51 protein-coding genes (2 of these 51 only partly in view) are annotated in these 57,671 nt (G+C 45.7%); 22 read left to right on the forward strand and 29 right to left on the reverse strand.

Features of this window, described 5'->3' with window-relative positions; translation table 11 throughout:
- From vsple_RS17300 to vsple_RS17340, 9 genes are all read right to left on the reverse strand, one after another.
- Positions 1-1,302, reverse strand: the 5' portion of a protein-coding gene (locus vsple_RS17300; RefSeq protein WP_261883176.1) for a putative bifunctional diguanylate cyclase/phosphodiesterase. 225 nt of this gene lie to the left of the window's left edge; 1,302 of the gene's 1,527 nt are visible here — the first part of the coding sequence; the start codon lies at positions 1,300-1,302; the stop codon falls past the left edge of the window.
- Positions 1,303-1,422: 120 nt separating this feature from the next.
- Positions 1,423-2,622 (reverse strand): GGDEF domain-containing protein, encoded by a 1,200-nt coding sequence (locus tag vsple_RS17305; protein WP_261883177.1) that lies wholly within the window; start codon positions 2,620-2,622, stop codon positions 1,423-1,425.
- A 292-nt stretch (positions 2,623-2,914) separates the two neighbouring features.
- A complete protein-coding gene (locus vsple_RS17310; RefSeq protein ID WP_261883178.1) occupies positions 2,915-4,051 on the reverse strand; it encodes an ABC transporter ATP-binding protein in 1,137 nt (378 codons plus the stop codon).
- Between the two features lie 9 nt (positions 4,052-4,060).
- Complete coding sequence (locus vsple_RS17315) at positions 4,061-4,795, reverse strand: HAD family hydrolase (RefSeq protein ID WP_261884005.1); 735 nt, start codon at positions 4,793-4,795, stop codon at positions 4,061-4,063.
- Positions 4,785-6,236 carry a CehA/McbA family metallohydrolase gene (locus vsple_RS17320; RefSeq protein ID WP_261883179.1) on the reverse strand — a complete coding sequence of 484 codons (1,452 nt, stop codon included), beginning with the start codon at positions 6,234-6,236 and terminating at the stop codon, positions 4,785-4,787. Before vsple_RS17320 ends, vsple_RS17315 begins: the two co-directional genes overlap by 11 nt.
- A 107-nt stretch (positions 6,237-6,343) precedes the next feature.
- A complete protein-coding gene (locus vsple_RS17325; protein WP_261883180.1) occupies positions 6,344-7,624 on the reverse strand; it encodes an extracellular solute-binding protein in 1,281 nt (426 codons plus the stop codon).
- A gap of 6 nt (positions 7,625-7,630) precedes the next feature.
- Positions 7,631-8,602: a carbohydrate ABC transporter permease gene (locus vsple_RS17330; RefSeq protein WP_255232405.1), complete on the reverse strand. Its 972-nt coding sequence runs from the start codon at positions 8,600-8,602 to the stop codon at positions 7,631-7,633.
- A gap of 24 nt (positions 8,603-8,626) precedes the next feature.
- The gene (locus vsple_RS17335) at positions 8,627-9,511 is read right to left on the reverse strand and encodes a carbohydrate ABC transporter permease (RefSeq protein WP_261883181.1); all 885 of its coding nucleotides are present in this window, start codon (positions 9,509-9,511) and stop codon (positions 8,627-8,629) included.
- A gap of 102 nt (positions 9,512-9,613) precedes the next feature.
- Positions 9,614-10,498: a LysR substrate-binding domain-containing protein gene (locus vsple_RS17340; protein WP_261883182.1), complete on the reverse strand. Its 885-nt coding sequence runs from the start codon at positions 10,496-10,498 to the stop codon at positions 9,614-9,616.
- A 500-nt stretch (positions 10,499-10,998) separates the two neighbouring features.
- Between vsple_RS17340 and vsple_RS17345 the strand changes: the two genes are divergently transcribed.
- On the forward strand, positions 10,999-11,679 hold the full coding sequence (locus vsple_RS17345; RefSeq protein ID WP_338116320.1) for an EamA family transporter: 681 nt from the start codon (positions 10,999-11,001) through the stop codon (positions 11,677-11,679).
- Here vsple_RS17345 and vsple_RS17350 read toward each other — a convergent pair.
- The 4 genes from vsple_RS17350 to vsple_RS17365 all read right to left on the reverse strand — a co-directional run bounded on the left by vsple_RS17350 (position 11,666) and on the right by vsple_RS17365 (position 16,283).
- Positions 11,666-12,274: a DUF3299 domain-containing protein gene (locus tag vsple_RS17350; protein WP_261883184.1), complete on the reverse strand. Its 609-nt coding sequence runs from the start codon at positions 12,272-12,274 to the stop codon at positions 11,666-11,668. The two genes, vsple_RS17345 and vsple_RS17350, sit on opposite strands and share 14 nt — an antisense overlap.
- 92 nt (positions 12,275-12,366) lie before the next feature.
- Entirely contained in the window at positions 12,367-13,890 is a 1,524-nt protein-coding gene (locus tag vsple_RS17355) for a M20 family peptidase (RefSeq protein WP_261883185.1), read from the reverse strand.
- 175 nt (positions 13,891-14,065) lie between these two features.
- The gene (locus vsple_RS17360; RefSeq protein WP_261883186.1) at positions 14,066-15,556 is read right to left on the reverse strand and encodes an EAL domain-containing protein; all 1,491 of its coding nucleotides are present in this window, start codon (positions 15,554-15,556) and stop codon (positions 14,066-14,068) included.
- Positions 15,557-15,938: 382 nt separating this feature from the next.
- Positions 15,939-16,283, reverse strand: a complete 345-nt coding sequence (locus vsple_RS17365) for a DMT family transporter (protein ID WP_261883187.1) — start codon at positions 16,281-16,283, stop codon at positions 15,939-15,941.
- 416 nt (positions 16,284-16,699) lie between these two features.
- Between vsple_RS17365 and vsple_RS17370 the strand changes: the two genes are divergently transcribed.
- On the forward strand, positions 16,700-17,848 hold the full coding sequence (locus vsple_RS17370; protein ID WP_032553487.1) for an S-(hydroxymethyl)glutathione dehydrogenase/class III alcohol dehydrogenase: 1,149 nt from the start codon (positions 16,700-16,702) through the stop codon (positions 17,846-17,848).
- A 193-nt stretch (positions 17,849-18,041) separates the two neighbouring features.
- Positions 18,042-18,881, forward strand: coding sequence for an S-formylglutathione hydrolase (gene fghA / locus vsple_RS17375; RefSeq protein WP_261883188.1), 840 nt, complete (start codon positions 18,042-18,044; stop codon positions 18,879-18,881).
- Between the two features lie 75 nt (positions 18,882-18,956).
- On the opposite strand, the gene vsple_RS17380 is transcribed toward fghA, so the two are convergent.
- On the reverse strand, positions 18,957-19,331 hold the full coding sequence (locus vsple_RS17380) for a nuclear transport factor 2 family protein (protein WP_261883189.1): 375 nt from the start codon (positions 19,329-19,331) through the stop codon (positions 18,957-18,959).
- A 141-nt stretch (positions 19,332-19,472) separates the two neighbouring features.
- On the opposite strand from vsple_RS17380, the gene vsple_RS17385 reads away from it, so the two are divergent.
- The 3 genes from vsple_RS17385 to vsple_RS17395 all read left to right on the forward strand — a co-directional run bounded on the left by vsple_RS17385 (position 19,473) and on the right by vsple_RS17395 (position 21,212).
- On the forward strand, positions 19,473-19,796 hold the full coding sequence (locus tag vsple_RS17385) for a DUF4144 domain-containing protein (protein ID WP_261883190.1): 324 nt from the start codon (positions 19,473-19,475) through the stop codon (positions 19,794-19,796).
- Between the two features lie 92 nt (positions 19,797-19,888).
- Complete coding sequence (locus tag vsple_RS17390; RefSeq protein WP_255232394.1) at positions 19,889-20,290, forward strand: hypothetical protein; 402 nt, start codon at positions 19,889-19,891, stop codon at positions 20,288-20,290.
- A gap of 184 nt (positions 20,291-20,474) precedes the next feature.
- Complete coding sequence (locus tag vsple_RS17395; protein ID WP_261883191.1) at positions 20,475-21,212, forward strand: NUDIX domain-containing protein; 738 nt, start codon at positions 20,475-20,477, stop codon at positions 21,210-21,212.
- Between the two features lie 91 nt (positions 21,213-21,303).
- Here the strand turns inward: vsple_RS17395 and exaC are convergent, their stop codons facing one another.
- Positions 21,304-22,824 carry an acetaldehyde dehydrogenase ExaC gene (gene exaC, locus vsple_RS17400; protein WP_255232392.1) on the reverse strand — a complete coding sequence of 507 codons (1,521 nt, stop codon included), beginning with the start codon at positions 22,822-22,824 and terminating at the stop codon, positions 21,304-21,306.
- Positions 22,825-23,101: 277 nt separating this feature from the next.
- On the opposite strand from exaC, the gene vsple_RS17405 reads away from it, so the two are divergent.
- The gene (locus vsple_RS17405) at positions 23,102-24,862 is read left to right on the forward strand and encodes a sigma-54-dependent Fis family transcriptional regulator (RefSeq protein WP_261883192.1); all 1,761 of its coding nucleotides are present in this window, start codon (positions 23,102-23,104) and stop codon (positions 24,860-24,862) included.
- A 32-nt stretch (positions 24,863-24,894) separates the two neighbouring features.
- On the opposite strand, the gene vsple_RS17410 is transcribed toward vsple_RS17405, so the two are convergent.
- A complete protein-coding gene (locus vsple_RS17410; protein WP_261883193.1) occupies positions 24,895-25,731 on the reverse strand; it encodes a LysR family transcriptional regulator in 837 nt (278 codons plus the stop codon).
- Between the two features lie 115 nt (positions 25,732-25,846).
- Between vsple_RS17410 and vsple_RS17415 the strand changes: the two genes are divergently transcribed.
- On the forward strand, positions 25,847-26,494 hold the full coding sequence (locus vsple_RS17415; protein ID WP_261883194.1) for a glutathione S-transferase family protein: 648 nt from the start codon (positions 25,847-25,849) through the stop codon (positions 26,492-26,494).
- Positions 26,495-26,604: 110 nt separating this feature from the next.
- Here the strand turns inward: vsple_RS17415 and trpS are convergent, their stop codons facing one another.
- The 7 genes from trpS to vsple_RS17450 form a co-directional block, all read right to left on the reverse strand.
- Positions 26,605-27,627 carry a tryptophan--tRNA ligase gene (gene trpS / locus vsple_RS17420; RefSeq protein WP_261883195.1) on the reverse strand — a complete coding sequence of 341 codons (1,023 nt, stop codon included), beginning with the start codon at positions 27,625-27,627 and terminating at the stop codon, positions 26,605-26,607.
- Between the two features lie 262 nt (positions 27,628-27,889).
- Positions 27,890-29,218 carry an anaerobic C4-dicarboxylate transporter gene (locus vsple_RS17425; protein WP_261883196.1) on the reverse strand — a complete coding sequence of 443 codons (1,329 nt, stop codon included), beginning with the start codon at positions 29,216-29,218 and terminating at the stop codon, positions 27,890-27,892.
- A 294-nt stretch (positions 29,219-29,512) separates the two neighbouring features.
- The gene (locus tag vsple_RS17430; RefSeq protein ID WP_261883197.1) at positions 29,513-31,249 is read right to left on the reverse strand and encodes a M14 family zinc carboxypeptidase; all 1,737 of its coding nucleotides are present in this window, start codon (positions 31,247-31,249) and stop codon (positions 29,513-29,515) included.
- A 13-nt stretch (positions 31,250-31,262) separates the two neighbouring features.
- Positions 31,263-32,126 (reverse strand): ABC transporter permease, encoded by an 864-nt coding sequence (locus tag vsple_RS17435; RefSeq protein ID WP_261883198.1) that lies wholly within the window; start codon positions 32,124-32,126, stop codon positions 31,263-31,265.
- 5 nt (positions 32,127-32,131) lie between these two features.
- Entirely contained in the window at positions 32,132-33,058 is a 927-nt protein-coding gene (locus tag vsple_RS17440; RefSeq protein WP_261883199.1) for an ABC transporter permease, read from the reverse strand.
- 101 nt (positions 33,059-33,159) lie between these two features.
- Positions 33,160-34,683, reverse strand: coding sequence for an ABC transporter substrate-binding protein (locus tag vsple_RS17445; protein WP_261883200.1), 1,524 nt, complete (start codon positions 34,681-34,683; stop codon positions 33,160-33,162).
- Between the two features lie 21 nt (positions 34,684-34,704).
- Positions 34,705-36,546: an ABC transporter ATP-binding protein gene (locus vsple_RS17450; protein ID WP_261883201.1), complete on the reverse strand. Its 1,842-nt coding sequence runs from the start codon at positions 36,544-36,546 to the stop codon at positions 34,705-34,707.
- Positions 36,547-36,795: 249 nt separating this feature from the next.
- Between vsple_RS17450 and vsple_RS17455 the strand changes: the two genes are divergently transcribed.
- From vsple_RS17455 to vsple_RS17510, 12 genes are all read left to right on the forward strand, one after another.
- Entirely contained in the window at positions 36,796-37,266 is a 471-nt protein-coding gene (locus vsple_RS17455) for a winged helix DNA-binding protein (RefSeq protein WP_261883202.1), read from the forward strand.
- An 87-nt stretch (positions 37,267-37,353) separates the two neighbouring features.
- Positions 37,354-38,100, forward strand: a complete 747-nt coding sequence (locus tag vsple_RS17460) for a 5-oxoprolinase subunit PxpA (protein ID WP_261884006.1) — start codon at positions 37,354-37,356, stop codon at positions 38,098-38,100.
- Positions 38,090-38,782 (forward strand): 5-oxoprolinase subunit PxpB, encoded by a 693-nt coding sequence (gene pxpB, locus vsple_RS17465; protein ID WP_261883203.1) that lies wholly within the window; start codon positions 38,090-38,092, stop codon positions 38,780-38,782. The genes vsple_RS17460 and pxpB overlap by 11 nt, the downstream gene beginning before the upstream one ends.
- Positions 38,772-39,689 (forward strand): 5-oxoprolinase subunit C family protein, encoded by a 918-nt coding sequence (locus vsple_RS17470; protein ID WP_261883204.1) that lies wholly within the window; start codon positions 38,772-38,774, stop codon positions 39,687-39,689. Before pxpB ends, vsple_RS17470 begins: the two co-directional genes overlap by 11 nt.
- A 143-nt stretch (positions 39,690-39,832) precedes the next feature.
- Positions 39,833-40,492 (forward strand): HAD family hydrolase, encoded by a 660-nt coding sequence (locus vsple_RS17475; protein ID WP_261883205.1) that lies wholly within the window; start codon positions 39,833-39,835, stop codon positions 40,490-40,492.
- A 26-nt stretch (positions 40,493-40,518) separates the two neighbouring features.
- Complete coding sequence (locus tag vsple_RS17480) at positions 40,519-41,205, forward strand: DNA-3-methyladenine glycosylase I (protein ID WP_261883206.1); 687 nt, start codon at positions 40,519-40,521, stop codon at positions 41,203-41,205.
- 232 nt (positions 41,206-41,437) lie between these two features.
- Positions 41,438-42,172, forward strand: a complete 735-nt coding sequence (locus tag vsple_RS17485; protein ID WP_255232385.1) for a GntR family transcriptional regulator — start codon at positions 41,438-41,440, stop codon at positions 42,170-42,172.
- Between the two features lie 411 nt (positions 42,173-42,583).
- A complete protein-coding gene (gene xdhA, locus vsple_RS17490; protein WP_261883207.1) occupies positions 42,584-44,029 on the forward strand; it encodes a xanthine dehydrogenase small subunit in 1,446 nt (481 codons plus the stop codon).
- Entirely contained in the window at positions 44,022-46,412 is a 2,391-nt protein-coding gene (xdhB, locus tag vsple_RS17495; protein ID WP_261883208.1) for a xanthine dehydrogenase molybdopterin binding subunit, read from the forward strand. The genes xdhA and xdhB overlap by 8 nt, the downstream gene beginning before the upstream one ends.
- 120 nt (positions 46,413-46,532) lie before the next feature.
- Complete coding sequence (xdhC, locus tag vsple_RS17500; protein ID WP_261883209.1) at positions 46,533-47,411, forward strand: xanthine dehydrogenase accessory protein XdhC; 879 nt, start codon at positions 46,533-46,535, stop codon at positions 47,409-47,411.
- Positions 47,412-47,470: 59 nt separating this feature from the next.
- Positions 47,471-48,805, forward strand: a complete 1,335-nt coding sequence (gene guaD / locus vsple_RS17505; RefSeq protein ID WP_261883210.1) for a guanine deaminase — start codon at positions 47,471-47,473, stop codon at positions 48,803-48,805.
- A 290-nt stretch (positions 48,806-49,095) separates the two neighbouring features.
- Positions 49,096-49,974: an AEC family transporter gene (locus vsple_RS17510; protein WP_261883211.1), complete on the forward strand. Its 879-nt coding sequence runs from the start codon at positions 49,096-49,098 to the stop codon at positions 49,972-49,974.
- A 55-nt stretch (positions 49,975-50,029) separates the two neighbouring features.
- On the opposite strand, the gene vsple_RS17515 is transcribed toward vsple_RS17510, so the two are convergent.
- The 6 genes from vsple_RS17515 to puuE form a co-directional block, all read right to left on the reverse strand.
- Positions 50,030-50,686 (reverse strand): hypothetical protein, encoded by a 657-nt coding sequence (locus vsple_RS17515; protein WP_261883212.1) that lies wholly within the window; start codon positions 50,684-50,686, stop codon positions 50,030-50,032.
- A gap of 241 nt (positions 50,687-50,927) precedes the next feature.
- Positions 50,928-52,259 carry a urate hydroxylase PuuD gene (locus vsple_RS17520; protein WP_261883213.1) on the reverse strand — a complete coding sequence of 444 codons (1,332 nt, stop codon included), beginning with the start codon at positions 52,257-52,259 and terminating at the stop codon, positions 50,928-50,930.
- 14 nt (positions 52,260-52,273) lie between these two features.
- On the reverse strand, positions 52,274-52,834 hold the full coding sequence (locus vsple_RS17525; RefSeq protein ID WP_261883214.1) for an ureidoglycolate lyase: 561 nt from the start codon (positions 52,832-52,834) through the stop codon (positions 52,274-52,276).
- Between the two features lie 14 nt (positions 52,835-52,848).
- The gene (gene alc, locus vsple_RS17530; protein ID WP_261883215.1) at positions 52,849-53,835 is read right to left on the reverse strand and encodes an allantoicase; all 987 of its coding nucleotides are present in this window, start codon (positions 53,833-53,835) and stop codon (positions 52,849-52,851) included.
- 122 nt (positions 53,836-53,957) lie between these two features.
- Positions 53,958-54,473 carry a 2-oxo-4-hydroxy-4-carboxy-5-ureidoimidazoline decarboxylase gene (gene uraD / locus vsple_RS17535; RefSeq protein ID WP_261883216.1) on the reverse strand — a complete coding sequence of 172 codons (516 nt, stop codon included), beginning with the start codon at positions 54,471-54,473 and terminating at the stop codon, positions 53,958-53,960.
- A 76-nt stretch (positions 54,474-54,549) separates the two neighbouring features.
- The gene (gene puuE, locus vsple_RS17540; protein ID WP_261883217.1) at positions 54,550-55,464 is read right to left on the reverse strand and encodes an allantoinase PuuE; all 915 of its coding nucleotides are present in this window, start codon (positions 55,462-55,464) and stop codon (positions 54,550-54,552) included.
- Between the two features lie 398 nt (positions 55,465-55,862).
- Between puuE and uraH the strand changes: the two genes are divergently transcribed.
- Positions 55,863-56,216: a hydroxyisourate hydrolase gene (uraH, locus tag vsple_RS17545; protein WP_261883218.1), complete on the forward strand. Its 354-nt coding sequence runs from the start codon at positions 55,863-55,865 to the stop codon at positions 56,214-56,216.
- A gap of 195 nt (positions 56,217-56,411) precedes the next feature.
- Positions 56,412-57,671: the 5' portion of an NCS2 family permease gene (locus vsple_RS17550; RefSeq protein WP_261883219.1), read on the forward strand. The gene runs 84 nt beyond the window's last position; 1,260 of the gene's 1,344 nt are visible here — the first part of the coding sequence; it begins with the start codon at positions 56,412-56,414; its stop codon lies off the right edge, out of view.

The following is a 57,671-nucleotide window of genomic DNA, read 5'->3' on the forward strand; positions in this document are numbered from 1 at the left end:
TCGTGAACGATAATCATCTTCTAACCCATTGATATAGCTGCGATCAATTTTAATCTCATCAACTTCTAACTTGCTGAATATACCAAAAGAGGTGTAACCAACACCAAAGTCATCTATCGAAAATGATACCCCATGTTTTTTCAATTTTTGAACTGCGGTAGCACACTGATCGATATCTTTTAGAATCGCGGTTTCAGTGATTTCAAGACAAAGTAGGCGAGCAAACTCGGCATCATTGCGTAGATAATTATCCAGATAGTCCATGTCATCTACGCTATTTAATTCAACCGCTGAAATATTGACCGAAATACTCTTCAGAACATTCCCAAGCAAACCACAAGCTCTGAGTTGTTCCGCCGTTTTCTCTAGAACTAACGTCGTTAAATCTCGACAAAAATTATTCTCTTCTGCTAACGCGATAAAAATGTCTGGTGAAACGACACCATAACGTTCATGCGTCCAACGGGATAGCACTTCCACACCTACGACAAGCCTACTTTCAATGTGATATTTCGGCTGAAACACAATATCAATCGCTTTTTCATCAATCGCTTTACGTAGCTCTTGCACCATTTCTTGACGTTGGCGTTCAAGCTCTGTGAGTTGAGGATTATGAAACTCAATTGCATTTTTGCTTTTTTTTGCTTGAGTTAAGGCGTGAGTCGCTGATGCCATTAGTTGTTTTGCATTATGGCCATCCGAAGGAAATAGAGCGGCGCCGATACAGCAAGTTGCGTTGCTATTATAACGATAGGCGCATTGATTGAATCTACGATGTACGAGAGCAATGTAGGATTCAATATCTTCTTTGTTATTGAGTTTGACTAGACACGCAAAACCATCAGAGTGTACTCGAGACGAAAGCGGCAGATGCTCTACAGGAAGCTCAATGGATCGTGCGATATCTTTTAAAAACAAATTGGTATTTTCAAAACCAATCTGATCTGCGACAGATTTAAAGTTATCAATGTCGAGTAAGAAGAGGACATAGTGGTCAGTGGCCTGGGAAGTTTTCAGCCTTTTGTTTAGATATCGATAAAAAACTGATGGGCTGTGCAGTCCAGTTACACTATCAAGGTCATTGGCTCTCTCTATATCACGATTATTTTTCCGCACCATTATCCACAATAAAGTGGAAGTCAGAATGATAAAAACAAGACCTTTAATTGTCTGTGCCAACGCATGTTCTTGTAAGTCACTTGATAGCAACTCAACCGCAAGATCAGAGAAAAAGACCCATAATGATGACAGTATTAAGTAACTGAACACTATATTTGTAGGATATCGTTTTATTTTATTCATCGTTAGTTGCTGTTAATCAATCTAATATATTACGACTCATTTTTGTAAATTATCCATCACGAAACACTATTACAAATCAAAATCTACACAATGCCAGGCTCCATTGAACTGACTTTTCGCCTAGTTACTTAGCGCTTCTGTTGGTATCGAGTGATTGCTATCTGGCTGTTCAATCACAATTGTATTTCGTCCTTTTAGCTTTGCTTGATAAAGAGCTCTATCCGTACGAGCGACGCAGTCTTTCCACTTTTCATTTTCTAATAGTAAGCTGATGCCAAAACTTGACGTAATTTTCAGAGATGGTTGGTGCTCGAATTTAATCATCTGAATCTCCGAGCGCAACTTTTCTGAAAGCGCAGCGGATCGTTCTAAGTTCGAATTCGGCAGCCAGATTAGAATTTCATCTCCTCCAAGCCGGAAGACCGTATTGGGTAAATCAACTAACCTCAATACCGTTGTCGCTAGAGCTTTGATCGCATCGTCACCTACAAGATGTCCAAACTGATCATTCACTTGTTTGAAGTTATCGATATCCAGTATGACAATACAACCCGGCTTATAAATCACTTCTGCTTGATGTTTCCTTACTTCCTGTTCCAGAGCTCGACGATTCTTTAATCCCGTCAGTGGGTCTTGTTGTGAAAGGCATTGAAGTGAATGTACGAGCCTCGCATTTATCATCCAAAGCATTGAGAAGGACATAGACACAATAAGAATTATACTAAAAACATACGTATATTCATTTAAGTAGTTCGCACTAATAAGGTTATTCGTCTCGTTCAGCGAAAAATACGTTTTCATTGCTCGAAAAGTCATAAAAACGCTATAAACAGCAAAAGGCAACGCCATCATATTGACTGCCAACGAAAGATCATTCTTTTTACCATTCAGTATCACCATCGCTGAGCTTGCGGTTACGAATGCTAAATAGAGACTCAGAATAATAATACGATTTTGAATAGACGGTTCATAATAAGTAAATTGAACAAAACCGACTAAAACGAAAAACAGTGCAATGCGGCTATATTGAACAATCTGACTTGAATGGCGGCGAAAAACAGTCAGACTACGTAATATCAAATGAAAACCATAAACGATGGTTAAGTTTGCAACAATAATACTCATAAAATCCGAGATAAAGCCTCTCAGACTTAAAAGTATAGTACCGATACCAATCACAAACATGGATGATGAAAAAAGGGAAAGCCCCCGGACTTTTTTCTGAGCTGACTGGAATAATAACAAGCCGATACTGAAGATAAGTGAGAATATAATGAAAATTATACTTAGAGTTCTGATGTCTAACGGGAAATTATCCATACTTTTCCTTAAATAGGATAGAAAGCCATATCATACCGCCCTTATTAAACATGACATGTTGTTTGCTATCTTCCTTCTCTCGCGTCCATTTTTTCATTAAACCAATAAAAATGCACTAAACCGCACATCATCACAACAATATAAGCAAATTAGCATAGCAGTTTTTAATATAAATCACATCTCTGGGCCATTTTGCTCCCACCCTACAAAAAATCCCCATTCGCTTTGTTAACGAATAGGGATTTGTTTCTCTTCACGATTTGGTGACTTTAGCTCTGTAGCCTTGGTTTATTCAGCATTGAGAAACGAGAGTCTGTTCGGTCTCTAGATCAAATAGGTGACATTGCGAGGTATTGAAATGAAGCATTATCTCTTGTCCGCTTTCCGCCGTTCGGTCGGCATCAAAAGGCACCCTTGCCACCATTTTGTCGTGGCCGAGTTGGAAGTAGAGATACAGCTCGTTACCCATAGACTCCACCACACCCAAGCGATGGTTTTGAGTATTTACCTCAAACAGCGGCGCGTCGTGATTCGCAAGGCTGATGTGTTCAGGACGAACGCCAAACCAAACCCACTCACCCAGTTTGGCACGCGCAACGGCTTGTTTATCTTGAGGCAGCTCCCAACGTACACCGCTCTCCGACAGTACATTCATCACGCCATCTATCTCATCAATACGAGCTTTGATGATGTTCATCGCTGGCGAGCCAATGAAACCGGCCACAAACTTGTTTGCTGGGTGATGATAGAGATTCATTGGCGTATCAACCTGCATGATCTCACCTTGATTCAACACACAGATGCGGTCGCCCAAAGTCATCGCTTCCACCTGATCGTGAGTCACGTAGATCATAGTGGCGTTTTGACCTTCCTGCTTTAGATTATCGTGCAGCTGAGCAATGCTCACTCGCGTAGAAACTCGCAGTTTGGCATCCAGATTAGAGAGAGGTTCGTCGAACAAAAACACATCCGGCTTACGCACCATGGCACGACCCAACGCCACACGTTGACGCTGGCCACCCGACATCTCACCCGGCTTGTTATTCAATAGGTGCTCAATATCCAGCGTTTTTGCCGCCTCTGAAATACGCTCGTCGATCTCGTGCTTTGGCAACTTTTGCTGCTTTAATCCAAAAGCCATGTTTTCGTAGACCGACATGTGCGGGTAAAGCGCGTAGTTTTGGAACACCATCGAGATACCACGATCTTTAGGGGGAAGATCATTCACGCGCTTATCCCCGATATAAACATCGCCTTCTGAGATATCTTCTAGCCCAGCGATCATGCGCAGTGTGGTGGACTTGGCACAGCCAGACGGCCCGACAAACACCATAAACTCGCCTTCTTGAATATTGAGATCGACACCATGTACTGCTTTAAAGCCGTTTGGGTAGGTCTTCTCAACGCCTCTTAAGGTTACTTCTGCCATAACCAGTCCTTAAATCAATTCGTTAAATTCTAGAGGGTCGAAGTTGGCAACCGAATGAATCACCAAGTCAGCCATTGGCTCTAATTCGGCGTGATTTGCCGTGCCAGTGAGTACACCCACGTTCTTAGCACCAGCATTTCGACCAAATTCCATGTCCGATACCGTGTCACCAAACATGATCACTTCATGCGGCTCGATACCACACTGCTCGCAGAACGCATTCAACAATGCAGGCGCTGGCTTAGGCTCAATATCGCCATCAGAGTAGCCGACGTAATCAAACAATTCGCTCAGGCCCGATTGCTCTAACGTATAAACCGTAGAGTCTTTGGTGTCAGCCGTTGCCACGCCCAAATACATACCTTGCTGCTTAAGCGAGGTCAGCTTTTCCGTTACACCCGGCAGTGCTTCAACCCACTCTGGATTCTCTTCCACTTGGTTATTGAAAGCCGCCTTGGTGACTTGAGTAAACTCAGTCAGAGATACCGAAGGTTCTAGCATTTTGAACCATGCGATCGCGGTATCTTCAACTGGGTTAGAAGCTAATAGTCCATAGTTATCAACCACATCGCCCTCAACTCCGATAGCCAAGAGTAACTCAGTAACCGTGACAGTTTGATTACCTTGATGGTTATCACTGAAGGCTTTTACTTGCTCACTTGCACCACGAGAAACATTGAGCCACATCTTGTGGAATTCCAATAGGGTGCCGTCTTTATCAAACAATAGTGCTTTAAACTTCATCACTATTTACTCGCTCCATAAGTTCACCCCAAGTGTCGACAAGAGGTTGGTTAAATTGTGGTTGAGTGCCATCAAAGACGGCATTAATGCAGCCTTCAAACTCACCGTTTTGTTGCGATGCTGAGTCGTATTGAGAAGATGAACCGCGTCGAATATCAATACGACACCAGTGATAGCCCGCTTCAACGCAAAGACTTTGCTTTTCATCCGTGAGATCGATTCTTTCGACCACTTTTCCATCGACCACGCACTCTGCGTAATAGTCATGTTCCGTGTCGCGAACAGATAATCGATAGGTCAGAGCTTGACCTTTGCTGTCTTCACCAGGCAGCAGATCGCCAAGGTTAATGTCGAATTTCAGACCGCAACGGCGCTCTAGGTACACTTGTCCATTACGCAGACCTGCCAAGATCCCTTCTCCACTCAAGCCGTGGCTATACACGAAGGTTGAAGGGTCGCCGTAAATGGAAGGCTCGGTCGCTTTTGGGTTGCGTTCGTGAGGTTCTAGGTGTGAATCACTGCCACCAATCGCGGTAATACGCTGACCGCAGTTCCACATCTCACTAAGTACCATCAAGGCATCTTCGGTCGCTTTCGGTGACGTTGACCAAGTTGGGTCACAACACACTTCAAAGGTTGAGACTTGGCTCAACAGTACTTCATCGTAGTGCCAATGCCACGGCTTCATCATCGGGTGATTAATGCCAATGGAACTGTGTCCACTTTTGGCAAGCTGTAGTCCCGCCTCCATAGTGGCTCGACTCGTATGTTCAACCTCTGTTAGATCCAAAGAATGACTTGGACCATGAACATTGAAATGCCCAAGATCGGTTGTGACTTCTAATGCAGGCAGAAACAGGCACTGCTTTGAAAGTGGCAGTTTCGGCTGGCATATATTGTGTTCGGTAATAAAGAAAAAATCTAAGCCTTGCGACTCAACAATCTCTTTCGCGGCACTTAGCGTGTTGTGTCCATCGGAAAGCTGAGTGTGAGCATGAAGATCGCCACGATACCAACGCGACTGTGCACTCAGCATCTGGCTGTAATCAAATTCGATCTGGTGTGACAGTGTCACTACCGATTGAAGATCCAGTTCTTCACCGTTCGATGATTCAGGAAAGGCGATATCGACGTGATATTGCATCGCTCGCTCACGACGAAACTCACCTTCAAGATTGTACAGCTCGACAAACCACTCACCGGATTCTAGTGGGCCGTCAATCGCACCTAAACCTGATGCCTGTCGTTGAATCACTAGAGACTTATGGTCTTTTTCAAACAGGACCTTGCCACGAAAGTTTTGATTGGCATCGTAAGCGGCAGCGTATAAGAAGCCTTTGGTTACCGTTGTTCCGGTAATCTTAACTGCATCAACGTCCGCAGGGACATGAAAGGGAATTCGCACTCTGCCAAAAGAGAGTTCACCTTGAAATTGGTTCATTGCTTTCACCAAGTTGCTCTACATTAAACATCACAAAGAGCGATGAGATGATAGCCCACCACATTGATGGGCTACTGTTTTAGATTCGGTGTATCTTGAGCCCGACGTTATGAACGATTCGCTCGATCTAACGCACGTTGCGCCTTTTTCGCCGCTTGTTTTAGCGCTTTTTCTGCTGGCACGTTCTGAATTTGGATTTGATCCGCCGCGACTTTCAGAGCATCCATGATCTTGCCGTTGGTGGGGTCAAGGAAGTCTTTCGTCGCCGTGTTCGCCTGCTTCAAAGGAATCAAAGCTTGTGGGTTGTCCTTGGTGAACGCTTGGTACTCTGGCACCTCAGATACACTGTTACGTACTGGGATGTAACCTGTGAACATTGACCAAGCTGCTGTGTTCTTGGCATTGGTGTAGAACTCAACAAACTCAAACGCACCCTGTGCCGCTTTGTCATCTGTGCCCTTTGGCATCACGTAAACCAGCGCACCCGCTTGTGGCGCTGATGGGTGATTGCCCCAACCCGGTTGAGTGGTCGCTGCAAGCTTAGTGAAGTCCAAGTCACCTTGGTCACCCGATGAACCGGTGTAGCCAAGCGCGTTGTCTTTCATCACGTCATCGATAGTCTTGTACCAGTATTCCCAGCCCTGACCACCGTAGTGAATACGCATGATCTGATCATCGTGAATCCATTGACGGAAGCTGTCCCATACCTCAACCCACTCTGGAGAGTCGATCAGCACTTTCTTACCGTCATCACTGATGATCTTGGCCCCATTAGAGAATGCCGCATCGATCATGTTGTCTTGACCCCACATCGGCTCCCAACCATAGAAAGTGGTGTTGCCTTTATCGTCACGCTGCGTCACTTTCTCAGCGACTTTTGCTACACCTTGCCAAGTTGCTAGGTCTTGCTCAGTAAAGCCGTGCTCAGCCAGCACTTGCTTGTTGTAGTAGAACACCTGAGTGGTACCGTAAGCCGGCAAACCAATCACAGTGCCATCGTCTGCTGTCACTTGATCTTTGAATGCACCGATAAAGTCAGAGAAGTTAAACTCTTCATCCATGAATGGCGTTAGGTCACGGCTCAATCCACGTCCGTGCATCGCTTCTGCACGACCAGAATCAAGAAGAACCAGTTCAGGAGCCGTTCGAGACGCCAAACCTGCTTGCAGCTTTTGGTAGGTTTCCGTGTAGTTACCCTGTAGAGCTGGCTTAACAACATACTCATCTTGGCTCGCGTTGAACTCTTCAATAAGCTTAGTCATCATTTGTTGAGGCTTAGTACCACCGGAATACCAGAAGTTAACCTCTGTTGCTGCAAGAACACTACTAGAGAACATAGAAGCGCTTGCTGCGCCAGCACACACTAGTGCGAGAGTTTTTAGTTTCATTTCCGTTTACTCTTTTACGCCGTTATCGGCGATACCTGAAAGAATCGTCTTTTGACAGATGACGAATAGAATCAACAAAGGCATTACAGCAATGGTGCTCGCCGCCATGATCTGCGACCAGTTCAAACCGTAGTTACCTTCAGCGATAAAGTAGTGACGAATCCCGGTCGCAATCAGGTTTAACTCCTGAGTAGTGATAACCAGACTCGGCCACATGTAACTGTTGTAGTTAGTGATAAAGGTGATAAGGAATAGTGTTGCCACTGCCGCTCGGCACTGGGGTAGCACTATCGCCCAAAGAATTTTGAGCTCGCCAGCGCCATCAATACGCGCCGCTTCAACCAAGGATGGATGTACCTTGATAAACACTTGGCGCAGGTAGAACACACCAAATACCGAGGCTGCGTTAGACGCGATCAAACCCATGTGAGAATCCAAAAGCCCTAGCTTTGCCAACGTGATGTAAGAAGGAATGTAGGTCACAGCACCCGGTAACATGTAACACCCCATCACCACAAAATAGAGCAAGGTTTTCGAACGAAACTTCAGCTGAGTCAGGGCGTAAGCAAACATCGCCGAGTTGATGATCACCAATAGCGTAGTGAACAGAGCCACACTAAAGCTATTGAAGATATACAAGCCAAAGGGCGCGCTCTGGAAAGTCTCAATGAATGTCTCCCAACGGAACTGCGAAGGGATAAGATCTAATGGGTTCGCAAAGATTTCATCATTGCTTTTCAGCGAGCCCGATAGCATCCACAAGAATGGGAATACCATGATGGTGCCGCACACCATCAAGAACAGGTGCTTACTCAATGCAGCCAGAGACTGCACATTAACTCGAGTTGCCGATGCTGTGCTCGATGGTTGTTTTTCTGTTTTCACCGCCACTGAAGAACGCTGCGCTCTCGCACTGCTGCCTTTTAGTGGTCTGGTTGTGCGAATCACCGGATTCGCATCTAATGTTTGCGTGGTCATGATGTTGTCCTTTTCAAATCCGGTTTAGTAATACACCCAGCGTTTACCCATATAGGTATTAAGCAGTGCGAGCAGGCCAGTGATGAGGAAGATCACCAAGGAAGTCGCTGCAGCTGGTCCCATCTCATAGCGCTCAAACGCTTGCTGATAGAATAGGTAAAGCAAGGTGCGTGTCTCTCCGCCCGGCCCGCCTTGGGTTAGGATCTGGAACTGATCGAACGCCTGCATCGCCGTGATAATGTTGACCACCACCAAGAAGAACGTGGTTGGCGAGATAAGCGGTAAGGTGATTTTTAAAAAGCGCGTCAGGCTGCTACAACCATCAATCAAAGACGCTTCATAAAGCGATTCAGGGATCTTGTTGAGCGCGCTAATGTAGAACAGCATCGTCCAGCCGATTGCCTGCCATACCGTGACAATAATCACCGCAACTAGCGCAGTATTTCCGCTCTCTAACCAAGGGATCGCGTTAAAGCCCATCGCCTGTAACAGGTTGTTCGCTAGGCCAGATTTAGTCTCAAATACCCAAGACCAAACTATCGACACCGCGACCGTTGGCGTGATCCATGGTGAGAAAATCACCGCTCGATAGAATTGGCTGCCCTTGAAGTTTTTGTGCAGCAACATGGCAAACACAAGACCTAATAGAATGGTTGGCACGACGACACCAAGTGAAAACCAGAAGGTGTTCATCGCCGCTTGCAGAAACTCAAAGTCTTCCACCATGTATTGGTAATTTTCAAGCCCGACAAAGTCGTAATCTGGCGAAATGTAATCCCAGTCGGTGAAGCTGATATAAATGGAGTAGCCAAACGGCACTAACCAAAAAGTAAACAGTGGAACTAACAGTGGCGCGGTAAACAGCAGCACTTTCAGTCGATTTATCATGTGTTGTGAGAAAGCACTCATGGTGACCTCATCCTTGTTTGTATGTGCTTAAGCTAAGCGTTTTATGTGACAGGTTAGTAAGAGCGCCCCTCATTTTTTTTATGGCCACTCATAAGAAAACCTTTACTCAGGCTCTGCACTTTCAATTTGGTGATAGAGCCAATCACAGAAGAAATTCACCTTGGCACTTCGGCTATGTTTGGTAATCAGGTAGTGGGCAGATTCAGCAGGCATAAAGGCGTCACTCGCGAGCACCACCTCCCCTTTCTTAAGCAGTTCAGTCACCGCCAACGACCTCACCAGCAGCACACCAACGCCCTGCTTAACCGCCTCTAACGCATGCAGTGAGTTACTAATTTCTAGCTGAACTTGCGGCAGTGACATCTCAAACTGATTATGGCTAAGCCACTGCAACCAGTTCTCTCGATAACCTTTCACTTGCACTGTTGGCAATGAAGCAAAGTCACGAGCATCGAGCTGCTGTTGGTAGCGCTCTTTAAAATCTGGGCTGCAAACCAATTGCCAATGCTCTTGGAAGAGTCGTTCAAAATGCGTGTCTTCGCTCTCGACTTTGCCGTTAGTCAGTTCGATATCTACATTCTGACAAGGCGTGGTCGATGGCCAGTCCACCAGCTGAATATCCAAACGAATAAAGGGGTATTTTTGATAGAAAGAGGCGAGCCGTGGCAGTAACCAGTTATGGCAGAAGGTGTGATTAACGCGCAGGCTCAACACGTCTGTCTCTTTCTCGCCAAATAGGATTTGTGTTTGCAGCTTTAGGTGAGCAAGTGATCCCGAAACAATCGGTTGATACTGTTGCGCAGCCGAGGTTAAACGTACGCCCTTTGAGCTACGTTCAAACAGTGTGGTATCGAAAAAGGTCTCTAGGCTTTTGAGTTGCTGGCTTACCGCCGCTTGGGTAACACACAGCTCGCGCGCCGCCGCACCAATTGAACCAAGGCGGGCAACTGCTTCGAATGCTACAAGGGCGCGTAGAGGGGGTAACATGGCTTCACCTAATTGAAATAAAAGTGAAAATTACTTCAATCAGGTTTCAGTTTTTTGCAGTTCGCGTTACAGATTAATGACTAAACAAAATATCGACTATTTCGGTAATCTCCAAGTCTCTATATGGTGGGTAGATTGAATATAGTTTGACCACCCTCACGTTTAGACAGAATGTTAATCGCTTGGAAAAATAACATCACTATCTCGTTACATTTAGTTGCACTTACCATTTTTGACTTCGTCATTGAAAACGTGTTTTTGTGTATTATGTATTATTTAATTAACATAAGGGATTAGACATGTTGGGCTTTGTGTTTATTTTGGCCTCGGTGACATTGCAGGCATTCGCTTTGTCTCGTGTTAGTTTTCAGTTTAGTAGTGGAGAGATCATGATTTTCTCTGCGGCCTCCTTTTTCTTGTGCTCGATATTTTTTCTGTTCAAACTTATGGTTACGAGAAACCTAAATCTCAATAAAGAAAAAGTAGTCTCATTGACGAAGATGAATGTATATACCTTGCTAGCATTCTTCTCCTTTCATTTGGCTTTGATCTATATTCCAGCTTCCAGTGCCGCTTTATTTGAGTCGGCAGTGGCCGTTGTCGCAGTATCTGTGTTTACTCGTGAGAGTTTCGGTAGGTTAGCGCAAGCTTCCACAATAGTGTTACTCACTCTGCTGTTTGCCCTTAAGGCCAATGTGATGAATGTAGCGTTGTTAGTGGGGTTAGTTTTGGCGGCATTTGCTGGAATCGGTGCCGCACTAATTTCATTAAAATCGAACGCTAAGTTTATGGGTGACCTGTCTATTGATGAGATCTTGGCATTTCGCTTTCTATTATCTGGTATTGTCGCGCTGGGCGTTGTCTTATCAACGGGCGATAGCCTTAGTGGAGAAATGAACCTACTCGAGGTGCTTGGGCTTTCTGTATTTGGATTTGTACTTCCATTTTTCTTGCTTCAGAAAGGAATGGAGGTCACTAAGCCTGTACTGACGGTCTGTATGCTCTCAGTAATTCCAGCGATCTCTTACTTATTTGAATCAGTGCTATACTCGAAACCTTCGGCTCAAGAGGTGATGTTAATAAGCTGTTCAGTGGCCTTGATAATTTGGTTTTCTATATCAGACATTATTAAAACTCGAACCCAATCGGTAGTGTCTGTTAGCGAACCTAATAAGCCATAATGTTTGAGGCATCGATAACATAACCAATCTCGACATCTTGGTTACCATCCGATAGCGCGACAGACGCGGATACGCCTCCTGCCTTGATATCTCCTGCAACCCAGACTGGCGTATAAAGACTTTGCATCTGATACCCTTCTGGGAAATTAACCAAGATGGTTTGGTTAGCAGGGGGGGGAGGTGTATGGATACATGCGCCCGTCGTCGGGACCAAAATAAATTGTGTACCAACCAAACCTTCCATCTCTAATGGCACTAAAAAGCCACCTAGCTTCATGTCGTTCACTTCCAAGTCTGAAATAATAGCATTGGCGTAACGCTTACCACTTACCAGCTCATCGAGTGCCTGTCTGACGTTTAAGCCTCTTTTCTCTGCCAGTTCAATGCGCTTGATGTAACCATCGTGCTCCATTGGGCTGAGTCTGCGGCTTTGCTGAGCCACCTCGTACACATAAATTTCTGTAACCAATGCTTTATCACTTGGCGATAAGCTTTGTTGTTGCGTGTTCTGCGGGCGAAGAGAATCCCATGACAAATTTTCTGCTGCATCAACCAAGGGTGCGAGTAGCACCAACATTAGTAATATGTTTTTCATTCGTTTGTGCCCCAAATTAGATAGAGTATCTCAGTCACACCAAGTAGATTCGATGACCGCAGTGCGTGGCGCCACGGTCATTGCAGTTGCGATTAAAGGTTTTCTAAGTTATCCATCAACTTGTAGAAGAATCCGATTGAGCGACCATACTCGTCAACCAGAATACGCTCGTTCACGCCATGAAAGCCTTCAAATTCTTTCACATTTTCCAACTGTAGCGCAGTAATGGTGTACACATCCGGCGCAAAATCACGCGCTTGGAAGTGCTTAGAGTCTGAGCCACCGATAACAAAGAATGGCGATACAATCAGATCATTACCCCAAGTTTGGCGAATGGTTTTCTCAAGCATTTTGTACCCTTCACCGTTTGGATCAGCCACATTGGTTGCAGGTGTTGATGCTGAAATATCTCTTACTGTTATACGCTCATCGCCGATGGCTTTTTTCACATGTTCAATAATTACTTCAGGTGTATCACCTGGCATAGGTCGGAAGTTAACCACCGCGGTAGCTGCTGGAGGCAGTACATTATCTTTAATACCAGCGTTGAACATAGTAACGGCAGTCGTTGTGTGCAGCATGGCGCGAGTCACTTGGTTTTGCGACATCACATCAATAAACTTCTGCTCTAAATCGCTGATTGAATCGTTCTTTCCATAAGCCACCGCTTTGTACATTGGCTGTTGTTCTTCAGGTAGCTCTGGTCCCATAAAGCGGTACTGGTAGCGAACCGCATCGTGAATCTTGTATGGGAACTGAGCCGCTTCCACTTTTTCTACTGCTTTTGCTAACGCAACAATGTTCGACTCACCGGCAGGTTGTGAAGAGTGACCGCCAATACCATTAATTGCGATCTCTAAGCTCACGAACCCTTTTTGGGCTATTCCAATCAACGCGGTATTTTCGCGGATACCAGGGAATATACCGGGTACTAATGGCGCAGACTCATCAATCACAAAGGCAATTTTGTCGTAACGCTGCTCGACAATATCCGCTGCGTGTTTTGCACCTTCTGGACCACCAACTTCTTCATCGTGACCAAACACAAATAAAATTGTACGCTCCGGTTGGAAGCCTTCTTTTATTTTCATTTCAGTGGCTTCTAAGATGGCGTGAATTTGATTTTTGTCATCTAGAGAACCACGCCCCCAGATATAGCCATCCTTAATCTCACCAGAAAACGGCTCGACTTCCCATTGATCTCGCGACTCTTCGGCAATTGGTACCACATCTTGGTGAGCCATAAACACAGCAGGAGCCAGTGATGGATCTTTACCTTCCCATGTGTAAATCAAGCTATAAGGGCGCGGGTCACCCACCAGTTCACGCTTTAGTGTTTTATGTACCAGAGGGTAGGATTCAACTAAGAAGTCGTGATAGTTTTTAAATGCTTCTTCATCAAAATCACTGCGGTCTTGATTTGAAATCGTCGGGAACTGAACCGCTTGAGATAGTCGCTGTGCTGCGCCCTCTAAATCCACTTTCACTTCAACTTGCTCAACACCTTGCATTTGCATTGAACTAAAATCTTGGTCTTCCAAAGCCCAAGCAGACACGCTGGCTGTAAGCGCAAGTGCTGAGGCGATACTTGTAAAAAGTTTGGTTTGCTTAGTCATAACAAACTCCCTTTATTCGCTAGAAAATAATTTGAATCAGTTTCGTGTTGATGAGCAAAGTATTGACGTTTTCTTTACCAAAAACCAATCGCAGATGCAGGATCAAATCCTGCAAATTCAAATCATCATCGTTGTAAGCGATAAAAGTAGAATCACCGCAGAAGAGGGCCAGCCGTCATGACTCAGCAGGAAGTGAGAGTGACTCAAACGGCACAGGCTTGCTGTATAAGTAGCCTTGATGAATAGCGACCCCTCGAGAGACAAGATAGTCTGCTTGACTTTGTTCCTCTACTCCCTCAGCAACTAATTTCAAATCAAGGCCCTTTGCCATTGAGATAATGGCATCCAAGACGGGTGCTGTAACACTTTGGGAACCAATGCTATCAACAAAGCACTTATCAATTTTAAGGTAATCAATCGGAGTCGTTTCAAGCATTGCAAGAGAGGTTTGTCCTGTTCCGAAATCGTCTATCAGTATCTCTAAGCCATGCTGTCGTAAATACTCGATAGCGGATTTTGCTCGGTTATCGATTAGCTGGCGCTCCGTAATTTCTAAACCTAAGTGAATCCCACGAGCTCTCAATAAATCAGCTTGTTCAATGAGGAACTTCTGCTTATCTGAAGAAGCAAAGTAACCAGGTGGGAAGTTAATTCCTAAATGAAAGGCATGAGGAAAAGAATAAGGTGAGAAGTCGCTGATGGCTCTTTCGACAACAAGATCCGTCAGTTGATTGATCAAGTTAAACTCTTCTAAAGCAGGAATAAAGACATCTGGGTAGATCAGACCACGTTCAGGATGCCTCCAACGAACTAACGCTTCAACACCTGATAACTCACCTGTTTTACAATCAATTTGAGGTTGGTAGTGCAATATAAACTCTTTACGGCGAATCGCTTGTTTCACTTCATTATCAAAACCCTGGTTCCGAATAAAATGCCGGCGAATAAAGTAGAAAGCAATATACACGACCAAAGTTCCAGGAATCGCAGCTAAAAAGTAGAACCAAGTTTTGTTTAATATCAGAACGTCGCTAGCAACTACTTGGATTTGATGTTGAGGGATGCCCGTTTCAGCAGTATAAGTAAACCACCCAGAGGCACGTGGGATGTCTGAAGGCGCTGAGTCTTTGCCTATAAAGAGCGCTGCTGAACTGATTCTGTCGTCGGTTCGATAACCTAAGCTCGCACGCATGAAATCTAAATCTATGAGAGATACTGCGTAATACTCTTGCTCGTTTAGAACTCTCCTGTTTATTACTGCAACTGATAAATCCTTTTTCGATCTTGGCAACGATGCAAGCTGAAACACCTGAGGGGTCTGGCTAAGCGATTCAATATCGACAATTTCTCTGGTTCCCACTTCCCCCAAAGATGAGCAAACAATCTGATTATTAGAGACAATTTGCATCTCTAATATCTCCCGCTCATAACGGAGAACTTGCTGTAAAAAACCACACTGCTGTGGCGCAACTAGAGCAGATTTATTCTCTATTGAGACATTCAACACGATCCGGTGATAGTTTTCAGCATAGCCATCGCCCAATGAACGTAACGTATCTTTAACGCTCAAAAATGTAAGTATCACAACGGTACACATCACCAACACAATTGGGGCAAAGTAAACCAACCGAAGAGAACTCGTTGACTGTCTGATATTCAGTTTCATTTAGGGTTCAACCAATATTGAAGTGTGACAGGATAGGCACATCATTTGCGCAAGAAAATACATTTAGCGCTCACTTGCTAGAGTATATTCTCCTCGGCAAAAGCCCCTATTAGGGTCCAGGCTAACGCTGTTAATTTATTAATAACTCATTAAAGTTATATTACTTGTTTGCAAAGTATTTTGCGATTTCTCTGTCAGAGATTTCTTGTTGGTTCTTACCCGTGTGAATAGAAAAAAACGTCACAACGAGATCTTAGTTCATGAAATATAAATATCGACCACCTTAGAACGCTGAGATCGAGAAAACTGCCCTCCTATCGAGTTTTTCTCCGCTATTTTCGATCACTTACCAACCTAGAATGGGTCACACCCCATGAGCCCTCTAATGACTCACCGAACTAGAAAACAAGTTGATGATCACGACACCTGTCAGAATCAAAGCGATGCCGATGACTGCGTAGATATCGAGTTTTTGCCCATAAACCAGCCAAGATAGGGCTGCGACGAGTACGATGCCTGCGCCACACCAAATTGCGTATGCGACGCCAAGTGACATAGTTTGAACAGTAAGTGATAGAAGATAGAAAGCACAACCGTAACCAACCAGCACGGCGATTGAAGTTGGTATTGAGGTAAATTGATTGGTTTTAGGCAACAGTGAAGTGGCGATCACTTCAAGAACGATGGCTAATGAAAGCATAATGGCAGGAGGAAGAGATAACAGCATAATTGGACCCACAACATAAAATACGGCGCTCAGAATATTTTAGTTTTATTTCCGATTCATGCGATTTTCAGTAAGCATTTATTATGACGTGCCTTAATTAATCTTAAGCCCTGACTTTAACCGAAAAGTGATTAAGAGTTCTTAAGCAATAGACGTATCTCCATTCTTTCTTCTTAAACCCAATCACAACTCTCAAGTTCTATTCTTGGTCTTTAACTGAATGCTGTCCAAAACACACATTATTACTTATTTGTAATAATCATTTTCAATTTAGTGGGATTATCAAAACAAGGAGTCACACCTATACTAGCCTCAACAAAACGAGAGAGCGGAAATAAACATGCTCAACTACGCTTAATACGTTGAGCATATTGAGATCAAACGTCCGCCTTAATGACACATATAGGAAGCATCCAATGACTATCGAAATCAAACCTGGTCAAACTCATATTCAATCTAAAGCTATGGTCGCTTGGAAAGCAGGTGAGCCGCTAAAACGCGAAACTGTTGATGTTGAACTGCCAAAGGCAGGCGAAGTTCTTGTTCGTATCGTTGCTACTGGTGTTTGTCACACTGACGCATTCACACTATCAGGTGACGATCCAGAAGGTATCTTCCCTTCTATCCTTGGTCACGAAGGTGGAGGTATCGTTGAAATGGTTGGCGAAGGCGTAACAAGCGTTGAAGTTGGTGACCACGTTATCCCACTTTACACAGCAGAATGTGGCGAGTGTAAGTTCTGTAAGTCTGGTAAAACCAACCTTTGCCAAGCTGTTCGTGAAACTCAAGGTAAAGGTCTAATGCCAGATGGTACAAGCCGTTTCTCTATCAACGGTGAGACTATCTACCACTACATGGGTTGTTCTACTTTCTCTGAGTACACGGTTCTTCCTGAAATCTCACTGGCGAAAGTAAACAAAGAAGCGCCACTTGAAGAAGTTTGTCTTCTAGGTTGTGGTGTAACAACAGGTATGGGTGCGGTACTGAATACTGCGAAAGTTGAAAAAGGCGACAACGTGGCTGTATTCGGCCTAGGTGGTATCGGTCTTTCTGCAATCATTGGTGCTCGCATGGCTGGTGCTAACCGCATCATCGGTGTTGATATCAACGAGAGCAAATTTGAGCTAGCAAAACAGCTTGGCGCGACTGACTGCATCAACCCAATGAACTTCGACAAGCCAATCCAAGACGTTATCGTAGAGATGACAGATGGTGGTGTTGAGTACTCATTCGAGTGTATCGGTAACGTAAACGTGATGCGTCAAGCACTTGAGTGTTGTCACAAAGGTTGGGGCGAATCGGTAATCATCGGTGTTGCTGGCGCAGGCCAAGAGATCTCTACTCGTCCATTCCAACTCGTAACAGGTCGTGTATGGCGTGGTTCTGCTTTCGGTGGCGTTAAAGGTCGCTCTGAGCTTCCAGAAATCGTAAACCGTTACATGGCGGGTGAGTTTGGTCTTCAAGAGTTCATCACTCACACAATGAGCCTTGACGAAGTAAACGACGCATTCGACCTAATGCACAAAGGTGAGTCTATCCGTACTGTTCTACACATGGATAGATAATACCTAGCTTGGCTCTCACTTGGGAGCCAGCACATTGCCTTCACCACTTTTCGCCCGGGAAGTGGTGAACTCCCTTTGTTAAGAGTCGATTTAATCGACGAACTTACGATTTAAGACGTCCTTTAGCAAAGAGCAAAATGTTAGCTTTATCTTAATGATTCTCCAGACCAACAACCGAACGGAGCACAACTTAATGACTATCGAAAATATTAGCCAAGCCAAGGTTGCTGGTGGTTGGCACAAGCAATACACACACTTCTCGGCAACGCTAAACTGCAATATGCGTTTCGCTATTTTCCTACCACCAAACGCAAGCAAAGAGAACCCAGTGCCTGTTCTATACTGGCTTTCAGGTCTGACTTGTACTGATGAAAACTTCATGCAGAAAGCAGGGGCATTTAAAGCGGCAGCAGAGCAAGGTATCGCAATCGTAGCGCCAGATACTAGCCCTCGTGGAGAAGATGTTGCTGATGACGAAGCGTACGACATGGGTCAAGGTGCCGGCTTCTACCTGAACGCAACAAACGCTCCGTGGGACGCACACTACCACATGTACGATTATGTGGTGACTGAGCTTCCAACGCTTATCGAGTCTTTCTTCCCTGTCACTCCGATTAAGTCTATCTCAGGTCACAGCATGGGGGGGCATGGAGCCTTAACCATTGGCATTAAAAACCAAGAGAACTACCGCTCTATCTCTGCATTTAGCCCGATTAGCAACCCAATGCAATGCCCTTGGGGACAAAAGGCATTTAGCCAGTACTTAGGATTAGACATTGAAGAGTGGCGCCAGTACGACGCATCTGAACTTCTAAAAACCAAGGGCACTGTTTTACCTATGTTGGTTGACCAAGGCGAGGCCGATAACTTCTTAGTCGAGCAGCTTAAGCCAGAACAGCTAATTGAAGCAGCGAAAGTGACAAACTCGGATTTGGATCTTCGCATGCAGCCTGGTTACGACCACAGCTACTACTTCATCTCAAGCTTCATTGATGAGCATATTGAGTTCCATGCCGCTTATCTAAAACAGTAGTCACGCGTAAGTTTCCAAACCAGCGCGGTAGGCTATCTACCAATGCCAGTCATATCTCGACTGGCATTTTTGATTCTAGATTACCTTGACCCACTGCGATCGCCAAGCTTGAGCTTCCATCGGATCTGGCCAGAACTCTTTCTGATGAGTAATAAGCCCGCTCTCTACCGTATGGAAAGTGACAGCGCGCGCCTTTTGTACTCCGTCCGTAATTGAAACATCTGTAACCACAGTATTTTGCTCTGCAACAATCGAATGAATCTCAAACTGCCACTCTCCATGAGCGGGATAGTAGCTGTTGATGGCAACAAAGTTATCTCGGCCTAAGGTTAGCTCGCCAGACTGCGGCCAGTAGCCCTCAAAATCTTCACTCAGAAACTCACTAGCTCTAGCAAAATTATTCGATTTCATTGCTTCCCAGAATGAAACTACCACCTCTTTCGCATTCATGTTTCGACTCCCTTTTACTCTCAATCAGTGATGCAACAACTAAGCCCACAGCAGTAAAAATAACATTGGATTAGAATGGATTGCTGAATCCATCTACTTGGCTTACGATGCAAATATCCCGTGACTATACAAGAGTGGCTTATGATAACTTGGCCTGCGTTTATCAAATTAGAAGGCGATCACGAACTGTTTTACACCGCGTCGCTCGAACAACTGCAATCAGAGAGTCATGATCTCATCGTCGGTGAACAAGATTGTATTGTCGATGCCAAAGGGCATGCTTACTCCCTCCTCACCTACACCACAACTGAACTTCTAGAGCGCCAACAAGGTACATACTCTTTAGAAGATGTAACCCAACTGATTCGTGCCCATGAGTTTCACAAGGTTCAAGTGTGCTTGACCAAAATACATTTTGTTACCATCGAAGAGGCGATTGAGTCGCTCGCGTTTGAGCTAGGTTAAGCAACGGATCGATACGCTGTTTCAAGGCTTGCATCTTCAGCACTGCGGGCTACCATAGCCCACTTATATCCACCCTATGTTTGAAGGTTGCTATGAAAGCAATTAAAACCCTTTTCTTTTTAATGGTGCTGCTAAGTGGCCTGTTTACCGCTTGGCTATTTATTCCAATTCCAGCCACCATTGATAAGCAAACGCTCGACCTTCCACTGACAGAGCCGTTTAAGTTGGTCGCCTATCGCAGTAACCCAAATGACGCGACCAAGCCATTTACCTATCACTACTATGTGGTTTCAGACATCAGCGACGTCGACGACATGGACCCGTTCCTAATCACAACCGATCAGTTTGTGAAGCTTGGCGACTTCGACGAGAACACATTCAAGCTAACGGTAAACGGCAAGATAGAGAGCTACACCAACGATTTGTGGATTGAAAAATCTGACGGTAAGTTTCAACACTGGTATGTCAGCGTTGATGCCAACTACGTTCGTTAGGCTCGAGCTCAAATAACCAAGACTTTAAAACTGCGCTCTGGCCTCCAAGCGCAGCTTTTGTTTTGACTTACCGCTCGCCCAAGCTATCTCCGTATCACAGTTTTTCGGGTGTTATAACGTACACATCTGTTATAAGCTCCCTCTATAAAAACTCTCGATAAATCAAAACAATAGAGGATCACCCGTGGAATTTACGCTCGACAAATTTAACGGCATCATCATCGACCCAGCAAGCGTCCCTCATGATGCGAACACATTCAATGCCGAACTGAAACAGATCACTGAATTTTCAAAGCAAAATAACAAAGGCATTATTTGGATTAGTCTGCCTATTTCCCTGTCGCATCTTATCCCGGTAGCAACTGAATTAGGCTTTGTGTTCCACAACTGTTTAGAAGACGAGATTACGCTGATCCACAAATCCGAAATCGTCGAGTTTGTGCCTTTCATCCCTACCCATACTTTAGGCGCTGGCGCATTGATCACTAATGAGCACAAACAAGTGCTGATGATCAAAGAGCATGGCATGACAGGCTACAAATTACCTGGCGGCCACATTGAACTTGGCGAAGGTATTGAAGAGTCTGTGGTTAGAGAAACCTTTGAAGAGACGGGCATTGAAGCCAAGTTCGTTTCAGTGGTGGGCATGGCAACGCGCCACCCGTATCAGTTTGGCAAATCAAACCTCTACTTTGTTTGTCACCTGGTTGCTCAGACTCAAGAGATAGAGATTCAAGACACGAATGAAATAGCAGAAGCAAAATGGGTCGATATCCAAGAGTTCATCAACGATATGAGCAACTTCCCGTTCAACCGCCATATGGTTGAATCTTTGGTGGGCAAGCGAGGTTTGGAGCTGACTCAGCTAGAAGGCAACCAAGGGCCTACGTACAAACCTGAGATCTTCTTTTCAAAACACTAATGCCTAGACGAGTAAAAGACAGAAAATAGAAATGCCCAAGTCACGTGACTTGGGCATTTTAATTTAACTATTAAGTCTTTTTTAAGCAACTTTAGAAGAAGCCTAGCGGATTAGTATCGTAGCTAATTAGCAGGTTCTTCGTATTTTGGTAGTGATCAAGCATCATCTTATGCGTCTCACGACCAATGCCTGATTTCTTGTAACCGCCAAAGGCCGCGTGTGCTGGGTAAGCATGGTAACAGTTCACCCAAATACGGCCCGCTTCGATGTTACGACCCATGCGGTAAGCAAGGTTGGCATCACGAGTCCATACACCCGCACCCAAGCCATAATCTGTATCATTGGCGATCGCCAGTGCCTCTGCTTCATCTTTAAAAGTCGTTACCGCAATAACAGGGCCAAAGATCTCCTCTTGGAAAACACGCATCTTGTTGTGGCCCGCCAGCATGGTTGGCTGGATGTAATAGCCGTTACCAAGATCATCTGGCTGTTGCGCGATTTCACCACCAGTGAGAACTTTCGCACCCTCTTGGCGGCCAATCTCTAGATAGCTAAGAATCTTATCGAACTGCTCTTGAGAGGCTTGTGCGCCTACCTGAGTGTCGGTATCGAGCGGGTTTCCTTGCTTGATGGTTTGAGCGCGCTCAACCACTTTCGCAATGAACTTGTCGTATACCGATTCGTGGATCAGCACACGTGAAGGACAGGTACACACCTCACCTTGGTTAAAGAATGCCAGCAACATACCTTCAACACACTTATCTAAATACTCATCTTCATGATCAAAGATATCCGGGAAGTAAATGTTTGGAGACTTACCGCCCAGCTCTACCGTTGATGGGATCAAGCTTTCAGCCGCACATTTTAGAATATGATGACCAACCTCAGTCGAGCCTGTAAATGCTAGCTTAGCAATGCGATCGCTCGTCGCTAGGGCTTGCCCCGCTTCACTACCGAAACCATTAACAATGTTAACCACGCCAGCAGGTAGAAGATCTGCAATCTTTTCCATCAATACTAAGATTGAAGTCGGCGTTTGCTCTGCAGGTTTCATCACCACACAACAACCTGCCGCGAGTGCTGGAGCCAGTTTCCAAGCCGCCATTAAGATTGGGAAGTTCCAAGGAATGATCTGACCGACTACGCCAATTGGCTCTGGGAAGTGGTAGCTAGCGGTGTTTGAATCAAGCTCCGCTGCACTGCCTTCTTGCGCTCGAATACAACCCGCAAAGTAACGGAAGTGATCCACAACTAACGGGATGTCTGCCGCCAGAGTTTCACGAACTGGTTTGCCGTTTTCCCATGTCTCAGCAACCGCGATCTCTTCTAGGTTCGCTTCAATTCGGTCCGCAATTTTAAGTAAGATATTCGAGCGTTCAGCAACACTGGTCGCCGCCCAACTTGCACGCGCTGCATGTGCTGCGTCTAGTGCTAACGAGATGTCCGCTTCTGTCGAGCGCGCTACTTGGCAATAAACTTGTCCATTGACCGGTGAGCGATTATCAAAATATTCGCCAGACGTAGGTTTGACCCACTCCCCTCCAATAAAGTTATCGTACTGAGCCTTAAAATTGACGACTGCATTGTCACTGCCAGGCTGTGCGTAAATCATAGTGAGATCCTTCTGTGAGTGTCTAAGTATTTGAAAATTCGCCATGTCATGTTCATGGTTTCTGTTTAAAACACTGTCATTTCGTGTTTTGTTCACATACCTAACAACGCAAGTCACACGCCAACATCGAAAACCTTGTTGTTAATAACTTGTAAAACTATGATTACCAAACGTTTACAACCAATGGTGAATTGGAATTGAATCGTCGTACGGAGACTGCTCCAGTGTTCAACTGTTCCAAATTGGTACACCTTTACTGTAACAACATGGAACAGTTATGCAGATTCAACATACAAATCCTACAGAGTGGCTAACTTCATCTTGGCATCGCAGCAGTGAGGCGGGATTAAAACCCAGAAAACTGCCCGACGACATTCGACTGCCAAATGCGATGCTCAAAGAGCGTCGTTTTCACTCATCGCAGCTCATTGAAACTGTGCAACGCATGGCCCTGCCGCTGTTTAACCAGACTTTTTCCCGTAGTGACAGCCGACTCATATTGACCGATACCGACGGGGTGATACTGGCGAGTTGGGGACAGAAGCGCTTTGAAGAGAAGTTCACCAGTATTGCATTGAGCTCAGGAGCGTGTTGGAAGGAACAACTCAAGGGCACCAATGCCATTGGCACCGCGCTAATTGAAGCCAAACCTGTGACGATTATTGGTGAACAACACTTCATTCATCAGCACCGTTTTATCAGTTGTTCAGCGAGTCCTATTTTTGATCATCAAGGGCAGATGGTCGGCATTTTAGATATCACCAGTGAGCAGCAGCAACACGACAGTTCAGTACAGTTGTTGGTGCAGAATATGGTCCAGTTGGTAGAGAACCAATTGCTCAACCACATTCCGCAAGGCTCCACTCGCATCGACCTCGCATGTGAAAAGTCACTGCTGCACAGCGGTTGGCAAGGCATTGTCATTGCTAATGAAGCGGGAGAGGTATTGGCACACAATCAAGTTGCATCACAGCTGTTGCAACAGGGCTCAATACTCGGTGAAAGTATTGACCAGCTCTTCAATCGATCTGAATCGTCTTTTGTGTTTGAGAAAAAAAGCCTCAACACACCCTCACCAAAACGCAGCCGCGCAATCACTGCCTCATGTGAGTTACACCATGGCGATCAACAGATAGAACAAGCGTGGCAACAAGCCAGTAAAGTCATAGATAAAGGCATCAGCCTTCTGATACTTGGAGAAACAGGTGTTGGTAAAGGCGAGTTTGTCAAAGCACTGCATAAGCAGAGTCAACGCAACAACAGTCCTTTGGTGGCCGTAAATTGTGGTGCCCTACCGAAAGATTTGATTGAGTCTGAGCTGTTTGGTTATGCGCCAGGGGCTTTTACTGGCGCAAACAAACAAGGTTTTAAAGGCAAGATCCGTCAAGCTGACAAAGGGATCTTATTTTTGGATGAGATTGCTGATATGCCGTTAGAAGCTCAGTGTCGTTTACTTCATGTCTTGCAGGACAAATCGGTAGTGCCAGTTGGTTCTAACCAAAGCTATCAAGTCGATTGCCAGATCATTGCAGCGACCCACAAGGACTTGACCCAGCTCGTCGAAACAGGTCAATTCAGACAAGATCTTTACTATCGTCTCAATGGTTTGATATTCACCCTACCAAGCCTCAGTCAAAGACAAGACAAACGCGAGTTGATTGAAGCCATCTATCGTAAATACGCAGAGTCAGAACAAACAATCTGTTCGCACCTGATGTCTCTGTTTTGCTCCTATCCGTGGCCGGGTAACATTCGTGAACTGGATAATCTACTCAAGGTATCCGCTTTAATGTCGAGCGGTGAGCCGCAACTAAAACTAGAGCATGTTCCTTTACAACTAGCCGAACAACTGGCGAATCAAAGCCCTATCACTAGCACTCAAGCGCCATCTAATAACGATCTGCAAAGCACAGTGGAAGAAACCTTAGTTCAAACCTATCAAGCGAACCAAGGCAACATCAGTAAAACGTCGAGGGTGCTTGGTATTAGTCGTAACACCATTTATCGCAAGCTTAAGCGACTGGGCATTTTGCAATAGTCGCTTATGTAGGATTGAGAGCTCTGATAGCCTTAATGAGAGAGGTTGAGATCGCCCAGTCGATTTAAAAGATCTTTGTCTAACAGAGGGTGATGTTGCGATCCCAATATTAGCGCTATCTCTACAGCAGGCAGTGAGGGCATGTTTTCAAGGATCTTAAGCTCCGGTGGCACGCTCAATTTACCCATCGCCCCGACAGCTAAGCCAACTCTCACGATGGCGCTCTGAGCCGATGCTGTATTGCTGCAAGCTAGCAATCGATAGGCGGTGCCTTGTTTTGTCAATCCATTCACTGCGGCTGCGTGGTACTTACAATCGGTTTGAAACAGCGCCAACGGCAGCGATTCATGAGCATCGAAATCAAAGTCTTGGCTCGCTATCCACACCCCAACATCATTGGCGAGCCAGTAACCCTCTTCGCTATCAGGTGCACGCGTAACAATCGCTGCGTCGAGTCGTCCATCATCGAGCCACTCACGTAGCGTGATGCTTGGTTGGCTGAATACCTGAATCGAACAAGTGGGCTCTGCCTCCATCAACACCTCAATAAACTTGGGCAGCAAAGTGTCGTTGTAGTCTTCAGGGCAACCCAGTCGCAGCGGCTGCTTGTTCTCGTAACATTTGACCTGTTTCAGCGCCGTATTATGTAATGCCACGAGTTGTTCAGCATGAGAACGCAGTGCTAAACCAGCTTCGGTTAGCACAAGATTTCGCCCCTCCTTTTGGAACAAGGTGACGTTGAGCTCTTCCTCTAACTTGCGCATCTGAGCGCTAAATGCAGACTGGGTGCGGTTTATCTGTTTGGCAGCTCGGGTGAAACTGCTGGTTTCGACAAAGGCGAGAAAGCCCCTTAGCGCATCAATATCCATATCGATTTGGTACCCATCGTTTTTATTAATGTATTACATCAAAATTATCCGTTAGTGGCGCGCAATACAATCTCTTAAGCTGATAGTCAGACAAACTTAACGCAAGGAAGCCTTTATGAAACTCTTCATCGCTAATCAAAACTACTCTAGCTGGTCACTTCGTGCTTGGTTGATTTTAGCTCAGCACAACCTCGACGCCGAGATCACCAAACTGACACTATTTACGCCAGAATTCTACGAGACACTATCAGAGGTCACTCCAACTGCAAAAGTACCAACACTGGTCGATGACAACATCACAGTGTGGGATTCGTTTGCCATCTTAGAATACATCAACGAAGCGCATCTCGATGGTGCAGCATGGCCGGAGTCTGCATCAGAACGTGCCCATGCCCGAGCGATATCCGCAGAGATGCACTCTGGCTTTTTTGCTCTAAGAGAAGAGCTTCCGATGAACTGCCGAGCGCGTAGAAAAGTGATATTAAGTGAGGCGGCTAAGAAAGATATTGAGCGAGTGGATACCCTATGGTCCGAACAAAGCGAAAAATACCCTGACGGTTGGCTCTTCGGCGAGTGGTCTATCGCTGATGCCATGTATGCGCCTCTTGCTCTAAGGTTCAGAACCTATGGCATCGAACTTTCAGAAGCTGCGACTCGCTACCAAGAGCGTGTACTTAATAGTCCTGCCATTGTTAGGTGGTTAGAAGAAGCAAGCCTAGAGACAGATATCGTCGAAGAGGATGAAGCTGGAGAGCCGGTTTAAGGTTCAAAAAGATGAAATTCAATGAGGCTCGGTGTGAGCCTCATTGGTTTGGGTTGCCACTCACCGATGTGGGGAGTTTTCAATATGCGTTAGACATGTCCGCTCAACTTTCAGAAGATATTGAGCCCAAAGACATCTTTCACATCAAACAGAACTTTGGCTGTTTTTTCTCTCGAACGCTGGCTGCCAATAGATAAGATTTCCAATAGCTGAGCCTTGTCATCAAGGTACTCGGCCCTACGTACTCTGATTGGGCGAAGCATCTCTTGCAGACACTCTTCCAAGACTTTCTTGGTCGTGCCATCACCTAACCCACCACGTCGATAGTGCTCTTTGAGCTGCTCAACGTAATTCCTATCTGGGTGGAACGCATCAAGGTAAGTGAACACCACATTTCCTTCTACGGTACCCGGGTCCTCCACTCTCAGATGATTTGGGTCGGTGTACATAGATTTTACGGCTTTAGAGATCTCTTTCTCACTTGCGCCTAAATTGATGGCATTGCCCATCGACTTCGACATCTTGTTCTTACCGTCAGTACTGGGTAAACGCGGAGCATTACTGAGCAGAGGTCGGCACTCATTCAAAATGGTACGTCCAGCTAAACCATTTACCTTTCTCACGATCTCATTGGTTTGCTCTAACATTGGTAACTGGTCGTCCCCAACAGGCACTAATGTAGCGTTAAAGCCCGTAATGTCGGCGGCTTGAGAGATAGGATAAGTTAAGAAGCCTGCCGGAATAGATCGCTCAAAGCCCTTGTTTTGAATCTCACTTTTCACTGTAGGATTGCGTTCTAATCGACTGATTGAGACAAGATTGCTGTAGTACATGGTCAGCTCTGCAAGCGCAGGAACTTGTGACTGAAGGCAGATCGTGGTTTGAGAAGGGTCAATGCCAACAGCTAAATAATCAGCCACCACGTTTAAGATGTTGGAAGAGACTTTACTTGGGTTGTGCGCGTTATCCGTTAAGCCTTGCATGTCTGCGACCAGAATCGTCTGCTCATGCTGTGATTGCAAAGCCACACGCTGCTTGAGTGAGCCCACATAATGGCCTAAGTGCAGAGGGCCTGTGGCTCTGTCCCCAGTAAGGATAATTTCTTTTGTATCAGTGTATTGGTTGGTTTCCATAATGGTATCTCCTAGTAAAAATAAACCGCTACTGGAGATACAAAAAGAGATGACATTCTTAGCTACCTACCAGCAGCTTAAGAATGTAAGAATCCCGCGCCGCTCTAGTTAGAGCGCCACCAGATAATGAATGATGAAAGTGTAGGATTCGTTTGCATTCATTCAATTTAACAACAACATCTTATAAATTCAACCATCAAACAGATACAAAAACAGCGCCTTAATCAGCGCTGTTTTTATTACTAACTCATTGATATTTATATCAGCCTATAAACACCTTAGCTAACACGTAGCCTAAGCAACACGCACCCACCACACCAATCAAACCGACAGACATGAATGAATGGTTGAAGTACCACTTGCCAATTTTGGTAGTGCCTGAAACATCGAAGTTCACTGTTGCGATATCTGATGGGTAGTTAGGAATGAAGAAGTAGCCGTAAACTGCTGGCATCAAGCCAATAAGCAGCGCAGGGTCTAACCCTAGACCAAGACCTACCGGCAGCATCATACGTGCGGTTGCTGCTTGAGAGTTCACCACTACAGATACAATGAATAACGCCAGTGCGAACGTCCATGGGTAGTTAGTTACCATCTCAACGATGCCCGACTTAAACTGAGGCATGGCGTATTGGAAGTAAGTATCTGACATCCAAGCGATACCAAAGATAGCTATCGCCGCCACCATGCCTGATTTGAATACCACACCATTTGGCACGTCACGCGGATCGGTTTTAGTCGCCAGCAAAATGATACCGCCGAAACAGAGCATCATCATTTGGATGATCACCGACATCTTGATTGGCTTTTCACCGTCTACTATGGTTCTGATCTCTGGCACCATCGCCACAATAACGATCACCACAATTGAAAGTAGAAAGATCAATACAGCATTACGAGCCGACGTTGGTAGCACTTCATCTAAAGAAGTCGCAGTGGTGCTTTCAATGCGCTTTTTCCACTCTGGATCTTTTAGTCGCGCTTGGTAGTCAGGATCGTCATTGAGCTCTTTACCGCGCTTCAAGCTGTATAGAGACAATAACAACGTACCAAACAGCGTTGCAGGTACAGTTACAAGCAAGATAGACAATAAAGTAATCGAGTGCTGAATATCAGACAGCTGCGCTAAGTAGTAAACCACGGCTGCTGAGATTGGAGACGCGGTAATCGCCAATTGTGAAGCCACTGAAGCGGCTGCCATTGGACGTTCTGGACGGATACCATTTTTAAGCGCGACATCGCCGATGATAGGCATGATTGAGTAAACTGCATGGCCTGTGCCTAAAAGGAATGTCATCGAGTAAGTTACAAACGGTGCTATCAAGGTGACGCGTCTAGGGTTCTTTCTTAACACCCTCTCCGCCACTTGCAGCATGTATTTCAAACCACCAGCGGCTTCTAAGATGGAAGCACAGGTCACAACAGCAAGAATAATCAGCATTACCGTGACTGGTGGTGAGGTTGGCGGCATCTTAAAAATGAAGACCTCAATCACCAAACCAATACCAGAAACAACACCCAAACCTATACCGCCATATCGAGAACCGATATAGAGGACAACTAACAAAAATAGAAACTCAAAATACAACATAAGCTACCCTACCTAAAACATGGAATAGGGATATTTTCTCTATATGTTCAACGATTTACTTATTGCTAGGTCACACTCTAATTGACCATTCTAATAGATTGTTTTTTATAAGATTGGGGTCACGAATAGGGTAGGATAAGTTTAGGAATTGTAAAAACAAACCAGAATTAAAAGCGGCAGATGTTATGCATGTTAATGTTTATTGTTTTTCTTAATCCTATTGATTCTATAAAATTATGTACTAATAACATAAAGCGGTACATTGGCCGCTTTATGTCATTTCGAATTATACAATTATGGCTGATTGAGTTGGTGAAGATATTTCAAAGCACTGACTACAACCACCTTTTGAGCATCATGACCAAGCTTAAAGCGTTGCCCTTGAATGCTTTCATCAGGAAACTCGGTTATCAATGTTAGAGGGCATTTCAGTTCATCATTTTCACTAAACATTACAGGGACACTATTAACCACATCAAACTGTTTGGTTAAGTTGTGCCTTTGATAACACTCAAGTTGTTGCTGGTTGTATGGCATCAACTCCTCTACATCGTTTAGCGAATGCGTCACCACTTCAATCAGTTGGCGGGCTTGCTCTTCATAGCCAGGTAAAAAGCGCATAATCAAAAAGAACCCTTTAGGCAAAGACCACAAATCAAAGTTCTTTGGAATATACCCTGTTAAAGGTCGAGTCCACTCATGAGCGGGGTAGCCATGCAGATTTAAATGCAACAAAGCATCAACGTGCCTTAACCCTAAATCCCGCATCGCTCGCTCACACTGCTCTTCTGGTTGTTGATATTCAACATCGTTGCCATAGGCTGAGTACCGAGCAGCATGGTGCATGTGTGTCGGGTTATCGCTTAGCAATTCATGATAAAGCTGATATCCATCCACGTTGTGTACCGGAATGATCGCAGTTGAAAATTCTGCGTCTTCTGCAAGATATTCGTTTAAGCCACGTAACCCGCCCACTACGCCCGTAGTTTCATTGGCATGTTGAGCACCGGTAATTAATGCTCCGTGTTTGTTCTTATTGCTCGTAAACACCGCACCGTGAATTGTTTGGTTCAGTAAGCTTTTACCTTTAAAGCTCTCCCCACCATGAGTTTGAATTAAACCATTCAAGACACTATTCACTTGTTGCAATGTTAAGGTGCTTTCACACTCTTCAAGGTCTGTCACTGGTTCGTCACTTACAGGCTCAGGGCTAAAGGTTCGAAATGGCTTAAGTGACACTTTTATGGAAAACTCTGACCCGAAACGAATATTAGGGATGATTTGACCTGGGCGAATGTCACGGCTTCCAGACGGTTTACCACTGCGCTTTTGAACCCACTCCAACAAGCTAAAATAGAACTCTTCATGCAGAGCCTCTCGTAAGCTTATCGCTTCATCATAAAAAGGCAGAACATCGTCAGAAATCGGAAGGCTTACATCAATATGCAACTCTTGAAAAAGCGGTTCTTGCTCTTCAAAAGGATACGCCATAATCGCAGACATCGACTGCCAGAAAAGTTGCTCATAGGCACTTTCAATCCTATCACCATCGCTGCCATCAAGCACTTGAACCCATGCTGTCGGAGAACAAAGCCGTGCATCAACATGATCTTTATGAACATGATTTGGCGCAAACACTGTCGCCGTTGAAGTGGAGCCGCCCATTGAAGTCCACTCAACATGGTAAGTACTATCCGGCTGATGTGTTTGATATAACTCGATATGAGGATACAAACCAGCTAATGGATAACACTCTAGAAAGAAGCGTTTTGAATCAGGATTCAGAGGGTGTTGAGGCACACCCACTCGTATGGATTCTGTGTTTGCCCAATCGACATCAGAACACATAAAGAATTCAACTAAAGGTTTATAGGCGCTATAAATCTTCGCCTTTACCCCTTTGCGTTCCATCTCAACCTGTAAGGCAGTACGTGCCTCACGATCTGCGAATACCCATGCATTAAAGTCTTTCGTATAGTGACGCAGAGTTTCAAAATCGTCTTGGTAAATCTTTTCAAAAATGACTGTCATGCTATTCACCTATCTACGCAGACGTTGGATCCGTCTTATCTCGTAACCAATCACCCACTAAATTCGTCCCCAATACCGTTAACATAATTGCGATACCCGGGAACACACATACCCACCACGCCGATTGCATATAGCTACGACCGTCAGCAAGCATACCACCCCAACTTGGGATACTTGGATCAGACCCCAGACCCAAGAAGGTTAAACTACTCTCTAGCAAGATATTGTTACCAATGCTCAACACCATCAAGATCAGCACAGCATTTAAACTATTAGGCAAAATATGTCGCCACATAATGGTAAAGTTCGACACTCCCACAGCCTGCGCCGATTGTACAAACTCGCGCTCACGCAATGACAACACTGAACTTCTGACAATGCGAGCAAAGCCAACCCATTGAGAAAGAATCATAAAAAGGATGATATTTTCAACACTGGCACCCAATGTTGCGGTGAACACAATAGCAATAAGGATGAAAGGCAGAGCCAACTGAATGTCACCACAACGCATTAGGATAATATCCCAAATGCCTCGGTAATAACCCGCGATGAGACCAATAACCACACCCAGTGTCATAGCACCCAATACAGAGAAAACACCCACCATCAAAGACACTTTCCCGCCGACAACAATCCTCGCGAGCACATCACGCCCTAGCGGGTCAGTACCTAAAGGGTGATCCCATGACGTAAACGGCGGGAGTAGACGACTACGTAGGTCGATACTCATCCCGCCATCAGGAAACAAATAGCCGGACAGTAAAACGGCCGTAACAATAACAATACAAAGCCCTAAGCCAATATAAAGTTCAGCGTAAGTCCCCGAAAACTGGAACTTCTTTTCTGACTCTGGTGATTTAATCGTAACGCTTTCCATAGCCCCTACTCCTCACGAATACGTGGGTCTAATACACCATATAAAATATCTACGGTGAGATTCACTAAAATAACGATCAGTGCTAAGGCGATCACGCTCCCTTGTAGAACAGGAAAATCACGTTGTGCAATCGCATCAAACGCTAAACTGCCCATCCCCGGGCGAGCAAACACCTGCTCAATAATCACCACGCCACCCATTAGGTTGCCAAATTGCAAACCTAAATAAGTCACCAGAGGAATGGCACAGTTACGCAGTGCATGCTTATATAGAACCACCTTTTCACTCACCCCTTTACCACGCGCAACAGTAATGTATTGCGAACCTAAAGTGTCAAGCATAGTAGTACGGACCAGTCGAATATTGGTAGTAGCCAAAATAAGGCCAAGAGTCACAGTGGGTAAAATAAGGCTTGATAAACCTTCGTTACCACTTGCAGGCAGCCAGCCAAGGGTGACAGAGAAAATTAAGACAAAAATTAAGCCTAACCAGAAATTTGGAAACGACAAACCAATTAAAGAGATGACTCTGAGTAATTGATCTGGCCATCGCCCTTTATTCACCGCGGCGTATATTCCCGCTGGTAATGAGATGACGACAGAGAGTAGTAACGCTAGTACAGCCAGAAGCAATGTTTCTGGTAGTGCTTCGATAACCATATCAGCGACTGGCATCTTGGTATAAAAACTCGTGCCAAGGTCACCTTGAAACAAATTGAACACATAGGTCTGGAACTGAATCCAGAAAGGTTGATCTACGCCTAGACGCGCTCGGAGATCTGCGAGCTCTTCTGCGGTAATACTGCCAGCACCATCACCCAACATTAACGCTGTCGGATCGCCCGACAAACGAATAGCCCAAAAGACAATTAATGTAACAGCAAGCACGACAAACAGCGCTTGAAGAAAACGCTTAGCTAAAAACTGACTCATAATAATTTCTTATTTTAGTGGTATAAATACCCGAACTAAAAGCTAATGATGTGGGACACGATTAATACTCATGCCCCACCACCTTTAACCAAGAAGGTTCATTAGTTAACGGAAACTTCGTTGAATCGGAATCGGTTATCCGAAGGACCTTGGAAGTTTTGTACGCGGTTATTCACACCGTATAAGGTTTTCATGCTATACAACGGGATCTCGATGTATTCATCTTGAACAAACTGCGCCACATTTTTCAGAATTGGTAGTCGTTTTTCAGGATCAAAGTAGCTGCGTTGTTCTTCTAGCCATTTATCCAATTCTGCGTAGCTATCGTATGGGTTCCAGCGCTCTCCGGTGTGGTACATCAAGTACGCAGTATTGTCATAATCCATCGTCCAGCCGCCCCAAGAGTTTTGGTACATCTCACCGGTTTTGCCTTTTGGCATAATTTCAGATAGGTAGATGCCCGTCTCGTATGGCTTCACTATCGCATTAATACCAACCATGCTCAGGTAGCCTGCTGCCGCTTGTGCTACTTCACCAAAAGTCGAGTTTTCTGAACGATAGTTAATCTCCAACGTAGCGCCACGCTTTACACCCGCTTCCTTCAACAGCTTTTGAGCTTGTTGAGGGTCATAGCCATCAATTCGCATTGTATCGTCATAGCCAAATGACATAGCACTCTGGAAGCTAGAGATCATTTCACCCTGTCCCATTAGGATGGTGTCAATAATCGTTTGACGGTCAATAGCAAGGGTCAATGCTTTACGTACACGAACATCTTTTGTTAAGCCATTTTGGGTATTCAAGCGGAAAGCGTAGGTAGTCGGCCCCGGAACACTCACAAGCTTGCTCTTACTTGACTGTTCAAGCTGCGGCACTAACGCTGTCGGTACATTATCAATCACATCGACACGGCCGGCTTCAAGTTCAGCAACACGTGTTGCAGCTTCTTTAATAAAACGGAACTTCACCGTATCGACTTGCGCTGTGGTTCCCCAGAACTTATCAAAACGCTCTAGCATGACGGATGTTTTCGGCTTGTAATCGACCATTTTGAATGGACCCGTACCCACAGGGTGGCGATTAAAATAATCCGTGCCATGTTCAGCAAGGTATTTAGGCGGAACGATCATTGCTCCATAACCTGCCAACTTGGTTAGAATAACTGGGTCAGGTTTAGCCATATGAAAATCAACGGTATACGGGTCAATAATTTCTACAGAACCAATTGATGTATAGTTTGAGCGCTGCGGCCCAGACTTACCTTCATCTCCTAGCAAACGATCAAAGGTAAATTTTACGGCTGTTGCGTCAAACGCTTCACCATTGTGAAAACTCACGCCTTTACGTAAGTTAAAACGGATACGTGTATTCCCATCTAATACCTCCCAAGACTCAGCCAAAGCAGGCTTAAGCTTCAGGTTTACATCACGCTCTAATAGGCCATCATAAACATTGTTCGCAACTGCAGACCAAGCCACCATGTACGTATCGATTGGGTCCCAGTTACCGGCATCGCTAGGTATGGCAACTGTTAGCTGATCTTGTGCAATAGCCGCTGTCGACATCATTAAGACGCCGGATAATGCAATTCCTTTGTATATAGTGTTTAAGCTAAACGCTTTCATCAATAACTCCTTTTGATTCGATCACACAGACTCAGCAACCCAATGCTGCTCTGAAATGGCTTGTAGTGTGTGTATCTGAGGGGGATTAGTTACTTGTCGAATTGGACTTGGAATTTCACCTTCAAACGGGACAAATTCCTTATCAGTACGTGTGGGATCAGCAACAGGCACCGACGACAGTAGTTTTTTCGTGTAGGAATGTTGCGGGTTCTCAAAGATCGCTTGTCGAGTACCGTACTCAACAAACTGCCCTAAGTAGAGAACGGCAACACGGTGACTTATCTTTTCAACCACTGCCATATCATGAGTAATGAACAAGAAAGCTAATTTGTATTTGCTTTGTAATTCCATCAGCAAATTTAAGATTCGAGCTTGAATCGACACATCCAAGGCTGCGATAGATTCATCAGCAATAATAAGTTCGGGATCACAAGCCAGTGCGCGCGCAATGCCAACACGGGCTCTTTGACCACCTGATAGCTCATGAGGGAATCGGTTTGCATAGCTTTCATCAAGACCGACTTGCTCCAGTAGTTCGACCAGTCTTGCGTGCATCGCGTGTTTATCTGTGATCAACTTGTGCGTCTGAATTGGTTCTACAATGCTCTGCCCGACCGTTCGTTTAGGATTTAAGGCTGCAAAAGCATCTTGGAAGATATATTGAATCTTTTGCCTCAAGACTTTTTGGCCGCTCTTATCTTCAGCGAAAATCGAGTTTCCTTTAAAGCGGATATCGCCTTCGCTGATCGGCAAGAGTTGCTGAATTGTCCGCCCAATGGTCGACTTCCCGGAGCCTGACTCACCTACTAGCGCCAGTGTTTCACCGGGATAGATATCAAACGACACTTTTTCTACGGCAAAAATTCGATGGGTTGGCTTACCCCAAAAGTTTTTCTTCACATTGAAATAGGTAGAAACAGCATCAACTTCTAGCAGAGGCTTTGAGTAGTCTGACGTGTCTTGAACTGCTGATTCACCGATCGTTTTTAGTGTGCCATTATCGTACGTCAGCAAAGGTAGGCGTTTTGGAAAAGCCTCTCCCACCATGCTGCCCAAGGTAGGTACAGCCGCAAGAAGCGCTTGTGTATATGGGTGCTCTGGAGACAAAAATATATCTTTAACATCGCCTTGCTCTAATACTTTGCCTTGATGCATCACAACCACACGATCAGCGACTTCTGCCACAACCCCCATGTCATGTGTGATAAAGATGACAGCTGTATTAAACTCTTGTTGAAGCTCTCGAATAAGGTGCAAAATCTGAGCTTGAATACTCACATCAAGAGCAGTAGTCGGCTCATCTGCAATCAACAGCTTAGGCTCACACGACAGTGCCATGGCAATCATCACTCGCTGACGCATACCACCAGAAAGTTGGTGTGGGTAACGAGAAAATAGAAGTTCTGCGTCTGGTAGGCGAACCTTCTCTAGTAATTGAATGGTCTTCTGCTTCGCTTGAGCCATAGATAGAGGCTGGTGAAGGGTGATCGCTTCGCAAATTTGCTCGCCAACCGTAAGAACCGGATTGAGTGATGTCATCGGCTCTTGGTAGATCATCGCAATATCATTCCCACGCAGCGCTTCCACATCAGACTTAGGTAGCTTCAAAATATCAACACTAGCTTGCTGTGCATTTGGAGCAAAGTGAATACTACCGTCAATATCAACCGCTGCATTTTGCTCTAGAAGACGCATGATCGACATTGATGTTACTGATTTTCCTGAGCCTGATTCACCAACAATCGCCAATGTTTCACCCGGGTGAACACTGAAACTCAACCTATCAACGGCTTTGGTTTGGCTTTTCCCAAACACGACCGTCAAGTTATCTACCGTTAATAACGGTGATACACCACTTTCCATGTGCAGCCTCTGCATCTTATTCAAATCAATATCTACCGACCTCTTGTCGATAGAATGCTCAAAAAACAAACTTAAATTTACAATCTCAACTTGGCTTTTGAATAATTATGTACAACACCAATACCCTACTTCTATTGTGTAAACTAATCTACCCCGCAAACATTTGTCAATAAATTACCAATAATTCATTAACAAAGTGTTAGCAATGTGTATTATGGGTTTATAAGATAAATGCAAATGGATAGATAAATGACAAAGCGCAATATTGTTTCCGCGTCACGGTTAGTTTCACAAGACTCTCCCGAGTTATCTGAAATGGAGTTCGGATTAACCATACTTCACCACACTTATGAACGGTGGTTAACTCGCTGTATGCATGCTTCTGGTGGCCAAGAAATGACGCGAATCGAGGTGCTAATTCTTCATCACATTGCTCATAAGAACTCGGCTAAGCGGGTGGGAGATATTGGTTTTGTGCTGAATATTGAAGATACGCACATCGTGACTTACGCTTTGAAAAAATTAGTAAAAATGGACTATGTCAGCGTTGAGCGCATTGGCAAAGAAGCTTTCTATTCGATCACAGAAAGCGGCAGCGAGCTTTGTGATAACTACCGAGAGGTTCGTGAAGCTTGCCTCATCGATATATTAAAGGAGTCAGGAATTGCCAACGAAAGTATTGGGGACTGTGCTCGTACGTACGCTTGCGGGTCTTTATGATCAAGCGTCTAGGGCCAGCGCCTCTCTTTAATTCATTTTCATTGCATTCTAAATAGGGCATATATGGACATTACCGAAAAGAAGAATATTTTGATCAACTGCGATATGGGTGAAAGCTATGGAACTTGGACATTAGGTCAAGATTCGATGGTCATGCCTCATATTGATATGGCAAACATCGCATGTGGATTCCACGCTTCTGATCCTGTCAATATGGAAAATACGGTTGTATTAGCAAAACAGTCTGGGACACATATTGGTGCCCACCCGGGCTACCCCGACCTTTTAGGGTTTGGAAGACGCCCTATGGAACTTTCCGAACAAGAACTGCAAGCCAATATTTGTTATCAAGTAGGGGCGTTACAAGGGATCTGCGCCCTACACGATGTCGAAGTGGAATATGTGAAACCGCATGGTGCGTTGTACAACAAAATGATGCAGGACCCCGCGGTTTTAAAAGTGGTCATGCAAGCCGTTAAACATGCATTGCCGGGTTGCCCACTGGTTGTAATGGCAACACCACAGCAGGCTAGCATTCTGTCACTGGCCCAAGAGGTAGGTGTTGAGCTTTTATTCGAAGCTTTTTCCGACCGAGCTTATTGCGACCAAGGGCTGTTAGTCGACAGAAAAATAGAAGGGGCAACCCACAATAGTGTTGAGAAAATTATCGCCCAGATAAAGCAGATCTTACAATCAGGGACGGTCACAACTATTAGTGGTAATGTTTTATCACTGAACGTTGATACGATATGTATTCATGGCGATGGTCCTCATGCCGCAGCGATCGCTACTCAAATTGGTGAGTTGTCGGTAGGGAAGCAGCATGCAAGTTGAAAGTGTTAATGAAAATACCTGTATCATCTATTTCGGTGAGGTGATCAGCGAAGATACAGCCCATTTGATACAAAAGGCCGTAGTGCGTTTACGACACGCTTTAGGAGTAATATTGCTCGATATTGTGCCTTCATACACATCCATTCTTGTCTGCTTTGATCTAACCAAAACGGATCGTTTTGATATTAAAGCAAAAATCAATCAAGCGCTGATTGAAAGCAGTGACGATATCTCTGTTAATAATGACAGCCTATTGATCGAAATCCCTGTCTACTACGGTTCTGAAGTGGCGCTTGACCTCAACGAAGTCAGCCAACTGACTCAGCGTACTCCGCAACAAGTTATCGACATTCATTCAAGCAAAGAGTACCGAGTGTACGCCATCGGCTTTTCGCCTGGGTTCTCTTATTTAGGTAGCCTTGACCCGAAAATCATCGTGCCAAGAAAATCCAAACCTCGACTAAAAGTACCTACTGGTAGTGTGGGGCTGGCAGACAATCAAACTGCAATTTACCCAAGTTCAACGCCCGGTGGTTGGCAGGTTATTGGCCGAACTCCTCTTACCATGCTGGACTGGCAAAGCGAGACTCTTACTAAGCTTAATATGGGTGACCGTATCCGATTTAAGCCAATCAATAGAGATGAATATCAAGATCTTGGGGGGACATTCGATGGCATTTAAGGTCGTTCACCCTGGCGTATTATCGCTCATTCAAGATACCGGCCGATTCGGTTACCAAAGTATCGGAATCACCAGCGGTGGCCCAATGGATGAACATGCATTCTTCTGGTGCAACCACCTATTAAACAACCCTGTCAATGCCAGTGTTTTAGAAATTACTTTTGGGTTATTGCAATTGGAAGTGACTGCCGCCACCAATATCGCACTTACAGGGGCAAACTTAGGGGCAAAACTCAATGATAAACCCTTGGCGGTTTGGCAAACTTACTCCGTAAAGCCTGGTGATCAATTGCATTTTGAGCAACCTATCAGTGGCTTAAGAGCCTACTTAGGTGTTGCAGGAGGCTTCCATTGTTCACTTCAATTAGGGAGTAGCTCCACCGTTGTTCGCGAACAACTCGGTGGCCTAAATAGCCAAGGTTCGGCACTGAAAGCAGGTGATCTTTTATCTTTTAGATCTTGTGTTCCATTGCCACAGCAAAAAACACCTGACTGGGCCATTGAACATTACGATAAGCCCTTGGCATTAGGGGTCGTCTGCGGATATCAACACAACGATTTTGATAGTGACGCTAAACATCACTTTTTCAACTCGCCGTATACGGTGACACAAAATATTGACCGCATGGGTTATAGACTTAATGGTACCGCAATCCCTTGCTTACGTGACGGCATAATATCTGAAGGGATTGCCTTTGGTGCTATACAAGTTCCAAGCAATGGTCAGCCCATTATACTTATGCGAGATAGGCAAACTATTGGTGGCTATCCTAAAATTGGTACTCTCGGAGGACTAGGGGCTAGCCGTCTTGCTCAGCGATTACCCGATCAAGAGGTGTCATTTAAACCAATGGATATCAGCGAAGCCGAAATAGAACGCCGCCTGTTTCTTCGAACTTTTTTGTAACTCCCACTACTCTCACTCTAGAGCGCTTTGGTTGTCTGGTATCAGGCGCTCATCTGACTTCATGAGAACTCATACTCGCCTAACCTTGTGAGCTATGTCAAAATAGCGGCTCTTACCACCACTCAAATAAAAGAATCACAGATATGAATTTTCAAGCAGCAATTTTTGATATGGATGGGCTACTTCTGGATACCGAGCGCCTGTGTATGCAGATTTTTGAAGAAGCATGTCACGCACAAGGGGTCCCTTTTCTAAAAGATGTTTACCTCGGCATCATCGGCTGCAATGCTAAAACCATCGAACAAATTTTCCGCAACGGTTACGGCGAAGATCTCGACTATCCGGCCCTCAATAATGAGTGGCGCACTCGCTACAGTGCAATCGTAAAGAACCAGGCTATTCCCGTAAAAGAGGGCGTGATTGAGCTCTTAGAGTGGTTGAAATCAAACAACATTCCAGCGGCAGTTGCGACTTCGACTCAACTGGATATCGCCAAGAAGAAACTTGAGTTAGCAGGGTTAGATTCTTACTTCACATCTCTAAGCACTGGCTGTGAGGTAACGAATGGTAAGCCACATCCAGAGATCTACCTATTAGCGGCAGAGCGTCTTGGCGTTGCTCCGGAATCATGCCTTGCCTTTGAAGACTCCAACAACGGTATCCGCGCTTCTATGGCCGCCAACATGATAAGCTTCCAAATCCCCGACTTGGTCGAGCCATGTGAAGAGGTGAAAGCACTCGGCCATACCATTAGCCCATCACTACACGATGTGCTGGCTCAACTACAAAAAGAAGCCGCCTAAAAACTCGAAGTAATTTGGAACCCGTCATGACCCAAGAAAAGTTTGAAACCATTTATCAAAGAGCGGCTCACCGTAAGGGTGGCGAAGCTGAACTTGAGAAGATCGTTCGCAAGCCACTGACCCACGATGAACTGATGCAGATCAGTGATGATCGCTGGCTCGCTGCCTTTACCGAAAAAGTATTTCAGTGTGGTATTTCTTGGAGTGTGGTGAGGAAGAAATGGCCTCAATTCGAAGAGGTATTCTTTGAGTTCAATGTTGAGAAGATGCTGATGCTACCCAATGAGATGTGGGAGCAAAAAGCGCAAGACCCTCGCATTATTCGCCACCTAACCAAAGTCATGACGATCCCGGCGAACGCGATGATGATCCGCAACGCTCAGCGTGAATACGGCAGCTTCGCTCAAATGGTTGCAGAGTGGCCATCAGAACGCATTACCGAACTTTGGGATCACCTTAAAAAGCACGGTAAACGACTCGGTGGTAACACTGGTGCCTACACCCTACGTCAAATGGGTAAAGATACGTTTATCTTGTCGACAGACGTCGAAGCACACCTGCGCACAACGGGTGTTATCGACAGCGGACGCAACACCAAGCGCGCTCAACAAGCCGCAAGCAACGCGTTTAACGAGTGGCAGCAACAGTCAGGAAGAAGCTTGAGTGAGATAAGCCAAATTGTTGCCTACAGTGGCGGCGATAACCGCGTTTAACACAGCGAAGAGTCACCACTTCGACAAATCATATTGGAAAGATCTCATACTCAGTGGCACAGTTTTCGGGCAAGATGAAAACTGTGTCTCAATTGTTATCAGATATGCGCAAACTCTCTAATCTATTGGTCTCTAGCAGTAGCATTGTATGGATAAGTGTATACAATATAGAGTAATACCAGTGCAATATGCTCAACAATCCCTATTCGACTAAACAAGGGCATTTATCTCTATGACAGCTCTCAAAAACTCTGTCTCAAAAGGTGTAAAAACAAAAGTAACGGGTCAAACCCAAGATGACGTTGTTTACTGCCATATCTTCGACGCGATACTAGAACAAAGGCTGCCACCAGCCACCAAACTGAGCGAAGAAGCATTAGCAGAAATCTTTGGCGTAAGCCGCACCATCATTCGTCGTGCCTTACTGCGTCTATCCTTAGAACAAGTTGTGGTTATTCGTCCAAATCGAGGCGCCGTGATTGCCGCACCAACGGTTGATGAAGCAAAACAGATTTTCAAAGCACGTGAAGTGATGGAGTTAGCCATCACTGAACTTGCGGTTAAGAACGCCACCAAAGCTCAAATTCAAGAATGCAGAAAACTGGTTGCGAAAGAGAACTGCGCCTTTGAACAAGGCGATTACGGATCGGGCCTGCGACTGTCTGGCGAGTTCCACATCAAACTTGCTGAAATGGCAGAAAACGCACCACTATTGGCTTTCCAACGTAGCTTAGTTTCACAAACTTCTCTTTTAATCGCCCAGTACGAAACAGGTACTCATTCAAACTGTTCTCAGGACGAGCATGAACAGTTACTTGATGCCATTGAGTCAGGTGACGAAGAGCAAGCGGTTGATTTAATGCGTGAACACTTGAACCACATTCGCTCTAAGCTCAATCTAGACAGCAGCACGGCTTCTAGCGATCTGCATGTGGTTTTCTCTGACCTTCTAAAGAGCAAATCCTAGTTCGAATGCTTGCTAAACAAGTTAAATTCCTCTTTAAAAGCGAGTTCTATACTCGCTTTTTTCATGACTGAAACCAAAGGTCATACTCTCTCACAACTCATTTTCTGTGCTTTTTGTTCGCTTTCCTATCGAATTTTGCCCCACAGCCACGACCGAATACTCTCCAATTATCCAAACATTATTTGTATACATAGAAGTAAATTAACTCACCCTATTAAATCCTCAATTTCCAAATTTACTCATTTAAAAACAACAAATTAAAATCAAAAAATTATTGTATACAATCTAAGCCAAAACCTTTTTGTTGCATTTTTGTAAATAAATAGTTGACCACAGGGTCAGGATGGATAATTATTGAACAAGAAGTCAAAAAAATTACACATGGAATATGTCGATATACAAGGAGGTCTCTTGATTACTTTTTTGCTCAATCAGGAAATAAGACACGAAGACAATCTATCGCCGAATATGACCGTACTTAACTACCTTCGTACCAACGTCAAGAAGACAGGTACCAAAGAGGGTTGCGGTTCAGGCGATTGCGGTGCGTGCACTGTGGTGTTAGGTGAAGTGGTAGACGGGCAATTACAGTATCGCTCGGTAAACTCATGCTTAACGTTCGTTTCTGCTCTGCACGGCAAGCAACTGATTACCGTCGAAGATCTACAGAACCGAGATCGCTCTCTGCACCCTGTGCAACAAGCGGTTGTGGATTTTCATGGCTCACAATGTGGCTACTGTACACCGGGATTCATTATGTCGATGTTCGCGCTTGGTAAAAACAAACCTAACGCTAGCAAAGAAGATGTAATGGAGTCTCTGGCAGGCAATTTATGTCGTTGTACGGGTTACCGACCGATTGTTGATGCTGCAATGTCTTTGTCTACAGACCAACCTCTTATCGACCAATTCGCTGAACTTGAACGCAAAACCATTGAAAAGTTGGAGAGCATTCAAGGCACTGAAGCAAACCTTCGTTTAGGTCATCTCACCGCATTCTCTCCAAAAAGTATTGATGAGCTAGCAAAACTGTATATCGCACATCCGAAAGCTAAACTGGTTGCCGGCGGCACCGACCTAGCACTGGAGGTTACGCAGTTTCACCGTGAAATCGAAACCCTTATCAGCGTCAACCTTGTCGAAGACATGAAGCTGTGTGAAGAGACAGACACTGACCTTATCATCGGTGCTAACCTTCCAATCAGCGACGCATACTCACTACTGAAAAAACACTACCCAGACTTTGGCGAACTGCTTCATCGCTTTGCTTCACTGCAAGTACGTAACCAAGGCACCATTGGCGGCAACGTAGCCAATGCTTCCCCTATCGGTGATACGCCTCCTCTGTTAATTGCATTAGATGCCAAGATCAAACTGCGCTGTGGTGATGAATCACGCACTATGCCGATCGAAGACTACTTCATCAGCTATAAAATCACCGCTCAGAAAGAGAGTGAGTTTATTGAGCAGATCATTATTCCTAAACCAAGTAGCGATAGCTTCCGCGCTTACAAGCTCTCCAAACGTCTAGATGATGACATTTCTGCCGTGTGTGGCGCCTTCGACATTCAGGTGGAAGAAGGCAAGGTAACGCATGCTCGTATCGCCTTTGGTGGTATGGCTGCAACGCCTAAGCGCGCAGCTCGTTGTGAAAATACGTTATTAGGCAGCCCTTGGACAGAGGCTACAATTAAAGAAGCGATGCAGGAACTGTATCAAGACTTCGAGCCACTCTCTGATTTTCGAGCAAGCCAAGAGTATCGCTCATTGTCGGCAGCCAATATGTTGCGCCGTTACTTCATTGAACAGCAGAACAAGCACAATCAAATCGAAACAAGGGTAACGTCTTATGTCTAACAAAAACAAACAGGCGATGACCCATGAAGAGATGGTAACCATCGCAAAACAAGATCTTAAAACTGGCGTGGGTAAAAGCGTTAAACACGACAGCGCAGCAAAGCAAGTAACGGGCGAAGCGGTCTACATCGATGACCGTTTGGAGTTCCCAAACCAACTCCACGTCTACGCGCGCCTTAGTACTCAAGCGCATGCAAAAATCACTAAAATCGACGTATCGCCATGTTACGAATTTGAAGGTGTAGCTATCGCGATTCAAGCTAAAGACGTACCGGGTGAACTGGATATCGGTGCCATCCTTCCTGGCGATCCGCTACTCGCAGACGGTAAAGTCGAATTCTACGGTCAGCCAGTGATTGCTGTGGCGGCCAACGATTTAGAAACGGCACGCAAAGCAGCGCACGCCGCCATCATTGAATATGAAGAACTGCCAGCGATTCTCGATGTAAAAGAAGCTTTAGCTAAAGAGCACTTCGTGACAGAGAGCCACACACAACAACGTGGTGATTCAAAAGCGGCACTAGCCAAAGCCAAACATGTGATATCTGGTGATCTCGAGATCGGCGGTCAAGAGCACTTCTATCTTGAGACTCAAGTCAGCAGCGTGATGCCGACTGAAGACGGTGGGATGATTGTTTACACCTCGACACAAAACCCGACTGAAGTACAAAAATTGGTTGCAGAAGTGCTTGGGGTGCCAATGCACAAAGTCGTGATTGATATGCGCCGCATGGGTGGTGGCTTTGGTGGTAAAGAAACTCAAGCTGCATCTCCTGCGTGTATCGCTGCAGTCGTCGCCAGTCTAACCGGTCGACCGACCAAGATGCGCTTATTACGTAACGAAGATATGCAACAGACGGGCAAACGTCATCCATTCTACAACCAATATACGGTCGGTTTTGATGACAACGGCGTAATTCAAGGTGCCGATATTACCGTAGCAGGTAACTGTGGCTACTCGCCTGACCTTTCAAGCTCGATTGTTGACCGTGCGATGTTCCACTCAGACAACGCCTACTACCTTGGCGATGCAACCGTGGTAGGACACCGCTGCAAAACCAACACAGCATCTAACACCGCTTACCGTGGTTTCGGCGGCCCTCAAGGCATGATGACAATTGAACACATCATGGATGAGATCGCTCGTTACCTGAAAAAAGATCCATTGGAAGTACGTAAGGCGAACTATTACGGCGAAGAAGGCCGTAACGTGACCCATTACTACCAAACCGTTGAAGACAACTTTCTTCCTGAGATAACCGAACAGCTTGAACGCAGCAGTGACTACCACGCTCGCCGTAAAGAAATTGATGAGTTCAACAAGCAGAGCCCTATCTTGAAAAAAGGCTTGGCAATCACTCCGGTGAAATTCGGCATCTCGTTTACCGCAACTTTCTTGAACCAAGCTGGTGCGCTTATCCATATCTACACCGATGGCAGTATTCATTTGAATCACGGCGGTACGGAAATGGGCCAAGGCTTGAACATCAAAGTAGCGCAAATCGTTGCAGAGGAGTTCCAAGTCGATGTCGAACGTATCCAGATCACCGCTACAAACACAGACAAAGTTCCGAACACATCACCAACCGCGGCCTCATCGGGCGCCGACCTCAATGGTAAGGCCGCGCAGAACGCCGCAATAACGATTAAGCAACGACTGATCGACTTTGCAGCCTCGCACTTCAAAGTCTCGCAAGAAGAAGTGGTATTCAAGAACGGTATGGTACAGATCCGCGACGAGATCATGACCTTCAACGCGTTTGTCGAACTGGCTTGGTTTAACCAAATCTCGCTCTCCAGCACTGGCTTCTACCGCACTCCGAAGATCTATTACGATCATGAGAAAGCGCGCGGCCGTCCGTTCTACTACTACGCCTACGGCGCATCATGTTCTGAAGTGATCATCGATACGCTGACAGGCGAGAACAAAATTCTGCGCGTCGATATCTTGCACGATGTAGGGGCTTCATTGAACCCTGCTATCGATATCGGTCAAGTAGAAGGGGGCTTCGTTCAGGGCGCTGGCTGGCTCACCACCGAAGAGTTGGTATGGAATGAGCAAGGCCGCCTAATGACCAATGGCCCTGCAAGTTACAAGATCCCAGCGATTGCCGATATGCCGATCGATTTCAGAACGCATCTATTAGAGAACCGCAGCAACCCGGAAGACACTGTCTTCAACTCGAAAGCGGTTGGTGAACCACCGTTTATGCTAGGGATGTCGGTATGGAGTGCACTCAAAGATGCCATTAACTCAGTCGCCGTCGATGGGGCAATTCCGAAGCTGAATACACCCGCGACACCAGAGCGCATTCTGATGGCCGTTCAAGCCGTTTCGCAGCCCGCTAAGGCGTCAGTCGACACAGAGCAAGAGACGGCGTAGTGGTTAACATCATTAAGCTGTGACAAACAGGTAACAAGGACACTCGCCAGTCCGCAGTATTGAGCAGGGAGCTCTTTAGACTGGCGTAAGAAGCATCAAGCTGGAGCTTTTGGAGGAAGTATGTTTAAGGATAATTGGATTCACGAACTGGCAAAACTGGAAGAGAACTACGAGCCGTGTGTCATGGTGACGGTTCTTGAAGATCGAGGTTCTGTGCCTCGTGATGCCGGAACAAAAATGCTGGTCACTCGCGATCGCATCATTGCGACCATTGGCGGCGGCCACCTTGAACATGTTGCGACTAAAATGGCGCGCGAGATGCTGATCGCCAGCGAAAAGTCCCTCAAAGTCGAACGATTCAACCTTGGTGCTCGTCTAGGCCAATGTTGTGGCGGGATGGCTACTCTCAGCTTCGAGCCGATTGGTACTCAACAGAACCATCTGGTGCTATTTGGTGCAGGCCATGTGGCTAAGGCGCTATTGCACATTGTCGCCACTCTGCCTTTCCGCGTAACGTGGATTGATGAACGCGAAGAAATGTTCCCAGAAACCTTACCTCAAGGCGTTAAAAAGCTTGTCACTGACGACCCAGTTGGTGAAGTGAAACAGATGCCACCAAACAGTTACTACCTAGTGATGACCCACAACCACCAGCTCGATTTCGACCTTGCTAAAGCGATCATTGATCGTGAAGACAGTCGTTACTTCGGCATGATTGGCTCACTCACAAAACGCAAGAAGTTTGACTTCCGCTTGGAACAACGCGGCTATAGCCAAGAGCAGATCAACACCATGATTTGTCCGATTGGTATTAGCTCTGTGAACGGAAAGCATCCAGCAGAAATCGCGGTATCGGTTGCCGGTGAACTAATCGCACACTATCAGGGACAAGCGCTTGAACAGAAGCGCCCGACCCAACATTATCAAACAGAGGATCGTAACGATCCCAAGCAAACAAGCGATGTAGACGAACACCCTCTGGAAGAGAAAATCGCCTAACACAAATCGCAGACTCCGGTCGCCACAACGTGACTGGAGGGCATTAAAAGGAAGTAAACATGATAACGCAACGCAAAGCTTATCGCGCCAGTATTCTTCATAGCGTGGCCGACCCAAAGGATGTCGGTTTAGAAGAATCGTATGAGTATTTTGAAGACGGTATTTTAGTGGTTGAGAATGGCCATGTGGTTGATTTGGGCAGTGCCGATGATGTGCTTGCTCGTCAGCCAAAAAACCTCGATATCAAAGAGTACAAAGATAAGCTGATCACCTCAGGGTTTATCGATACTCATATCCACTACCCACAAACCGGTATGATTGCATCGTATGGCGAACAGTTGCTTGACTGGCTTGAGAACTACACCTTCCCAGAAGAGAAACGCTTTAAAAACCCAGTTTACGCGCACAAAGTAGCGAAGCTATTCCTAGACGAGCTGGCGAGCAACGGTACCACAACAGCGTTGGTATTCGGCACCGTTCATAAAGAGTCAGTCAACGTGTTCTTTGAAGAAGCTGAGAGACGTAACCTACGTATGATTGCGGGTAAGGTGCTGATGGATCGCAACGCGCCAGATTACCTAACCGATACACCAGAATCAGGCTATGTTGATTCAAAAGAGCTGATCGAAAAATGGCACAATCGTGGTCGCTTGCTGTATGCAGTGACTCCTCGTTTTGCGCCAACGAGCACCCCTGAGCAACTAGCAACCGTAGGTAAACTGTTAGAAGAGTATCCAGATGTGTACATGCACACTCACCTTTCAGAGAACGAGAAAGAGATTGAGTGGGTGAAGGCTCTGTTCCCAGAACGCGACAGTTACTTAGATGTATACGACCACTATGGCTTGCTGCACAAACGTTCGGTTTTCGCACACGGCATTCACTTGTCTGATTGCGAGTGTAAGCGTTTAGCCGATACTGAATCTGCTATCGCTTTCTGCCCAACCTCAAACCTATTCTTGGGTTCAGGTCTGTTCAGACTGCCTGAAATGGAAGAGCACGGGATCCGTGTTGGTATGGGTACCGATGTGGGCGCTGGTACAAGTTTCTCTATCCTACAGACCATGAGCGAAGCGTATAAGATCATGCAGCTTCAACATAAGAAACTACACCCAGCTAAGTCGCTGTTTTTGGCCACGTTAGGTGGTGCACGATCTCTTCATCTAGAGGACAAAATCGGTAACCTGGAAGTGGGCAAAGAGGCAGATTTCGTGGTTCTCGACATGCACGCGACTCAACTAATGCGCTTTAGAATGGAGCAAGCAACTAAGCTTGAAGAGAAACTGTTTGTATTGATGAGTCTTGGAGATGACAGAACCGTCAGCGAAACATACGTCTACGGTGAAAAGGCGTACGACGCTAATTTCAAAGAGTACAAAAAACTCGTCAGTTAGGCTTAAAAACGAGTAACACCCGCTAGGTAACAACGACAATCATTGTCAATAATCCGTCCAGATTCGCCTAGCCTTCTATTCACCTCGCCTTCCAAGACCAGTCGCCCCCCCTGCCTCTGGTCTTTTTTGCATCCTCATCAAATAACAATAATTAAATCTCTACTGTGTGCTAAATGCCCACGACGTAACCGATTTATGTTGGTAACTTAATAGAGTTATGCAAGTCGCTCAACCTTCCGAATCTATGTTGAGCATACCCCTATTGATCCGTTACTTAGAAAAGGAATTCTATGTTCGAGCAGGTTGTTGGCATTCTATTTCCCGTTTTTGCGCTCGCCGCAGCTGGCTTTGCCGTGGGTCGTTGGCTCAAGCCCGACTTTAAGCCTATCAACCGTATCAATATGGACGTGTGTATCCCTGCCTTAGTGTTTGCCTCACTCGCAACCATGCCGCTCGATACTGAGCAAGTACCACTAATTACCGCCTCGTTGGTCGCAGTATTAGTACCTGCAGTATTAATGATTCCAATCTGTAAGGTCTTTAAGCTCAACTTCAAAGCTTGGGCACCTCCGCACATGTTTCGTAATAGCGGGAACCTTGCGATCCCACTATTCACCTATACCTTTGGTGAGACTGCTTTAGCGCCAGCAGTACTATTGTTCGTGGTTTCTGCTTGCATCCATATCAGTTTGGGGTTGGTGTTGTTAAGTGAAGGGAACCCGCTAAAGCAGATCGTCAAGATGCCGATTTTCCTTGCCGCAGCCGTGGCAATGACGCTCAATTTATCTGGTGTCGCGGTGTGGAATCCGCTTTACGAAGCCACATCGCTACTTGGGCAAGCAGCCGTGCCAATCATGCTGCTATCCCTTGGCTCACAAATGGTCAACCTAAGACTCAGCGGCCTCAAGGTCGGTTTACTATGCACGGTTCAGTCTCTGTTCACCGGAGCCGTCGCTTTCGGCATCATTTACTTCTTTATTCCACTACCAACTCTACAGCTTCAAATGATGGTTCTGTTCACCATGCTGCCACCAGCGGTCATGAACTACTTGTTTGCTGAACGCTTCAACGTTGAGCCACCTAAGGTTGCGTCTATGGTGCTATTTGGCAACTTCTTAAGTATCGTGACCTTACCGATACTGCTGACGTTTGCTCTATCGTTTGAGTAAGGCTACTTTTGCTGTTGGCAATACTCATTCGTCCAAATAGGCTGCAACCGTAAAGTTATTGTGATGATTTATCGAGTTTCAATTCTGCCGTCACTTTAGTCATACGCAACGCAATCGCAAAACAGACTAAGTAAGGACTCAGATACCAGAAAAGGCTTTCTATCGGCTGTTTAAGCTGCGCTTCCCTGGTTTTGATGTATTGATTTTTCTGCCTCTCGTATTGATTCAGCATCCCACTTACCCATACAGAATCGCTCTCTAGTAACGCAATATCAGGTGCTGGAACCGTCAATGTCGATGCGCTCGGAAGCAGAGAGAAATCAACATCTTTAAAGGTCTTCGCGGTCGTGAGATACCACATACAGGCTTGATGGTATTCGATTTGATCATTGGCCGACGGCTGACCTGAACAAACATCACCGCGCAATCGTTCAAGAGAGAACTGTTGAATAGACTCCAGAATCACCACGGCTCTTGTCTGCTCAGTTTCAACCCAATCACCGGCAACCTTAGCTCGAATTTCTGAGACAGCACCAAGCATGCCTATCCCCGCCAGAAAGGGCCATAAATAATCCATCAGTTTCCATTTACGTCGGCTCAGGTTGAACCCACACCAAATTGGGATATGCAGCAGAAGAGTCAGTCCAACGGACAATAAAACAAAGTTAAGTGAGCTAGAGAGCATCAACTCACTTTCAAAGAAGTGCTTCATAATTAGACACTTGCCTATATGAATAAGAGAGTTTCGATAGTAAGTATCAATTGCTTGACGAGTGTAAGCAACGCGTCAAAAAAGAGAAATATCTGGAAAAACCAACGCGTGAATATAGAAGAACAAAAAGCCCCGGTATAGGAACCGGGGAAACAGGGTGGGACGAGTTTGGCGCGTGCCCGTATGACCAAACTCTCCCCAAGCCTCACCTAAGACTCACGCTCTTAGGTAAAGGATGCTGCTATTGAAGTTTGGCTCCTTGTGCTGCCCAATCACCGATAAGAGTACGTTCGTCATCTGTCATTTGGGTGAGGTTTCCAAGTGGCATGACTTTCGTTGTTACGGTTTGAGCGATAATTCTTGGTACATTGGCTTTGATCTCTTCAGGTGTATCCAAGATGACCCCGGCTGGTGCGGCAGCAAAGGCAGCATGAGTCGGTGAAGCTGAATGACACACCGAACAGCGCTCTTGAATGACTTGGTTGATGGTCTCAAAGCGAATGCCTGCGTCCGAAGGTACCGGATCACTAGTGGCTGCTGTTTGCTGAACTTGAGCACCATTGTCAGATTCCACAGCTCCTGCCGCAATTTCTTCCACGACTGGTGTCGCTTCTACACTGCTTTGCACCTGCTCAACCACTGGCGCTTTCGCGACTGGAGTCGGTGTCATCTGCTTTTTCGCGTATGGTGAGGTCACGAACGCAAGTGTAATCATACCGAGTGCAGCCACTGGCACTGTCCAAGCAAACTTCTGGCTGCCATGTCGGGTATTAAAGTAGTGGCGAACCAAGATACTGAATACCGCCAAACCAGCTAGAATCAACCAGTTGTACTCCGAACCATAAGTGCTCGGGAAGTGGTTACTGATCATGATGAACAATACTGGTAGCGTCATGTAGTTATTGTGACGAGAACGCAGTAAGCCTTTCGCTGGAAGTGCTGGATCAGGTTCGCGCTTCTCTTCAATCGCTTTCACTAGGTTGCGCTGTGCAGGCATGATAACGCGGAATACGTTACCCACCATGATGGTACCTATGATTGCACCAACATGAATGTAAGCACCACGGCCACTAAAAACTTGAGTCAAGCCGTAAGTCGCGGCCACCAGCAGTACGAACAACACAATACTAAGCAGTACCGGCGTCTTACCTAATGGAGAGTCACATAACAGGTCGTAAATAAACCAACCAGCGACAAAAGAACCAATACCAATCGCGATTGCAGTAGTCGAATCAAGACCTGAGCCCGGTGCGATCAGGTAAATTTCAGCATTAAGGTAGTAGACAACCCCAAGTAAACACACACCCGTGATCCAAGTGAAGTAAGCTTCCCATTTAAACCAGTGAAGGTGTTCTGGCATCTCTGGTGGCGCAAGCTTGTACTTTTCAAGGTGATAAATACCACCACCGTGAATCGCCCATAAGTCACCAGATAGACCTGTTTTGGGGTTTACTCGATTGAGGTTATTTTCAAGCCAGACAAAATAAAATGATGCGCCGATCCATGCGACACCAACGATCATGTGAATCCAGCGAATCGCCAAATTCAACCATTCTGTAATATGCGGATCCATAATAAACTCCTGTATCACAGCGCATTTTCAACGCGCTGCTCTTCCTTATTGTTGTCCGTAGGCAGATCTTCCAAGTGCAGTGCCACAAGGTCGCTATCAAAATAAACCTCATCACAGTTATGGCCTTCACCGCCTCTATCCACAATCAAGAATTGGTCTTGATCGGTAAGCGCGAGAACGGGATGGTGCCACACACCTTTGTGATAGTTCACTCCTTGGCGGCCATTGCTGAGAAACGCTCGGCAGCTGGCTAATGTCGGATTATCGCCCTTTGGCGCGACAACAATTAAATAGGGTTGACCAAGTAATGGAACGAATGCCTGAGAGCCAAGTGGATGACGCTCTAACATCTCGATAGTCAATGGGTACTTCAGCGGAGTGGCTTGGAAGATGCTGATGATGGCTTCTCCGCCTTGGTCTTGCACATCCGTTGCCGCAAGCTTGTGGTAGCGACGGGTTGACCCATTGTTGATCATGAAAAAATCACTGTTATCAGACTCGATAACATCGCCAAACTCAGCAAACGCTTGTTTGGTTAACGGTTCGATCACTAAACGACGTATTCCATTACTCATGCTCTTTTCCTTACCTATTTCGCTTTAGTACCAAATAGACGTAAACGGCTGATACCGCCATCTGGGAAAATGTTGGCACGTACGTGTGTCACCGCACCAAGATCGTTCACCTCGGAAATGAATTCATGAATATTGTGAGCAGACAGTTTTTGCGCCGGTAGAAGCTCACGCCAGAATAGACTTTGCGTCTCTACTTGGTCGTCGGTACCGCCTTTCACATACGCCGCTTGAATTGAACAGCTGTCCGGGAAGTTGCCTTTAAAGTGCGCAGTATCAACAACAATACGCTCGATGTTACCCGGGTGGCCCAACGCAACAATCACCCAATCGTTACCCGGTGTACGGCGACGTGCTGTTTCCCAACCATCACCCATGTTTTCACCGCGGCCAGGGCCAAGAATGTTTGCTTTATTACCGTAGTGCTCATCACTACACGCCAGTGCGCGTCCGCCATGTTCAACCGCTGCAAGGTCAATTTGCTGTTGTGCGTCAATCGCATCCCAATCAACACTAGGACGACCGAAAACGCGCAGACGAGCAACACCGCCGTCTGGATAAATGTTTAGACGCAGATGCGTAAATACTTGGTCACTTTCAATCTCTTCAAGATGATGATGATCGCCTTGCAGAGCAATAGAAGGGAGGATCTCTTGCCACTCAGTAGAGTCTGTTGGCTCGCCTTGTGGTGAATAGCATGCATCAATCGATGCAGAAGGCGGGAAGTTACCTGTGAAGAATGAAGTATCGATATCAACGCCCGCAATCGTGCCTGCTAGTCCAAGGCGAATCACACAGTAGTCATAACCTTCGCCACGCTTACGGCGACTTTCCCAACCGTCCATCCATTTACCGTTGTCATCGTATAGGTCATCTTTCCATACTGGCGCTGCGTGGCTGAGTAGGCGGCTTTTGTCGGCAAAGAAATCGTCCGTGGCGAAGATCGCTTCCGCACCGAGTTTTTCGTCTGCTAGATTTATATACTGTTCAAATTTATGGGTCATGTCCGTGTAATCCTATGAAATTAATAAAGTAATAATAAAATGAGAACTTAATGATTCAGTGGCTGACTGCTCAGCGCCCGGCGCATTAAGTCGGTTCTGAAATAGCTGCTAACTCCGTTAACCTACATATCCCAGAGACGAAACATTGCGATCTTGTTGATCTCTTGTATCGCCGTAGCAAACTCAGTTTCACTATCATTTCCTAATCGCATCTCGAACGACTCAAGAATTTGGTAACGATTGGCTCCCTTTACCGCCATGATAAAAGGGAAGTTGAAGCGACTTTTGTAGCTGTTGTTGTAAGAAGTGAATTTTTCAAATTCTTCGGCGCTGCATTTATCGATGCCCGCCCCCGCTTGTTCCTTAGTAGACGACTCTGTGAGTTCGCCATTTACTGCTGCTCGACCGGCTAAGTCTGGGTGAGCATTGATCAAAGCCAACTGCTTGCCGTGGTCGGCTTGCAAAAGCGTGGATGCCATCTTCAAGTGAAGATTCTCAATATGATCATCTTCTGCACTTAAACCTTGGTCATACACTGCTTCTGCCACCCAAGGGCTGTGCTCGTACACATCGGCAAAATGGGCGACAAATTCATCGCGATCCATTTTTGTGGGTTGGCATGATCGAAATACTGTCACTGTTAGCCTCCTTGCTATTGCTCTCTTTGCTTGTGTTGTTTTTATCGTTGTGAGTTGTAACTGCTTTCCTAGTCCACTATCCCGCTTTATACGGATGGTGTTCATGCCAGTGATTGGCAATATCAATACGGCGACATAGCCACACGTTGTCGTGTTGTTTTACGTAATCTAGAAAACGTCTCAGTGCCATGATTCGACCCGGACGCCCAACCAATCGACAGTGAAGCCCAACCGACATCATTTTCGGTGCGGTTTCACCTTCCATATAAAGAGCATCAAAGGTGTCTTTTAAGTATTGGAAAAACTGTTCACCAGAATTAAAGCCCTGCGCTGTCGAAAAGCGCATATCGTTCACATCTAGGGTGTAAGGGATTACCAGTTGAGGGCGACCAGTCTCGGTATGCCAGTATGGTAGATCGTCATCGTAGGCATCAGAGTCGTACAAAAAACCGCCCTCTTCTGCGACAAGTCGGCGCGTATTTGGACCCGTTCGACCTGTGTACCAACCGAGTGGACGTTGGCCTGTCACTTGCTGGATGATCTCTATCGCTTTCACCATGTGGTCGCGCTCTTCAGACTCATCAATGTATTGATAGTCAATCCAGCGGTAGCCGTGGCTACAAATCTCATGGCCCGCTTCCATCATCGCTTTGGCGACATCTGGGTGACGTTCGATAGCCATAGCGACAGCAAAAACAGTTAGAGGGATTTCATATTCATCAAATAGGCGAAGTACGCGCCACACTCCAGCTCGACTACCATACTCGTAGATCGATTCCATACTGATGTGACGTTCACCTTTGATCGGTTGTGCTGATGGGATCTCTGAGAGAAATGCTTCTGACTCATCATCACCATGCAATAGACAACGTTCGCCGCCTTCTTCGTAGTTCAATACAAAGGAGACCGCGACACGCGCATTACCCGGCCATTGAGGATTTGGAGGGGTAGCGCCATACCCGATCAAATCTCTTGAATAATCCTTATTCATCCAAGTACTCCTAACATTAGTGTTTGGTTTAGTCGCTCACCCACAGTTTTCCTTTATGAGTTAGAAACCACGAGCAACCTCACCCCATACACTCATTGTATACAATAATTTATCTTAATGTAAAGATTTCGTTATTAAAGTTAAATTAAGCAACACAAATCATTTAATAACAATAGCCTAAGTAATTATGGTGCAAGTTTTTATTGATTACGCACAGACTTGGTGCATCAAAAAATCGATTTAAAGTTAACATTTTTGCTACAATTGACTTTACTAATTGTATACAGTTCGTTCATAGTTAGTGCTGACAAAGTGAACAGGCTTTCAGTTTGTCAGGCAAAAAACCGCAGATGAAACACAGCATAAGGACAGGACGCGACAACGCGCCGTGAAGGATTATGGGAAGATTAACAACACACGTTTTAGATACCACCCACGGCCTACCTGGAGCAGAGATCAAGGTAGAGCTTTACAAGGTGAACGAAGACTCAACTGAAAAATTGGCAACGGTTATGACCAACTCCGACGGCAGGACAGATGCGCCGATTCTTGCTGGTAACAACTTCCTCCCAGGCAAGTATCAGTTGGTATTCTATGTGGCAGATTACTACAAAAGCAAAGGCGTCGAACTTGATGGCGTGCCCTTCTTAGACGATGTCGTGATTCGCTTCGGACTCGATGATCCGAATGCGCATTATCACGTCCCTCTTTTAGTATCCCCTTACAGCTTCTCGACATATCGCGGAAGTTAACCTCAAAAAACCGCGTATAAAGGAATTTTAGCCGCACTTAATTTTTGCTGGGCCGTCGCTGACCACTACTGTCAGCGAGCTTGGTCAGGCTTGTTCGTGCCCAAAAAAGAGAAATCATCTTAAACATATGAAACCTTAATATTGAAATCTCGCTGTATTCAATACATGGATCACAACATAAAAGGACTTGCTGACATGAGTGAGAGTAAAACTGAAATACTCAACCAAGATGCGAATAACGGAATTTTAGAGAAGTTTTTTAAAATTAAGGCCCACGGAAGCAGTGTAAAAAATGAATTGGTTGGTGGCGTGACCACTTTCGCAACCATGGCTTACATTATCTTCGTTAACCCACAGATCATGGCGGCATCTGGCATGGATTCTGGCGCTGTGTTCGTTGCAACCTGTATTGGTGCAGCGATTGGCTGTCTGTTAATGGGACTGTTTGCTAACTGGCCGGTTGGCCTTGCGCCGGGTATGGGCCTCAACGCCTTCTTCTCGTTCACTGTGGTGAGTGAAATGGGTTACAGCTGGGAGGTAGCGCTTGGGGCGGTATTTATCTCTGGTGTGCTATTTGTCGGGATGAGCTTCTACAAGGTTCGTCAATGGATTATAGAGAGCATTCCAGAGAGTTTACGTTACTCCATGACCGCTGGTGTTGGTCTATTCTTGGGTCTGATCGGTCTTAAAACAGCAGGTATTGTCGTCGAAAACCCAGCAACTTTGGTTTCGCTTGGTGATTTCACTAAGCCAGAAGCACTGCTCGCGGCTATCGCATTCCTTATCATCGCGGTGCTGAGTGAGCGTAAAGTCTTTGGTGCTGTACTAATTGGTATTTTGAGTGTAACGCTTATCGGCATGATGTTAGGTCTAGTGCAATACAACGGCTTCTTCGCAGCGCCGCCAAGCTTAGCACCAACCTTTATGGCAATGGACATCGCAGGCGCACTGAATGTCTCTATGATCAGCGTTATCTTAGCCTTCCTCTTTGTAAACATGTTCGACACCGCGGGTACTTTAATGGGTGTTGCAGAACGTGCACATCTAACCAACCCTGAAACGGGCAAGATTGAAGGTCTGAGCAAAGCGCTAAAAGCCGACAGTATTTCGAGTGTTGCCGGGGCTTGTGTGGGTTGTCCACCAGTAACCAGTTATGTCGAGAGTGCTGCAGGTGTGGCAGCAGGTGCTCGTACTGGCCTTTCTGCCATTGTGGTGGGCGCGCTGTTCCTAGCTGCGATCTTCCTATCGCCACTTGCTGGTATGATCCCGGCTTACGCAACGTCTGGCGCACTGATCTACGTAGCATTTGTGATGATGAGCAGCATGCAGCACGTTGATTGGAAAGATTTCACTAACGCTGCACCAGCGGCAATCACTGCGTTAATGATGCCACTCACATTTTCAATCGCAAATGGGATTGCGCTTGGCTTTATCACTTACACGGTATTAAAACTA

It is taken from the genome of Vibrio pelagius (assembly GCF_024347575.1).
Classification (GTDB): domain Bacteria; phylum Pseudomonadota; class Gammaproteobacteria; order Enterobacterales; family Vibrionaceae; genus Vibrio; species Vibrio pelagius.

What these genes read in the sequence shown, in the direction of transcription:
- vsple_RS17440 (WP_261883199.1), bottom strand. Translation starts at nt 33,058, where the DNA reads ATGAGTCAGTTTTTAGCTAAGCGTTTTCTTCAAGCGCTGTTTGTCGTG.
- xdhB (WP_261883208.1), top strand. Translation starts at nt 44,022, where the DNA reads ATGTCTAACAAAAACAAACAGGCGATGACCCATGAAGAGATGGTAACC.
- uraH (WP_261883218.1), top strand. Translation starts at nt 55,863, where the DNA reads ATGGGAAGATTAACAACACACGTTTTAGATACCACCCACGGCCTACCT.
- vsple_RS17450 (WP_261883201.1), bottom strand. Translation starts at nt 36,546, where the DNA reads ATGGAAAGTGGTGTATCACCGTTATTAACGGTAGATAACTTGACGGTC.
- vsple_RS17405 (WP_261883192.1), top strand. Translation starts at nt 23,102, where the DNA reads ATGCAGATTCAACATACAAATCCTACAGAGTGGCTAACTTCATCTTGG.
- vsple_RS17315 (WP_261884005.1), bottom strand. Translation starts at nt 4,795, where the DNA reads ATGAAGTTTAAAGCACTATTGTTTGATAAAGACGGCACCCTATTGGAA.
- vsple_RS17525 (WP_261883214.1), bottom strand. Translation starts at nt 52,834, where the DNA reads ATGAGTAATGGAATACGTCGTTTAGTGATCGAACCGTTAACCAAACAA.
- fghA (WP_261883188.1), top strand. Translation starts at nt 18,042, where the DNA reads ATGACTATCGAAAATATTAGCCAAGCCAAGGTTGCTGGTGGTTGGCAC.
- pxpB (WP_261883203.1), top strand. Translation starts at nt 38,090, where the DNA reads ATGCAAGTTGAAAGTGTTAATGAAAATACCTGTATCATCTATTTCGGT.
- vsple_RS17390 (WP_255232394.1), top strand. Translation starts at nt 19,889, where the DNA reads ATGAAAGCAATTAAAACCCTTTTCTTTTTAATGGTGCTGCTAAGTGGC.
- exaC (WP_255232392.1), bottom strand. Translation starts at nt 22,824, where the DNA reads ATGATTTACGCACAGCCTGGCAGTGACAATGCAGTCGTCAATTTTAAG.
- vsple_RS17345 (WP_338116320.1), top strand. Translation starts at nt 10,999, where the DNA reads ATGAATGTATATACCTTGCTAGCATTCTTCTCCTTTCATTTGGCTTTG.
- vsple_RS17325 (WP_261883180.1), bottom strand. Translation starts at nt 7,624, where the DNA reads ATGAAACTAAAAACTCTCGCACTAGTGTGTGCTGGCGCAGCAAGCGCT.
- vsple_RS17510 (WP_261883211.1), top strand. Translation starts at nt 49,096, where the DNA reads ATGTTCGAGCAGGTTGTTGGCATTCTATTTCCCGTTTTTGCGCTCGCC.
- vsple_RS17410 (WP_261883193.1), bottom strand. Translation starts at nt 25,731, where the DNA reads ATGGATATTGATGCGCTAAGGGGCTTTCTCGCCTTTGTCGAAACCAGC.
- vsple_RS17425 (WP_261883196.1), bottom strand. Translation starts at nt 29,218, where the DNA reads ATGTTGTATTTTGAGTTTCTATTTTTGTTAGTTGTCCTCTATATCGGT.
- vsple_RS17520 (WP_261883213.1), bottom strand. Translation starts at nt 52,259, where the DNA reads ATGGATCCGCATATTACAGAATGGTTGAATTTGGCGATTCGCTGGATT.
- vsple_RS17360 (WP_261883186.1), bottom strand. Translation starts at nt 15,556, where the DNA reads ATGAAACTGAATATCAGACAGTCAACGAGTTCTCTTCGGTTGGTTTAC.
- vsple_RS17415 (WP_261883194.1), top strand. Translation starts at nt 25,847, where the DNA reads ATGAAACTCTTCATCGCTAATCAAAACTACTCTAGCTGGTCACTTCGT.
- vsple_RS17340 (WP_261883182.1), bottom strand. Translation starts at nt 10,498, where the DNA reads ATGTTACCCCCTCTACGCGCCCTTGTAGCATTCGAAGCAGTTGCCCGC.
- vsple_RS17310 (WP_261883178.1), bottom strand. Translation starts at nt 4,051, where the DNA reads ATGGCAGAAGTAACCTTAAGAGGCGTTGAGAAGACCTACCCAAACGGC.
- vsple_RS17305 (WP_261883177.1), bottom strand. Translation starts at nt 2,622, where the DNA reads ATGGATAATTTCCCGTTAGACATCAGAACTCTAAGTATAATTTTCATT.
- vsple_RS17320 (WP_261883179.1), bottom strand. Translation starts at nt 6,236, where the DNA reads ATGAACCAATTTCAAGGTGAACTCTCTTTTGGCAGAGTGCGAATTCCC.
- vsple_RS17350 (WP_261883184.1), bottom strand. Translation starts at nt 12,274, where the DNA reads ATGAAAAACATATTACTAATGTTGGTGCTACTCGCACCCTTGGTTGAT.
- puuE (WP_261883217.1), bottom strand. Translation starts at nt 55,464, where the DNA reads ATGAATAAGGATTATTCAAGAGATTTGATCGGGTATGGCGCTACCCCT.
- vsple_RS17455 (WP_261883202.1), top strand. Translation starts at nt 36,796, where the DNA reads ATGACAAAGCGCAATATTGTTTCCGCGTCACGGTTAGTTTCACAAGAC.
- alc (WP_261883215.1), bottom strand. Translation starts at nt 53,835, where the DNA reads ATGACCCATAAATTTGAACAGTATATAAATCTAGCAGACGAAAAACTC.
- vsple_RS17365 (WP_261883187.1), bottom strand. Translation starts at nt 16,283, where the DNA reads ATGCTGTTATCTCTTCCTCCTGCCATTATGCTTTCATTAGCCATCGTT.
- vsple_RS17480 (WP_261883206.1), top strand. Translation starts at nt 40,519, where the DNA reads ATGACCCAAGAAAAGTTTGAAACCATTTATCAAAGAGCGGCTCACCGT.
- vsple_RS17485 (WP_255232385.1), top strand. Translation starts at nt 41,438, where the DNA reads ATGACAGCTCTCAAAAACTCTGTCTCAAAAGGTGTAAAAACAAAAGTA.
- vsple_RS17385 (WP_261883190.1), top strand. Translation starts at nt 19,473, where the DNA reads ATGATAACTTGGCCTGCGTTTATCAAATTAGAAGGCGATCACGAACTG.
- vsple_RS17435 (WP_261883198.1), bottom strand. Translation starts at nt 32,126, where the DNA reads ATGGAAAGCGTTACGATTAAATCACCAGAGTCAGAAAAGAAGTTCCAG.
- xdhC (WP_261883209.1), top strand. Translation starts at nt 46,533, where the DNA reads ATGTTTAAGGATAATTGGATTCACGAACTGGCAAAACTGGAAGAGAAC.
- vsple_RS17515 (WP_261883212.1), bottom strand. Translation starts at nt 50,686, where the DNA reads ATGAAGCACTTCTTTGAAAGTGAGTTGATGCTCTCTAGCTCACTTAAC.
- vsple_RS17335 (WP_261883181.1), bottom strand. Translation starts at nt 9,511, where the DNA reads ATGAGTGCTTTCTCACAACACATGATAAATCGACTGAAAGTGCTGCTG.
- trpS (WP_261883195.1), bottom strand. Translation starts at nt 27,627, where the DNA reads ATGGAAACCAACCAATACACTGATACAAAAGAAATTATCCTTACTGGG.
- vsple_RS17430 (WP_261883197.1), bottom strand. Translation starts at nt 31,249, where the DNA reads ATGACAGTCATTTTTGAAAAGATTTACCAAGACGATTTTGAAACTCTG.
- vsple_RS17380 (WP_261883189.1), bottom strand. Translation starts at nt 19,331, where the DNA reads ATGAATGCGAAAGAGGTGGTAGTTTCATTCTGGGAAGCAATGAAATCG.
- vsple_RS17330 (WP_255232405.1), bottom strand. Translation starts at nt 8,602, where the DNA reads ATGACCACGCAAACATTAGATGCGAATCCGGTGATTCGCACAACCAGA.
- vsple_RS17370 (WP_032553487.1), top strand. Translation starts at nt 16,700, where the DNA reads ATGACTATCGAAATCAAACCTGGTCAAACTCATATTCAATCTAAAGCT.
- vsple_RS17475 (WP_261883205.1), top strand. Translation starts at nt 39,833, where the DNA reads ATGAATTTTCAAGCAGCAATTTTTGATATGGATGGGCTACTTCTGGAT.
- vsple_RS17445 (WP_261883200.1), bottom strand. Translation starts at nt 34,683, where the DNA reads ATGAAAGCGTTTAGCTTAAACACTATATACAAAGGAATTGCATTATCC.
- guaD (WP_261883210.1), top strand. Translation starts at nt 47,471, where the DNA reads ATGATAACGCAACGCAAAGCTTATCGCGCCAGTATTCTTCATAGCGTG.
- vsple_RS17470 (WP_261883204.1), top strand. Translation starts at nt 38,772, where the DNA reads ATGGCATTTAAGGTCGTTCACCCTGGCGTATTATCGCTCATTCAAGAT.
- vsple_RS17355 (WP_261883185.1), bottom strand. Translation starts at nt 13,890, where the DNA reads ATGACTAAGCAAACCAAACTTTTTACAAGTATCGCCTCAGCACTTGCG.